38 protein-coding genes are annotated in these 40,905 nt (G+C 60.4%); 24 read left to right on the top strand and 14 right to left on the bottom strand.

The genetic code is table 11. The features are described 5' to 3' along the window. The 3 genes from QMB98_RS00485 to dnaA all read right to left on the bottom strand — a co-directional run. On the bottom strand, window positions 1-617 hold a 617-nt coding region (locus tag QMB98_RS00485), incomplete at its 3' end, for a DNA replication/repair protein RecF (RefSeq protein WP_371683662.1). Between the two features lie 105 nt (window positions 618-722). Further along, a complete protein-coding gene (gene dnaN / locus QMB98_RS00480; RefSeq protein ID WP_371683661.1) occupies window positions 723-1,862 on the bottom strand; it encodes a DNA polymerase III subunit beta in 1,140 nt (379 codons plus the stop codon). Window positions 1,863-2,244: 382 nt separating this feature from the next. Beyond that, the gene (dnaA, locus tag QMB98_RS00475; RefSeq protein WP_371683660.1) at window positions 2,245-3,780 is read right to left on the bottom strand and encodes a chromosomal replication initiator protein DnaA; all 1,536 of its coding nucleotides are present in this window, start codon (window positions 3,778-3,780) and stop codon (window positions 2,245-2,247) included. Window positions 3,781-4,164: 384 nt separating this feature from the next. Between dnaA and rpmH the strand changes: the two genes are divergently transcribed. The 8 genes from rpmH to QMB98_RS00435 all read left to right on the top strand — a co-directional run bounded on the left by rpmH (window position 4,165) and on the right by QMB98_RS00435 (window position 11,076). Continuing rightward, on the top strand, window positions 4,165-4,302 hold the full coding sequence (gene rpmH, locus QMB98_RS00470) for a 50S ribosomal protein L34 (protein WP_371683659.1): 138 nt from the start codon (window positions 4,165-4,167) through the stop codon (window positions 4,300-4,302). Window positions 4,303-4,317: 15 nt separating this feature from the next. Next, window positions 4,318-4,674, top strand: coding sequence for a ribonuclease P protein component (gene rnpA / locus QMB98_RS00465; RefSeq protein WP_371683658.1), 357 nt, complete (start codon window positions 4,318-4,320; stop codon window positions 4,672-4,674). After that, window positions 4,671-5,081 (top strand): membrane protein insertion efficiency factor YidD, encoded by a 411-nt coding sequence (yidD, locus tag QMB98_RS00460; RefSeq protein ID WP_371683657.1) that lies wholly within the window; start codon window positions 4,671-4,673, stop codon window positions 5,079-5,081. The genes rnpA and yidD overlap by 4 nt, the downstream gene beginning before the upstream one ends. 3 nt (window positions 5,082-5,084) lie before the next feature. Next, window positions 5,085-6,338, top strand: coding sequence for a membrane protein insertase YidC (yidC, locus tag QMB98_RS00455; RefSeq protein ID WP_371683656.1), 1,254 nt, complete (start codon window positions 5,085-5,087; stop codon window positions 6,336-6,338). 37 nt (window positions 6,339-6,375) lie between these two features. Continuing rightward, window positions 6,376-6,963 (top strand): protein jag, encoded by a 588-nt coding sequence (locus QMB98_RS00450; RefSeq protein WP_371683655.1) that lies wholly within the window; start codon window positions 6,376-6,378, stop codon window positions 6,961-6,963. A gap of 5 nt (window positions 6,964-6,968) precedes the next feature. Next, on the top strand, window positions 6,969-7,580 hold the full coding sequence (rsmG, locus tag QMB98_RS00445; protein WP_371683654.1) for a 16S rRNA (guanine(527)-N(7))-methyltransferase RsmG: 612 nt from the start codon (window positions 6,969-6,971) through the stop codon (window positions 7,578-7,580). 1,475 nt (window positions 7,581-9,055) lie between these two features. After that, window positions 9,056-10,015 (top strand): ParA family protein, encoded by a 960-nt coding sequence (locus QMB98_RS00440; protein WP_371683653.1) that lies wholly within the window; start codon window positions 9,056-9,058, stop codon window positions 10,013-10,015. Further along, a complete protein-coding gene (locus tag QMB98_RS00435) occupies window positions 10,015-11,076 on the top strand; it encodes a ParB/RepB/Spo0J family partition protein (RefSeq protein ID WP_371683652.1) in 1,062 nt (353 codons plus the stop codon). Before QMB98_RS00440 ends, QMB98_RS00435 begins: the two co-directional genes overlap by 1 nt. A 10-nt stretch (window positions 11,077-11,086) precedes the next feature. Here the strand turns inward: QMB98_RS00435 and QMB98_RS00430 are convergent, their stop codons facing one another. The 7 genes from QMB98_RS00430 to QMB98_RS00400 are packed head-to-tail and all read right to left on the bottom strand — an operon-like array spanning window position 11,087 to window position 20,579. Then, complete coding sequence (locus tag QMB98_RS00430) at window positions 11,087-12,046, bottom strand: D-alanine--D-alanine ligase (RefSeq protein ID WP_371683651.1); 960 nt, start codon at window positions 12,044-12,046, stop codon at window positions 11,087-11,089. A gap of 13 nt (window positions 12,047-12,059) precedes the next feature. Further along, a complete protein-coding gene (locus QMB98_RS00425) occupies window positions 12,060-13,391 on the bottom strand; it encodes a PLP-dependent aminotransferase family protein (RefSeq protein ID WP_371683650.1) in 1,332 nt (443 codons plus the stop codon). Between the two features lie 40 nt (window positions 13,392-13,431). Continuing rightward, entirely contained in the window at window positions 13,432-13,710 is a 279-nt protein-coding gene (locus QMB98_RS00420; RefSeq protein WP_371683649.1) for a thioredoxin family protein, read from the bottom strand. Next, window positions 13,707-14,639 carry a thioredoxin-disulfide reductase gene (gene trxB, locus QMB98_RS00415; protein WP_371683648.1) on the bottom strand — a complete coding sequence of 311 codons (933 nt, stop codon included), beginning with the start codon at window positions 14,637-14,639 and terminating at the stop codon, window positions 13,707-13,709. Before trxB ends, QMB98_RS00420 begins: the two co-directional genes overlap by 4 nt. A gap of 10 nt (window positions 14,640-14,649) precedes the next feature. Continuing rightward, window positions 14,650-18,015: a murein biosynthesis integral membrane protein MurJ gene (gene murJ / locus QMB98_RS00410; RefSeq protein WP_371683647.1), complete on the bottom strand. Its 3,366-nt coding sequence runs from the start codon at window positions 18,013-18,015 to the stop codon at window positions 14,650-14,652. Window positions 18,016-18,027: 12 nt separating this feature from the next. Further along, complete coding sequence (locus QMB98_RS00405) at window positions 18,028-20,064, bottom strand: DUF6049 family protein (RefSeq protein WP_371683646.1); 2,037 nt, start codon at window positions 20,062-20,064, stop codon at window positions 18,028-18,030. Further along, on the bottom strand, window positions 20,061-20,579 hold the full coding sequence (locus QMB98_RS00400; RefSeq protein ID WP_371683664.1) for an NUDIX domain-containing protein: 519 nt from the start codon (window positions 20,577-20,579) through the stop codon (window positions 20,061-20,063). Before QMB98_RS00400 ends, QMB98_RS00405 begins: the two co-directional genes overlap by 4 nt. Window positions 20,580-20,715: 136 nt before the next feature. Here QMB98_RS00400 and QMB98_RS00395 point away from each other — a divergent pair, with 136 nt between their 5' ends. From QMB98_RS00395 to QMB98_RS00355, 9 genes are all read left to right on the top strand, one after another. Next, window positions 20,716-22,131: a CCA tRNA nucleotidyltransferase gene (locus tag QMB98_RS00395; RefSeq protein ID WP_371683645.1), complete on the top strand. Its 1,416-nt coding sequence runs from the start codon at window positions 20,716-20,718 to the stop codon at window positions 22,129-22,131. Further along, window positions 22,132-23,445 (top strand): MFS transporter, encoded by a 1,314-nt coding sequence (locus QMB98_RS00390; RefSeq protein WP_371683644.1) that lies wholly within the window; start codon window positions 22,132-22,134, stop codon window positions 23,443-23,445. Window positions 23,446-23,531: 86 nt separating this feature from the next. Continuing rightward, window positions 23,532-24,902, top strand: a complete 1,371-nt coding sequence (locus tag QMB98_RS00385) for an AI-2E family transporter (protein WP_371683643.1) — start codon at window positions 23,532-23,534, stop codon at window positions 24,900-24,902. Between the two features lie 8 nt (window positions 24,903-24,910). Continuing rightward, window positions 24,911-27,229: a transglycosylase domain-containing protein gene (locus QMB98_RS00380; RefSeq protein WP_371683641.1), complete on the top strand. Its 2,319-nt coding sequence runs from the start codon at window positions 24,911-24,913 to the stop codon at window positions 27,227-27,229. A gap of 92 nt (window positions 27,230-27,321) precedes the next feature. After that, window positions 27,322-27,612: a 30S ribosomal protein S6 gene (rpsF, locus tag QMB98_RS00375; RefSeq protein WP_371683663.1), complete on the top strand. Its 291-nt coding sequence runs from the start codon at window positions 27,322-27,324 to the stop codon at window positions 27,610-27,612. A 23-nt stretch (window positions 27,613-27,635) separates the two neighbouring features. Next, entirely contained in the window at window positions 27,636-28,151 is a 516-nt protein-coding gene (locus tag QMB98_RS00370; protein WP_371683640.1) for a single-stranded DNA-binding protein, read from the top strand. 39 nt (window positions 28,152-28,190) lie between these two features. Further along, a complete protein-coding gene (rpsR, locus tag QMB98_RS00365) occupies window positions 28,191-28,427 on the top strand; it encodes a 30S ribosomal protein S18 (RefSeq protein WP_371683639.1) in 237 nt (78 codons plus the stop codon). A gap of 13 nt (window positions 28,428-28,440) precedes the next feature. Next, entirely contained in the window at window positions 28,441-28,890 is a 450-nt protein-coding gene (gene rplI / locus QMB98_RS00360) for a 50S ribosomal protein L9 (protein ID WP_371683638.1), read from the top strand. Window positions 28,891-28,974: 84 nt separating this feature from the next. Next, a complete protein-coding gene (locus tag QMB98_RS00355) occupies window positions 28,975-29,856 on the top strand; it encodes a ribonuclease H (protein ID WP_371683637.1) in 882 nt (293 codons plus the stop codon). Between the two features lie 68 nt (window positions 29,857-29,924). Here QMB98_RS00355 and QMB98_RS00350 read toward each other — a convergent pair whose 3' ends face one another. Further along, window positions 29,925-30,566, bottom strand: coding sequence for a DsbA family protein (locus QMB98_RS00350; protein WP_371683636.1), 642 nt, complete (start codon window positions 30,564-30,566; stop codon window positions 29,925-29,927). A 218-nt stretch (window positions 30,567-30,784) separates the two neighbouring features. On the opposite strand from QMB98_RS00350, the gene QMB98_RS00345 reads away from it, so the two are divergent. The 4 genes from QMB98_RS00345 to QMB98_RS00330 all read left to right on the top strand — a co-directional run bounded on the left by QMB98_RS00345 (window position 30,785) and on the right by QMB98_RS00330 (window position 35,940). Further along, window positions 30,785-31,420, top strand: a complete 636-nt coding sequence (locus QMB98_RS00345) for a DUF3152 domain-containing protein (RefSeq protein ID WP_371683635.1) — start codon at window positions 30,785-30,787, stop codon at window positions 31,418-31,420. 88 nt (window positions 31,421-31,508) lie between these two features. Next, complete coding sequence (locus QMB98_RS00340; protein ID WP_371683634.1) at window positions 31,509-33,578, top strand: S9 family peptidase; 2,070 nt, start codon at window positions 31,509-31,511, stop codon at window positions 33,576-33,578. A gap of 44 nt (window positions 33,579-33,622) precedes the next feature. Beyond that, window positions 33,623-34,672, top strand: coding sequence for an LLM class flavin-dependent oxidoreductase (locus QMB98_RS00335; protein WP_371683633.1), 1,050 nt, complete (start codon window positions 33,623-33,625; stop codon window positions 34,670-34,672). 53 nt (window positions 34,673-34,725) lie between these two features. Further along, a complete protein-coding gene (locus QMB98_RS00330) occupies window positions 34,726-35,940 on the top strand; it encodes a TIGR04053 family radical SAM/SPASM domain-containing protein (protein ID WP_371683632.1) in 1,215 nt (404 codons plus the stop codon). A gap of 58 nt (window positions 35,941-35,998) precedes the next feature. On the opposite strand, the gene mtnN is transcribed toward QMB98_RS00330, so the two are convergent. Both mtnN and QMB98_RS00320 read right to left on the bottom strand, forming a co-directional pair. Next, window positions 35,999-37,315, bottom strand: coding sequence for a 5'-methylthioadenosine/S-adenosylhomocysteine nucleosidase (gene mtnN / locus QMB98_RS00325; protein WP_371683631.1), 1,317 nt, complete (start codon window positions 37,313-37,315; stop codon window positions 35,999-36,001). Between the two features lie 2 nt (window positions 37,316-37,317). Then, window positions 37,318-37,782: an S-ribosylhomocysteine lyase gene (locus QMB98_RS00320; RefSeq protein WP_371683630.1), complete on the bottom strand. Its 465-nt coding sequence runs from the start codon at window positions 37,780-37,782 to the stop codon at window positions 37,318-37,320. Between the two features lie 119 nt (window positions 37,783-37,901). Between QMB98_RS00320 and QMB98_RS00315 the strand changes: the two genes are divergently transcribed. The 3 genes from QMB98_RS00315 (at window position 37,902) to QMB98_RS00305 (ending at window position 40,081) form a co-directional block, all read left to right on the top strand. Then, the gene (locus tag QMB98_RS00315) at window positions 37,902-38,201 is read left to right on the top strand and encodes an MTH1187 family thiamine-binding protein (protein ID WP_371683629.1); all 300 of its coding nucleotides are present in this window, start codon (window positions 37,902-37,904) and stop codon (window positions 38,199-38,201) included. A 75-nt stretch (window positions 38,202-38,276) separates the two neighbouring features. Further along, on the top strand, window positions 38,277-38,621 hold the full coding sequence (locus QMB98_RS00310; protein ID WP_371683628.1) for an NUDIX domain-containing protein: 345 nt from the start codon (window positions 38,277-38,279) through the stop codon (window positions 38,619-38,621). A gap of 5 nt (window positions 38,622-38,626) precedes the next feature. Next, complete coding sequence (locus QMB98_RS00305; RefSeq protein WP_371683627.1) at window positions 38,627-40,081, top strand: L-serine ammonia-lyase; 1,455 nt, start codon at window positions 38,627-38,629, stop codon at window positions 40,079-40,081. A 152-nt stretch (window positions 40,082-40,233) separates the two neighbouring features. Here QMB98_RS00305 and QMB98_RS00300 read toward each other — a convergent pair. Further along, window positions 40,234-40,905 (bottom strand): citrate/2-methylcitrate synthase (locus tag QMB98_RS00300; protein ID WP_371683626.1); only part of this gene is annotated, 672 nt, incomplete at its 5' end.

Below are 40,905 nucleotides of genomic sequence, written 5' to 3'. Positions count from 1 at the left end.
CCCCTGTTTGGTCCAATCTTGCTGTACGCGTCGGCAATCAGGGGACGGAGGGAGCGGACGATCTGCACCCTGTGCGCAATGATCTCTGCCCCGAGTTCTGCGAGCCTCTCGTTCCACACCGAGAAGCTCACGGTGTCGATGGGTTCCCTGCGGCGGCGGGCCGTGGCCGATGCCTTGAGAAGCGCGGTCCGGTGCTTGAGGATCTTGTCGTACTCGGCGCGAATCCCAGCCATCCGCGGCGTCTGCTGCACCGCAATGTCATCCAGCAGCCTGCGCCGCACGCCGGGATCACCCGTGACGAGGGCGAGATCCTCCGGCGCGAAGGTGACGGCACGGACAATACCAAGCAGATCCCGCGGTCTGACGTTGCCGCGATTGAGCCTCGCACGGTTTGCTCTGCCGGCCAGTATCTCAATCTCCATCACAGTCTCGTGGTCGGCATCATTCACCTTCGCACGAACGACCGCGGCTGCACCACCCTGGCGAACAAGCGCGGCATCTGCCGCGACCCTGTGGGACGAGAAGGTCGCAAGATAAGCGATTGCCTCGACGAGGTTTGTTTTGCCCTGCCCGTTCTCACCAATGAACGTCGTGACTCCGGGAGAGAACTCAAGCACGGCGCTGGAGTAGGAGCGAAAGTCGTTTAACGCGAGATGAGAAATCCACACGTGTCACACGCTTTCTGCCCTGCTCGGGCCCCATGATTGACGACTGCTGGCAACCTAGTTCACACCAAATGCTCGAATCGGCATGAGGAGAACGCGGAAGTCCAGTGAATCGTCACCCCCGACCTCTTCCTGGGCCGACACGACGGCAGGCTTCGAGGCGTGCGTGAACGAGATCCTCACGTACGGGGAGTGGGTCACGGTCAGAGCGTCCTGCAGGTAGGACGGGTTGAACGCCATGGCGATGTCTTCACCATTGAGGTTTGCCTGAAGGACTTCCTTCGCCTGAGCGGAGTCGCTGCCCTGACCGGCCTCAACCGTCACCTGACCCTCGGTGAACGAGAGTCGAACGGCGGCGTTGCGTTCCACAACGATCCTCGAACGCTTGATTGCCTCAAGGAGCTCGGTGCGGGACACGACGGCGTAGCCGTTGATGTCCTTCGGGAACAGGGAACGAACCTGCGGGTAGTCGCCGTCAATCAGGCGGGACGTGTTCTCGCGACCAACAGCCTCAAAACCAATCATCTTGGCGTTACCGACCTCATCAAGCGTGAGGTTGATGTTGCCTGCGGAACCGTAGGACTTCGCGATGTCGGACAGGCGGGAAGCCTTGACGAGAATGCGGTCGCTGATGTCGGGCTTGGCGGGGGACCAGCTCAGTTCGCGAACGGCGAGGCGGTAGCGGTCGGTTGCCATGAGGGTGATGTTCTCACCATCGATCTCGATGCAGACAGACACAAGGAGGGGCAGGGTCTCGTCGTTTGAAGCAGCGGACGACACCTGGGTGACGGCCTCGAGCCACTCACCACCGTCAACGGTGCCAAGGACTGCGGGGGTCTCGGGAAGCGACGGGTACTCATCGAGAGCCATCGAGTGCAGGGAAAAGCGCGCATTGCCGCAGACGACCTCGAGCTTCGTGCCATCGAGAGTGAGATCGACGGGACGATTCGGCAGGCTACGGCAGATATCAGCGAGGATCCTGCCGTTGACGAGGCATTCGCCGGCTACATCAACGCTGGCTTCGGCCTCAACAAGAGCAGTTGTTTCTGGATCGTACGCAGAAACCCGCAATGTGCCATCACTGTCGGCAACGAGCTTGATGCCAGCGAGCACCGGAATCGCTGGACGGCTCGGAATGGTTCTCGCTGCCCAAGTGACAGCATCTGCAAGCACGTCGCGCTCGACCCTCAGTTCCACCCTAGAGTCCTTCCTCAAATTAAGCTTGTAACTAGGCTAACCTTACGCGACTTGCGAGCCCAATGCGGATACGGAGAAGAATTCTGCTCCACCAAAAACGACTGAGCCATTTTCGTCCCTGTTACCTCGGAGAATTTTAACTGTTGTTATTAGGTAGTAGTGGTAGTAGGCGTTGTGGAAGATGTGCAAATCAGGGTTTTAGCCGAGAATGACAACAAAATCGCTGTGGAGATCGTGGGCATTAACCTGTGGAGAGATCGGGGCGCCTGTGGATTGAGCCATTTGCTCTCAACATGGATCCACAGAAAGAGCTAGTTATCCACAACAGCAGCTCAGTTTTCCCGAGTTATCCACAGAAGATTGTGAATAAGTGGATATTTCCTTAGCCTCGCGCCGGTTTTGTGGCTGCCTGCTTGATCTGCCCTGTGAGGGCCGATACATCGTCGTACACGTTTCTTTTCTCGGCCATCTGCTGGCTGATCTTCTTATTGGCGTGCATGACCGTCGTGTGGTCGCGTCCGCCAAAGAGGCTGCCAATCTTCGGCAGGGAGAGATCAGTAAGCTCACGGCAAAGGTACATGGCGATCTGGCGTGCAGTGACAAGGTTCCGAGTGCGGTCCGATGACGTCAGAGCCTCGATGGTCATACCAAAGTAGCTGGCCGTCTGCGCCATGATGAGGCCGGCCGTGATCTCCAAAGAGTCCTTGTCAGAGATGAGATCCTTGAGAGCAATTTCCGCTGCTCCAATGGTGATTTCCTGTCGCGAGATCCCGCAGTAGGCCGTCACTCTCCGGAGCGCACCCTCCATTTCACGAACGTTCGTCGTGATCTTTGTTGCGATGTACTCGTTGACCTCTCGCGGCACCTGAATGTTGTCGTAGTTGGCTTTCTTCTCGAGAATGGCGATACGAGTTTCCAGGTTCGGTTGGGAAATTTGGGCCGTGATTCCCGAAGCAAACCGGGAGATCATGCGCTGTTCGAAGCCGTTGAGGTCCTTCGGGGGCACATCGGAGGAGATCACGATCTGCTTGTTGACGTTCGAGAGGGCGTTGAAGGTGTGGAAGAACTCCTCCACCGTCTGAGTACGGTTACCAATGAACTGAATATCGTCGATAAGAAGAATATCGATGGTCCGGTAGCGCTCCTTGAACGCCGGCTGGGTCTGGTCGCGCATCGCGTTAATGAACTCGTTGGTGAATTCTTCGGCCGACACGTACTTGACCTTGAGATCCGGGAATAGCTGCATGGCGTAGTTGCCGATCGCGTGCATGAGGTGGGTCTTACCCATACCCGAATCGCCGTAAATGAACAGCGGGTTGTACGACTTTCCGGGCGCCTCGGCCACGGCGAAGGAGGTGGCGTGCGCGAAGCGGTTCGATTCGCCAATGACGAAGGAATCGAAGCTGTATCGCGGATTGAGGCCCGCCGCCTGACGAGCTTGGTCGGACACATCGGGCTGGGAGAGCCTGGCATCGGCGGCAGCGTCCGCGGCCGACACGGTCGATAGCGACTCGTGAACCTGAGTGGGCAGAACTGACTGGGGATAGTCATATTCTTGGTGAATGTGTCCCTGCGTCGAAATACTATTTGTGGAATCAACCGGCACGGATGGCTGCTGCGGGGTCTCGTGAGTCTGCTGCAGGGGTGCCTCACCCAGGGAGGAATCGACCGACACCATGACGCGAACGTTGCGACCGAGAATCTCGGACAGCTTGCCGGTCATGATCTCGAGAGTGTTCTCTTCCAGCCAGGACTTCACAAAGTCTGAGGCAACGGCGATGAGGAAGACGTCCTCCACGGCAGCCATCGGGTGCGCCATGCGAACGAAAGCTGTCTGGGAGTCGGAGAGCAGATTCTCGGAGCGAAGGAGTTCGATTGCCGCATTCCATGCTTCCAATGCATGCCGTGAATCTGACATTCGATGAACTCCTTGGACAACTTCCCGCGATCTGCGGCTATCTGCACCATAGTAGGTGACAATCGGGATTATCCACCGCCGTGAGACCGACTTCTCCACAGACTTATCCACACTTGTGGAAAAACTTGAATGACACTTTTCAGCCAAAGCTTTGGCAAAAGTCAGAAATTACAATAGTGTTATTACACAGTTGTGGATGAACAATATTCACCGGATGTGAATTGCTCCATTGACAAAATTTCAGGGTCTTGCCATCGGTGAAACTCATCACCTCGAGGTACCCCTTATTGACCCTTGTCCTGGTTTTTCCTAGTCTTTTCTAGTTACGTAACTATTCGGACGATCCATAATGGCGATCCCGAATCCAACCGAGTGGAGAACATCATGGTGAAGCGGACTTTCCAGCCCAACAACCGTAGGCGCGCCAAGGTACATGGCTTCCGCAAGCGCATGTCGACCCGTGCAGGCCGCGCAATCCTCGCAGGCCGTCGCCGCAAGGGCCGCGCAAAGCTCTCTGCCTAAATTCGCTGAGGGCTCGTGCTTCCGGCGCACCATCGCATGCGGGCCTCCGGAGACTTTCGAGCCACAATTCGCGGTGGATCACGAGGCAAGTCGACAAGCCTCATGGTTCATCTGCAGTCACCGGATGGCACACAAGCCGACCAGGAACCGACCCTGGTCGGCTTCGTTGTACCAAAAACCGTTGGCAACGCTGTCATCCGTAACAGACTCACCCGGCAGCTCCGACATCTCCTGAGGGAGAAGGTGACGGAGTTCCCGAGCGGGTACAGGCTTGTCGTTCGAGTCTTCCCATCCGCGCGCGGCAAGACCTCATCCGAACTCGGTGCAGAGTTCGATCGGGCCTACGCCCGTGCTGTGAAGGCGCAGAGATGAACATCATCTCCCGCGCACTCATTCGCTCAATCCGTTCGTACCAGCGTGATATCTCACCGCGATTTCCACCGCGATGCCGGTACTACCCGAGTTGCTCGCAATATGGGCTTGAGGCCGTTCAGATTCATGGGGCGGTCAAGGGTACACTGTTAGCCAGCTGGCGTATTCTTCGATGCAACCCATGGACCAAAGGTGGGGTCGACTATGTTCCCGAGAAGGGGGCGTGGCCGAGCAAGCCATTGGGTCATGACGAGCTCATGGAAATGTGGAGCGAAGAAGAACCAGACACTGCTGCGTCCAGAGACAACAACTCAGGCGAGGACACCGTGCCACCCGAGGCACAGCAGAAACCAACCAATACTGACATGCTGAACAATCAGCGTGACTCCGAGACAAGGAAAGACTGAGCCTTGGATACTATTCTCTACCCCATCATGTGGGTCATTGCGTGGATCATGAACCTGGTTCACATGGGATTGACCGCGATTGGTATGCCCGACGGTGCAGGTGCGGCCTGGGTCTGGTCCATCGTGGGCCTGACCATCGTCGTTCGAATCCTGATCCTGCCGCTGTTCAAGAAGCAGATCAACTCGTCCAGGGCGCAGCAGATGATTCAGCCTGAACTTCAGAAGCTGCAGAAGAAGTACAAGAACAAGAAGGACACGTACTCTCAGCAGCGCATGCAGGCTGAGATGCAGGCTATCTACAAGGACGCGGGCACGTCCCCGTTCGCGGCCTGTATGCCTCTCCTGATCCAGACCCCGATCTTCTTCGCTCTCTTCCGAGTTCTCAACAATCTCGTTCCGATTGCTAACGGAACACGTGGTGCTATCGGTCCGCTCGACCAGGCCATGGCCGAACAGATCGAAGCGTCCCGAGTGTTCGGGGCCCCGCTCTCGGCCTCCTTCTCCGACCCCACTGCTGGTGGTGGCGAGGAAGTCACTGTTCGCATTGTCGCCATGATCCTCGTGATCCTGATGTCGGCAACTATGTTCTTCTCGCAGCGCATGATGATCTCGAAGAACATGCCCGATGCGTCAAAGAGCAACGACAACCCGATGTACCGCACCCAGAAGATGATGATCTACATCTTCCCGGTCATCTTCCTGTTCTCCGGCGTAGCCTTCCCCATCGGCGTTCTCGTCTACTGGGTTATCTCGAACATCTGGTCCTTCGGCCAGCAGCTTTACATGATTACCCAGGCTCCCGCACCGGGTTCCGAAGCATACCGCGCCAAGCAGAAGCGTGACCGTGAGCGTCGCATCAAGAAGGGTCTGTCCCCCGAGGAAGAGTCGACCGTCGTTGTCGAGGAGCCTAAGGGTCAGCGCCAGCAGCCCATCGGAAAGAACCGAGCAAAGCGCAAGGGCATTGATAAGGAACAGGCGACGGCAATTCCGGAGCCCAAGCCCGAGCCGAAGCCAGCCCCCTCGGAGTCTCAGGACACCGCAGCACGGCCGAACAAGAAGAAGTCAAAGAAGCAGCGTCAGAAGGAAGCTGCGCCAGCTCCGGCTCCAGAGCAGGTAGAGGAAGCTCCGGTCGAATCCAGCGCTGACGATACACACGTGGACAAGGGTGGTCTAACCCCCGCCGAACGTGCTGCAGCCCGAGCAGAACGCCGTGCTGAAGAGCGTCGCATCCAGCGCCAGAAGCGCCAAGGCAAGTAATCCAGCACCACCAATTTTTGAATAGAAGAGTATAGATATGTCTGAAACGAACGACCGCGCAGAGCTCGTCAAGAAGCTTGATGCCGAAGGCGATATCGCCGCCGATTACCTGGAAGAACTCCTCGACATCGCAGATCTCGACGGAGATATCGACATCACTGTCGAGGCTGATCGCGCCAGCGTCGCCATCGTGACCGACGATGGCTCTGACCCGCGCCTGAAGAAGCTCGTCGGCAAGAACGGTGAAGTCCTGGACGCCCTCCAGGAGCTCACCCGCCTCGCAGTACAGACCTCCACGGGCGAACGGTCACGCCTCATGCTCGACATTGATGGCTACCGTGAACACCATCGCGCACGCGTCACCGAGATCGCCAAGGCAGCGATCAAGGAGGTCTTGGAGACCGGTGAAGAGCAGGCCCTCGAACCCATGAATCCCTTCGAGCGCAAGGTTGTTCATGACGCTGTTGCAGAGGCCGGACTTGCCTCTGATTCGGAAGGCTACGGCCCCACTCGCCACGTCGTCATTGGACTGCCTGAAGAGGACGATTTCGAAGAATCGGACTCGGTCAACGAGGACGAGGAACTCGAGAACTCAGACGTCACTGAGACCGAAGAGGACGAGTAATACTGTTGCGCCAGGACGATACCCCAGTCAACGGTCCCGAGCTCTTTGGAGAGCAGTGGGAGCGCCTCGACACGTATGCAGACATGCTGTGGAACGAAGGGGAGGAACGCGGTCTCATTGGTCCTCGTGAACTCCCCCGACTGTGGTCCCGCCACATCCTCAATTGCATGGCGATCAACGACTACATCCCTGAGCGCGCCATTAGCATCGACATTGGATCGGGTGGCGGTCTTCCAGGAATCGTCCTGGCAACCACCCGACCAGACGTCCACGTCCATCTCGTCGAAACGATGGAACGCCGCGTCACCTGGCTCGAAGAAGTCCGAGACCGACTCGAGCTCAAGAACGTCACGATCCACCGTGCCCGCATTCAGGACCTCCACGGTGAGTTCCAGGTCCAGACAGTTACGGCTCGCGCTGTAGCTGCATTGAAGAAGCTACTGCCGATGGCGATGCCAGTGTTGAAGAGCGGCGGTCAGCTAGTTGCACTAAAAGGCGAGCGGGCCGCACTCGAAATCGAAGAAGCGCAGTCCGCTCTCCGGAAGAACAAGGTCGCGAAGGTTGATCTTCACGTTGTGGAGGTACCCGGCACGGAGGAAGCAACCCGGGTGTCGTAGCCAAGAAGAACTAGTGCTATAGTACTGTGTGCTATAGTAAAGCTCTGTCCTCTCCCCTACGTCTGCCGGGCGCTCTACTGAAGTCCGCTTTTCCGTGGTCCTCTATTTTCGATTGGCAAACCTTGAATTTCGATAGCCAGTTGTACGCCTTTAGCGTGTCGGCGTAACCATCATTGTTATGTACCGCGTGACGGCCCCGTCCAAGATGACGGGGCCGTTCTGCTGTCTGCGGAGATCGAGTGTCCCATCATTGTCTGCATTCGGTTCGCAGGATAGCCGCCTCACGGAAGGCCTCGCGGCGCAGGCAAGCGGGCGGGACCAGGGCTGTCCACCATTGTAAACTTGCTGCCGGCGACGGCACAGGCTAGTCGGATGGGCTATCCCGAGATTCTCTTCTTTGAACTATAGCTGTCGGCGAGAAAGAATCGTGCCGGAGATGGTCTCAACGATGAACGTGATGTCTTGCGGTACGAGTTTGTACTTAACGGGTCAATGGTCGCTCAGTGTGTCCTCCGTGTTTCACGTGAAACATGGTTGAAGAGTATGCCTTCACGTCGGCTCAACGCTCCGGATAATCGTGGCTCTCTGAGTCAGTGCTTAAATGTTTGCTGGGGATGCTGAGTCGGGAACCGCTTAGGATGTCTGGCGTCTCGACTTTTACCTGTAGTGATGTGAGGTTTGAAGTGTAGGTAACGGTGTCATAAGATGCGGGCTTGTTCGTATTAGGATGTTTCACGTGAAACACCGTTAACGCCGACGTCTACATGCAGATGGCCTTCGGCGAGTGAATCCTTCGGTTAGGTTGGATCAGAAGGTGTACCTCGCGTCGTGGTCGGGCCACGCAAGCAAGTATTGCGCCGGCCGTGTTGTCGTTAATGACTACTATTGACTTGGAACGGTTCATCGATTGAATTGAGAGCTCCGTTGATGGCGCCGATGTTTCACGTGAAACATGTCGTGGAATCGTGTCATAGGTTGATGCCAATCGTGCTTTGACAATGTACGTTGCCTGGGGGAACCTCTTTTCAAGTAAAGCGTTGCGGTGCCACAGCGGTAGAAGGTTGCTTAACACGACCAGACTTCTCGAGAGTTCTAGTTGTAGGTTTCATGTAAAGCAATCAAGAGGAGGGTCCTTTCAGGTCAGCAGATGCTCGAACTGATTGTCTGTGCGACGCCACCTCAATCCAACGGAGTGTGGCTAATGGCTGTCGTTCCAGTTTGCGTGGGTCCTGAAATTGCTGTGTGGTCACGCGTTGCAAAGCCGCCTGATGTTTCACGTGAAACCGGGTCGGCTGATTGAAACAACATGCCTCTTTCAGACTTGTCTGATAGTTGGATACAGGAAATTGGTAGCGAAAGGATGTTTCACGTGAAACATTGAACCGCGCCAAAAGTTTCACGTGAAACACTGGGGGCGAACAAGAACTCCGGCTAGTTACCGAGTAGAATTGTCTGCAGGCAACAAAGGAGAAGGCATGGCGGATCCCCGCAAGAAGAAGCCAGCACGAGGAAACGTTGAGAACTCGGGCTTTTACGAGAATATCGCAACGACGTCTGGTGGCTCGCCTATCGCGAATGAACTTGCCACATCAAGGTCAGCACGCCAGAGACTTGATAAGGCGATCTTCGAGAGGCCGACGAAGACACGAGTCATGACGGTAACGAATCAAAAGGGTGGCGTCGGAAAGACGACGACCACGGTGAACATCGCCGCTGCCTTGGCTAAGCGCGGATTGAATGTCCTTGTTATCGACTCCGATCCTCAGGGCAATGCTTCGACCGCCCTCGGTGTCGAGCATGGTCCGGATGATGCTTCGACCTACGATGTTCTTCTCGGGGAAATGACGATCGCTGAAGTAGTTCAGACTAGCCGGGAGGCAGACACTCTCGCGGTGGTTCCTGCGACGATAGAACTCTCCGGCGCAGAGATTGAACTCGTTGGGATAGAGCGTAGAGAGAGCAGACTCAAGGAAGCGCTCGATGTGTACCTAGCTGAGACTTCCCAGTCGGAGAAGACAAGGATTGACTACGTCTTCATTGACTGCCCACCAAGCCTCGGCCTGCTGACCATTAATGCGATGGTTGCAGCAAGCGAAGCTTTCATACCGATCCAGTGTGAGTACTACGCGCTCGAGGGTCTGAGCCAGCTACTGAACAACATCCAGCTCGTGCAGTCCTCACTCAACAAAGAACTTGAAGTATCAACTATATTGCTCACAATGTACGATCGTCGAACGAACCTGTCGACGGAAGTGGCGCAGAACGTCAGGGGACATTTCCCTGAGTCTACACTGAATACGAAAATACCACGGTCGGTACGTATTTCCGAAGCGCCATCGTTCCAGCAGACTGTCATCACTTACGACCCCGCATCACCCGGTGCGATCGCGTATGAGCAGGCCGCACTAGAAATTTCAAAGCAAGGAGTTAAGTAATGGCTGCGAAGCGCCGGGGTCTTGGGCGAGGCATCGAAGCACTCATCCCGCAACAGGCTCCCGTTGAGGGTGATGTGCCGAAGCGTTCTAGCCAGGCGTTCGATGTGTTCTTCGGTGGGAATGAAGATCCCGCTGTAGAACAGCAGGCCGCTGCTAGTCCCGTGGACGTATCCGCACTCGAGGTGGAGGCACCTGCCCCAGCACAGTCAGGTGAAGGCCTCGTGCCCGTTCCTGGTGCGTCTTTCACGGTTGTTCCGATCGGCGACATTCGAGCCAATACTCGCCAGCCTCGTACGGTGTTTGATGAGGATGAACTCGCTGAGCTCTCTGCCTCCATCAAAGAGGTCGGTCTCCTGCAACCGATTGTGGTGCGTCATTCACCTGAGGGTGATGGTTACGAACTCATCATGGGTGAGCGTCGTTGGAGGGCATCCACCCAGGCCGGCCTGACTGAGATTCCCGCGATCGTTCGCGAAACTGCGGATGATGATCTCCTACGAGACGCTTTGCTTGAGAACCTTCATCGGGTTGAGCTCAACCCGTTGGAAGAGGCCTCGGCATACCAGCAGTTGCTCGACGACTTTGGGTGTACTCAGGAGGAGCTGTCGCGTCGCATCGCGCGTTCACGTCCCCAGATCTCCAACACCCTCAGGCTCCTGAAGCTACCGCCGCTTGTTCAGCGTCGTGTTGCTGCGGGTGTGCTGTCGGCCGGGCATGCTCGCGCACTGCTCGGGCTGACCGATGCTGCAGCTATGGAGCGGCTTGCCCAGCGCATTGTCGCCGAGGGACTCTCCGTGCGTGCCGTGGAGGAGATCGTTGCCTTGGGTGATGAGCCCCGTGAGCGCACTACGCATCGTTCAACACCTACTGCTGTCGCACCCGAGCTTCAGCGACTATCGCAGGATCTGTCGGATCGCCTCGATACTCGCGTGAAGGTGAAGCTCGGCGCGCGCAAGGGAACGATGACCGTGGACTTCGGGTCTATTGAGGACCTCAACAGGATTCTTGACGTGCTCTCAGTTCCGGTTGAAAAGGTAACCGAAGACCCCCAGGAGTCCTGAGGGTCAACGACTAGAAGTTGAGAGCGGCCTCCACGATCTGTGAGTACAGATCGCTGGGGGCTATCTCATTGTCCTTGGCGTACTGCGTAGCGGCCTGAGGCAGAAGCGATGTCTGAGTCATTCCGGGCGCGGAGTTCGCGTCAATGAACCAGGGTGTACCGTCCTTGTCGACGATGAGGTCTGAACGGGAGATGTGGCGCAGGTGGAGGGACTTATGCGCGGTTACCGCCACCTCCATGCACTTGTCCAGAAGATCGTCGTCGAGACGAGCCGGCACGAAGTACTCGGAACGACCCGGGTTGTAACGAGCGTCGTAGTCGTACAGTCCGTTCGTGACGATCTCGACCGGAGGCAACGCGAAAGGTTTGCCCTCCTCGGTCTCGAGAACGGACACCGCCACTTCGGCACCCTCGATGTATTGCTCGATAAGCACACGATCGGAGTAGGCGAAGCTATCGACCATGGCACCCGGTAGCTGGCGTGCCTCGGTCACGATGCTGACACCGAGTGCACTGCCGCCCGCAGCTGGCTTTACCACGACGGGGAAACCATACTCGTTGGCCACGAGGTCAAGGATCGCGGTTGCGCCCACCTCGCGGAAGAGGGACTGGGGAAGGGTGGTGGAGTGGGGGATGGCAATCCCAGCATCCTCGAGGATCGAGCCGGTGATCGGCTTGTTGAAACCGAGGCGGCTACCGTGAGACTTCGAACCAACGTAGGGAATGCCGATCAGGTCGAGCAGGTCCTGGATGGAACCATCCTCACCGGTCGAGCCGTGGATGAGGGGCCAGACGACATCGGGCTCGATGGCGGACAGGCGCTGGAGAAGATTGGAATCAACGTCGAGGATCTTCACCTGGTATCCGGCTTCTTCGAGGGCTCCGGCCACGCGGCGACCGGAGTGGATGGATACGTCGCGTTCGTGGTTCAGTCCACCCGCGAGAATAGCTACCGTCAGTGGTGCAGTCATGGTTTCTCCAGAATCACATTGTTTCGCTTGAGGGATTTTCTACGGTATCGCCGTGGTCTTGGCGCTTCTGTGCACCAAACATGGTGACGAGTTCCTTCTCGGCCTCCACGACGGTGCCAAGGCGGCGCACGCCCTCCCGAATGTTCTCGGGAGTGGGGTAGCAGTAGGACAGGCGCATGTGGTTCCGGCCCTGACCATCCGAGTAGAAGGCGGTACCCGACACGTACGCAACGCGATGAGTCACGGCCCTGGGCAGCATCGCCTTCGCATCGAGGCCCTCTGGGAGGGTTACCCACGTGTAGAAGCCACCATCCGGAATCGTCCACGTCGAGGTGGGCATGTACTCGGCCAGTGACTCGAGCATGGCGTCGCGGCGTTCTCGGTACATGCCGCGGTACTCCTTGACCTGTTGGAACCAGTCGTACGTCTTCAGGTACTCGGCGATCGAGAGCTGACCAACCATGTTGGGCGACAGGATCGCGGATTCGGCGGCAAGAATGAGCCGCTGCGTCACGGCGTGGGGTGCCAGCGCCCATCCCACCCGGTAGCCGGGGGCAAAGATCTTCGAGAATGAACCGAGGTAGACGACGGCCTCGGGGTCGTAGCTCTGGAGTGCGGGGTAGGGCTCTGAATCGAACCCGAGAAGGCCGTACGGGTTGTCCTCGAGGATGATGACGCCGTGGCGCTTGCAGATCTCCACGATCTGGGGGCGGCGCTCCAGGGACAGCGTCACGCCGGCAGGGTTGTGGAAGTTCGGGACGGTGTAGAGGAACTTGACCTGCTTGCCGTGCTGCTTGGCGGCCACGAGGGTCTCTTCCAGAGCCTGCGGGATCAGACCATTGTCGTCCATCGGCGTGTGAATGACCTCTGCCTGGTATGCCCTAAACACTCCCAAAGCGCCAACGTAGGAGGGGGCTTCCGCAATGATGACATCGCCCGGGTTGATAAATACCTGGGTCATGAGGTCCAGTGCCTGCTGGGATCCGGTCGTCACGATGACGTCGTCCGGGTGGGCATTGATGCCGTCGTAACGCATGACCTCAACGATCTGCTCACGGATCTCTTCCTCACCCTGGCCGCTGCCGTACTGGAGGAACTTGGCGCCACGATCGCGGATGAGGCGGGCCGACATCTCGGCCAGGAAGTCGAGGGGAAGTCCCTGAATGTTCGGCATGCCGCCGGCGAGGGACACAACTTCGGGTCGGTTTGCGACGGCAAAGAGGGAACGGACCTCGGAGGCCCTCATGCCAAGGGAACGGTCCGCGTACGACTTGTACCAGGGGTCGAGTCGGTTACCGGCGGCGGCACGGGAACGCGAATTGTTGCTATCGGGTTTCTGTGCCATATGTACTCCTTCAGTAGTCCGCCTCTATTTTGCCATGGCCTTACCTATTCATGGCTGAACCTAAGGCATTCGCTATAAATGTGCGCATCTCGGCCTTCGGCCGGGACCCTGTCAGAATACTCGCCCTATCGGCGTCGGCGCGAACGAGTATCGTCGGCAGTCGATCGATGGAATACGTGTCGGCCAGGTCGGGACTCAAGTCGACGTCCACGAACCTGGCCACCACGTCAAGCTCCGCTACAACCTCGGAGAAGATGGGAGCCGCCTGACGGCAGGGCTCACACCAGGGAGCTGTGAAGAACAGGACCTCACGGGTCACAGGTCGCTGAGGTAGCGTTCAGCATCCAGAGCGGCTGAACAGCCGGTACCAGCGGCCGTGATGGCCTGACGGTAGTTGTGGTCCACCACGTCACCGCAGGCGAACACGCCGGGAATGTTGGTGGCAGTCGTCGGGGACGCGACCTTGATGTAACCGTTCTCGTCGAGGTCGATCTGACCTTCGACGATCGCGGTGCGCGGGTCGTGACCGATGGCGATGAAGACACCGCCCACCGGAAGGTCCCGCTGTTCGCCGGTCTGCGTGTCGACCAGGGTGAGGGACTCGACGCGACCATCGGGCGTTCCATTGATCTTCGTGACGGCCGAGTTCCAGGCCATCTCGACCTTCTCATTCGCAAGGAGGCGGTCGGCCATGACCTTCGAGGCGCGCAGCTCGTCGCGACGGTGAATGACGGTCACCTTGGTGGCGAACTTCGTGAGAAACAGTGCCTCGGTCACAGCGGAGTCGCCACCACCGACGACGGCGAGTTCCTGGTTCTTGAAGAAGAAGCCGTCACAGGTCGCACACCAGGAAACGCCCTTACCGGAGTAAATCGATTCGCCTTCGAGTCCGATCTTGCGGTAGGCACTACCGAGGGCGAGGATGACTGCCTTGGCGTAGTAGGTTTCGGACTCGGTCCGGACCTCCTTGACGTCACCCTCGAGCTTGAGTTCGATCGCGTCCTCGTACACGATTTCAGCTCCGAAGCGTTCAGCCTGCTCCCTCATGTTCTCCATGAGATCGGGGCCGAGAATGCCCTCGGGGAATCCCGGGAAGTTCTCAACCTCCGTGGTCGTCATGAGCGCACCACCAGCATCCAGAGCACCCGCGAGAACGAGCGGCTTGAGGCCCGCGCGAGCATTGTAAACGGCTGCGGTGTATCCGGCGGGGCCGGAGCCAACGATGATGACGTCACGAATATCTATCATGGGGATCCTTCTAGCGAACGGTGATTTCGGAAATGTCGATGCGGTACTGGCCGTCTGAGTTGGCGGTGGGCAGGTCCTCAAACCACAGGATGATGGTCTGCGTCCTGACCGGTTCCGAAGCCGTCAGAACGGTTTCTGCCGACATGGAGCCTTCCGCGATGACCTGGCCAGAGTTCGGAGCATCACGAACGGTGTCACGCCACTGGACCAAGCCACCATTACCGTCAACGTTGAGAACGACCTCGTTTATTTCGGTTTCTTCAGCGAGCGTAATCTCAATTCCGATGCCGTCCTTCTGCCAGAAGGCCGGATCCGAGTACCACCAGGACGACCAAGTTGTTGCAGGGTCGCCATCAACGGTGTTGGGGATGGAGCCCGGGTTGTCCTGAGAATCGACCGTTGTCGGGTCGAGCTGTGCGGCCTGAGGGTTGAGGAGCGTTGCGGACGCGATGACCGGCTCGGGAAGTTCCTCTTCAGTTTCTTCCTCAGTAGGTTCTGTTGACTGCTCACCGCCCTCTCCGTCGGGCGCATTGGTATCCTCGGGGAGTGACTCATCGTCCGTCGTTTCAATCGTGACGGGATCCGTGCCACGCGTCAGGTTGTTGATAGCAAAGACGCCAGCAACAACCACGAGAAGGGCAATGAGGATGAGAACGATCGCGGTCGTGTTGATGCCGCGCTTCTTCGGCTCTTCTTCGCCCCGGAGGGCTTCCCAGGAGTTAGCCGGCGGTGGCGGAACAACATCCGCCGTGTCATCTTGGGCGGATTCTTCCGAGGTGCGCTTGGGCCACTGCGCAGTCGTTGCGGCACCGGCAGCGAGCGGAGCAACCTGCTCCTTCTTCGTGGGCTGGGGATCCTCGAACGGATCCGGGATCGGAGTCATCGCGATCGTCGGATCCTGGTCAACCTCGGGGAGACGGTCGACATGAACGTGATCCCACGGCACGATCTGGCGGATGAAGTCGCTCGTGGAGCGCGGGCCGGTGCCGGCAGCAACCGCGAGCAGCACATCGTGGAGGGGGCTGTCCTCCAGACCCTCACCGGCCCTGCGGAGGTACTCGTCCTGGTCTTCTTGGCCCTCGGGCGCCTTTTCGCCAAGAACGAGTGCGGCGGCGATGAGGGACAGGTTACGAGCATCCCGACCATCAAGTTCGGGACCGTCATAATCGCTGGGGTGCTCACCCATGAGAGCGGCATCTATGCCTAGACCGTCAACAAGAATGGCGCCTTCGTTGTCGACGCTGATGAGCTCGGGCCGCAGGTTGAGGTGGCGGACGCCGCGGCGCACGCCAGCATCCACTGCTCCGGCGGTCTCACCAACGATGGCGCGCACCTGATCCTCCGGAGTGGGGCCGGCCTCGATGAGGCTCGCAACCGAGGTGCCGCGAGGCAGTTCGGTCACGATGATCGAGTCGCCACCAAGGTCGAAGATCGACAGGAGGCGGATGAGTCGAACGTCTTCAACGAGAACGCCGCGGCGGGCCGCATCCACAGTGGCTTCGCGCGTGGGGTTGTCGGAGGGGATGACAATGAGGCGAACATCGGCACCGAGAACAGTATCGATACCTCGCCACGTTGCGAGTGAGTCTCCCTGCTCGAGGGGCTCCACGAGTTCGTAGCGGTCGCGAAGTCGGCGACCAGCTTCCAAGTTCATTGCCACGATAGCTCCGTCAGGTTGAGGTGTTTCGGTAGTGCTCAGTGTAGTTGTTTGTGGGGTGGGTCGCCGTCGAAGGCGTGCCCACACGTTCTTGAGTGGTCCAATGAGCGCTTTCAGCTCCGGCATTCTCAGCATCCACATGATCGCCACGTAGACGGCAACCATGACGACGGCAACGACGATGATGCGCAGGACCGCGGAAAAGAAAGAGAACTCTGTGTTGAAGGGACCGAACAGGCGGTGGGTCGCAAAGCCAGCGATCGCGGACACGATCGCAGCTACCGTGAGCTTGATGTGGGCTCGAAGCAGGACTGTGCCGTCGATGCCTCCGAGCCGCCTCCTGATCTGAACGGCCGCGGCTATGCAGGTGACGGTGTTCGTGATCGCCATGGACACGCCAACGCCCGCGACGACGAACCGTGCCGGCAGGATCACCGTCGACATGATGAGGGCGGCGTGCAGGACAAAGAAGGGAAGCTGCACAAAGAACAGCCCGCGAGCATCCTCCAGCGCGTAGTAGACGCGTTGCAGGACCGTGAACGCGCCAACACCAACCAGTCCGAGAGACATGGTCAAGAGAACTGTGCTGATCGACGCCACCTCTTCCCACGATGATCCGGGGCTGATGATCCGGACCGCGGGGGTCGCGAGGACAACGATGAGGGCGGTCGCGAGGAAGGTGAAGATGCCAACGACGCGGAGTGCGCGGGACGTATCTTGACGCACCCCCGCCATGTCACCCGCGGCAGCCTTGTTCGACATCTGGGTGAAGATCGCGGTGACGATGGAGACCACGACGAGCGAGGTGGGCAGGGAATAGAGGGAGTAGGCGGTTGTGTAGGCGGCGTTGCCGGGGACACCGAGAGCGTCCACGGGATCCATGGTGACGGCTCGCTGGGAGGCCACGGAGGCGACGTTTGAGATCAGCATCGTGGGGATCATGCCTGCACCCATGGAGGCGAGGACCCAGCCACCGGACTTTGCGACACTCGTCAAACCGGCGCCACGGAACTGGAAGTCGGGCTTCAGCCGGACGCCGATCCGGTACAGCGGGATGAGCAGAACCGCTGCCTGAGCGACGATACCGAGGGTGGCGCTACCACCGAGAAGGGCGATGCGGGCACCATCCCACAGGGAGGAATCGAGAGCGTTCTCCGGGGTTGCATCACCGTAGATGTTGAGCATGAGAAGCAGGCCGGCGATCGCGATGATGTTGTTGAGAACCGGGGCCCACATGTAGGGGCCGAAGTTCTCCTTCGCGTTGAGGATCTGCCCGAGCAGCGTGTACATGCCGTAGAAGAACACCTGGGGCACGCACCAGAAGGCGAACGCCACCGCCAGGTTGTACCAGGCGCCTTCAAGCCCCGAGGCAAACAGGGACACGAGGAGCGGGGAGGCAAGGGTGAGGACTGCCGTGATCGCGCCAAGAACGAGAACCCCGAGGGTCACCATCTTGTTGATGTAGGCAAGCCCGCCGTCACTGTCCCGCTTCGCAGCACGCACGATCGCGGGAACGAGAACGGCGTTGACGACGCCGCCCGCCACCAGCATGTAGATGAGGGTGGGGAGCTTATTGGCAACATCGAACGCGTTGCCCGCGGGATAGTTGAGACCAACGGCAATGCCGAACAGGAGTGGGGAACGAACGAGCCCAAGAACGCGGGACGTCAACGTACCCGCAAACATCACGGCTGAATTCCGTGCAACACCGCTAGCCACTAACTAGTCCTCTCATAACGTGTCGGCCTCGCTGATGCCTTCACTACGCTTGCCACGCTTCGCGGAACGAATGATTCCGATGACCAGGATGATAAAGAATCCGACTGCGACAATCGCGGTTCCCATGTTCTCCCAGTCCGCGCGAACACGAATATTGATCTCCGTCCCGTTGCCGATCGGCTGACCCTCAGATCCGGTTATTTGGACGTGAATGGTGACGTCACCTGACCCGATCGCACGGACCGGAACCCCAACGGTTGTCGTCGTCGAGGGCTGCACGACAGCGGTCACGTCTTCGAACCGGAGCCTGCGGTCCTCGCTGTCAACGGAAACGGTCAGGGTGATGGGGAACGGCAGTGTGGAGGTCACGTGCACGGGCAGTTCGGAGGCCTGGGAGATCAGATTGATCGTTGACGATTCCTGAACCGTCAGGGCGTTGGCCAGCTCGACAGACAAGGCCTGCAAGGAAAGTACCCGGTTGGAGGCATTCCCGTTCATGGTCGTGAGAGACCACGCGCCAACGATGACCGTGGTCGCCTCAACGGCATCGCGATAGATGTGGGGGTGGGTCGTGAGATCCCCGATGGCAAAGATCGCTTCACCCGAGTTCGTGAGCGTGTGGAGCTCGTTCGACGTCACCGAATTATACGTGCTCTCAAGGTCGCTGATCTCGTTGCGTCCGACAGTGCTCGCGGGACCGTTCTCAATCTCCGAAGCGGTTGTGCCGTTGAGCCACGCAGCATCGTCAAGGACCTGGAGAAGATCGTTGACGGGGTCCAGATCGACATCCTGAGCATCCGCTCGCGGCACGTTCATGACGAGTGGGCGGGGATCGTTTGGGCGCTCGCGGTAGTGGACGGCGGTCAGGGCGAGAAGCATCTGCTGCCTGTCGAGCTCCGACATGTTCCCATCGCCAATCAGAAGCTCGGACAGCTGTGAGTCAGTGACGAGCGCGGGAACGTCGTTGCCGGACACGGTCACGGTCGTGTTGGCGGACGGTGTCCAATACAGATCATCTGACGGAGCGACCTGCTCGTTGTCGAGAACCACCGTGTAGGAGCCGTTGTCCAACCCCTTACGGATCGTGCTCATCGACGGGGCGGTGGGGGTGAAGAGAATGTCGGTGCGGCTCTCAATGTCCCGCTGCGAGAGCGCCTCGGCGGTGCGACTCATCTGATCCACGTGGGTCTTGAAGTAGCGGTCGGTCCCGGTTGATGCCCACGCCGACATGTCGATGTCCAGGCCGGGCAGGAGCAGGAGCTCGTGAGCACTGTCAGAGGTGAAGCTGTCGAGAGCGCCTGCCGTGATGTTGAAGGAACCGTACTCGAGCGCCGCAAGCGAGGAGTCGAGTGCGAGGGTGATTCCGGGGCTTGTGAGGGAGTCAATCGTGTCGGTGGCGCGTTCGGCCGCCTGCTGGACTGCCTCGTCTACGGGATCGGGCAGCTCCTCGCTGTCAGAGATCGTGCCGTCACCAAGAGCGTCGAGAGAGTCCTGGTAACGCTGCGCCGTTGTGGGAATGGTACGGAGCTCCTCGGCCCCGACGGTGACGGGAATGAGGGTGGTGAAGTCCATGCCCTCAATCTCGAACGAGGGTTCCGTAATGAGGAAGGTGCGGTCGGTGACAGGTTCTTTCAGGGTGAGGGTCGCCTCGACTCCGCGGGGCCCCCAGGAGCTTGTTGTGTTGCCCCAGGTCAGGGTCTCGGCCGGAACCTCGATTTCAATGGTGCTCGTGCCAGACGGGATGTCGACGGTCCGTGAATCCAGGGTCAGCATAGTTGTTGATGGGGCGTCGCCCTCAAGCCAACCCACAATGTTGGTTCGGTACGAAGGAACGGAACCCTGGGCCGCGAGCTGAAGTGGAACGTCCTCGAGGCGTTCACCCTCGTTCGTGATCTCAATGGTCACGGGAAGGGAGTCACCGGGCGTGTGGACTGCGGATATCTCCGTGATTTCGATCTCGATCGAGCCATCGTCCGGTGCGGACACCGCTGGTACCGGTTGGAACACGAGCGCGGCGCAGGCGGCCGCGGTAGCGATCGCCCGTTTCACTGCTTACCTGTCAGCACATCCCGGGCGAGCGTAGCGATCCTACGTTCGTTTGGATAGGCGAGCCTGCTCGGCACGTCCTCAAGCCGGATCCAGGCAACATCTTCGGCCTCGTGATCCGGGTCGTTCTCGGTGGTCAGTTCGCCGGAGAGAGCCTCGAGGAGGAAGTGGTGGACGACCTTGTGAACCCGACGATCCGTGCCGGAAAACCAGTAGTCGATGGTCGCGAGGTGGGTGAGAATCTGGCCAAAGATGCCGGTTTCTTCATAGACTTCGCGTACGGCCGCTTCCTCCGCTGTCTCCTCACCTTCCAGGTGGCCCTTGGGCAGGCACCATTCGAGGCGGCCGCCACGGTTACGGCGCGCGATGACGGCCACCCAGGCGACGCCATCAACGGGTTTGACGATGATTCCGCCCGCGGACATCTCATTGACGACGGGAAGATAGGAGCGGCGGGAGCCAATTCGGGTCGCTAAACTACCACGGCGCCATGGTTGTGGGCCGCGGGGTCGAGGCATCTCTCCCGGCATCGGCATACTCTTAACTGTAATAATGTTCGCGCAAGTCTATCTCAGCAGGGCCATCCCGGCGTGGCCCGCCTTTCAGCTAAGGACGTGACAGTTGGTATCCAGCTCTCAGGAAACAGCACGCTACTTGGGGACCGCCCATAAGGCACTGCAGGCCCTGCCACCTGCGGTTTTGTCGCTTGCTGAGCGATTCCACGAGGCCGGATATGAGTTCGCGTTGGTGGGTGGTCCGGTGCGTGATGCGTGCCTGGGAATTCCTGCTCATGACATGGACTTCACAACCTCGGCGCGTCCCGACGAAACCCAGCGAATCCTCGCCTCCTGGGCGGAAACAACCTGGGATATCGGCAAGGAATTCGGCACGATCGGCGCGTCTCTTCACGGGCTCGCTGTGGAAGTGACCACCTATCGCTCCGACGAGTACGATCCCGATTCTCGCAAACCACAGGTGGCTTTTGGTGACACCCTCGAGGGAGATCTCACGAGACGCGACTTCACGGTGAACGCCATGGCGGTACGATTGCCGTCGCTGGAGCTCGTGGACCCGTGCGGAGGATTGGCGGACCTTGCGGACGGCCTGCTCCGCACCCCCATCGACCCCCTCATCTCCTTCTCTGACGATCCGCTCCGGATCATGAGGGCCGCACGTTTCACGGCGCAGCTGGGCTTCGACGTGGACATGGACACGATGAACGCCATGACGGAGCTGGCGGAGCGCCTCGACATTGTCTCGGCGGAACGCATCCGTGCAGAGCTGGAGCGCCTCATGATTTCCCCCCACCCGCGCAGGGGAATCGAGATCATGGAGTACACGGGGGTTGCCGAACGCGTCCTCCCCGAGGTCGCAGCGCTGAAGTCCACGGTCGATGAGCACGGCCGCCACAAGGACGTCTACGAGCACACCCTCACCGTTGTTGACCAGGCGATCGCGCTCGAGACCGACGGCGACGGGCCGGTACCCGCACCCGACTTCGTGCTCCGCTTCGCGGCACTCATGCACGACGTGGGCAAGCCAGCAACGCGGCGCTTCGGTCCAGGTAACAAGGTCACGTTCCATCAGCACGACATCGTTGGCGCGAAGATGACAAAGAAACGCATGACCGCGCTGCGCTTCGACAAGCAGACCATCAAGGACGTCAGCAGGCTCGTGGAACTGCATCAGCGGTTCCACGGCTACGGCGAGTCAACCTGGACGGACTCGGCGGTCCGCAGGTACGTGAATGACGCCGGCCCGCTGCTCGAGAGGCTCCATCGCCTCACCCGAGCCGATTCCACGACCCGCAACCACAAGAAGGCCATGCGACTCCAGGCCGCCTACGATGACCTGGAGCAGCGCATCGCAGAGCTTGCGGAGAAGGAAGAGATGGCGGCGGTACGACCCGATCTCGACGGCGGACAGATCATGGAGATCCTCAACCTGTCGCCCGGCCCGGACGTGGGCAAGGCCCGGAACTTCCTTCTCGAGCTCCGCCTCGAGAACGGTCCGCTTGATCCCGAGGACGCAGCCAACAGGTTGCGCGAATGGGCGAAGGAGAACCTCTAGATGTCCGTGCTCTCCGACCTGAAGACGCTCCTTGTTCACGACGGATTCAAGCGTCTGTTCACCGTCCGCCTCATCTCCCAATCCGGGGACGGCATGTTCCAGGTCGGACTCGCCACCCTCTACTTCTTTAATCCCACGAACATGACGACGGCGAGCGGCGTTGCCGCCGCCTTCACCGTTCTGCTCCTGCCCTTCACGATCGTTGGGCCTTTCGTGGGTCCGCTTCTCGACAGGTGGAGCAGACAGGCGGTGCTGTTCTGGGGCAACACGATCAGGGCCATCCTGTGCGTGCTACTCGCGGTCCTCATGTACCTGGGAGCCGGATTCGTCCCCATCTCCGTCCTTGCCCTCATCACCCTCGGCATTAACCGGTTCCTCCTGTCGGCGCTCTCGGCTGGCCTGCCGCACGTGGTTCCGAGGGACCAGCTCATCATGGCAAACTCGCTCGTTCCCACCCTGGGTGCCGTCGCCACCGTCGTTGGTGCGGTCCTCGGCCTCATAGTCAACAGGTTGACCCCCGAGGGTACGATCAGGGACGCGTCCTGCTTGGCCGTGGCGGCCGTGCTTCTCCTGTGTGCCGTGTGGGCCGCCTCCCGCATCCAGTTCCGCGAGCTGGGACCGGATGGTCGCGCCGAGGTGTCTCTCGCCAAGCAGATCGGTGCCGTCCTCGAGGACCTGTGGCACGGTGCCCGCTACCTGACACTGCGCCGCACCCCCGGTCACGCGCTGATCGTCATGGCGGTACACAGGTTCCTGTACGGCGTGAACTTCATTGCGCTACTTCTGATCTCAAGAAACCTTTTGACTGACCCTGCGGACCCGGATGCTGGGCTCGCCATGTTCGCCCTCCTCTCCGGTATCTCGCTCGCGGGCAACGGCTCAGCCATCGTCCTCACCCCGCTTGCGCACCAGAGGCTCTCGCCGCAACAGTGGATCATTGCCTGCCTTGGGATCTCGACCCTGTCTCAGGTGATCCTCATCGTGACCCCGTCGCTCCCGTGGATGGGCGTTGCCGCGGTCCTCATGGGATTGGGTGTGCAGGGAGCGAAGATCGCGGTAGACACGATCGTGCAACGCGACGTCGTTGACCAGTACAGGGGCAGGGCATTCGCCCTGTACGATATGCTGTACAATGCCGCATTCGTTGGTGCGGCCGCCCTTGCGGCCGTCATGCTGCCCAACACGGGTTGGTCCCGCGGCGGATTCGCGGTACTTGTTCTGCTCTACCTGGCTTTGGCCGGCTGGTTCTGGCTCATGAGCAGGAGCACGAAGGGTGTTCCCGCGGAGGTCGAGACGGAAACCGCCGAAGGTTAAGACTTTTCGTCCGATTCCGTGTCCACACGACTCCCAGGGAACTTTCCGGGTAACCTACCGAACAGATAAGGGAAAGGGTGTGCGTGATGCCAACCGATGAGACCACGAGTGCCGCTTCAGCGCCATCACCTGAGGAAGAAGAGCGCGAAGAGTACGCCGCGGAGTACGACACGGACCTGGAGGAGGATGACGACAAGGTCATCATTGTTCAGGGCAACAACCGCACCCAGGTCACCTCGATTCTCCCGACCGGCATGTGGGTCCTCATCATCGGAGCCTTCGCTTCGCTGTCGCTGTGGGGTCTCGGCCAGTTCGCGTCGATCCTCGCCCCCGCGTTTCTCGCCTTCACTCTCGTTCTGACGATCCGTCCCATCCACAGGTGGATGGTGCGTAAGGGTGTCCCGAAGTGGCTATCCGCCATCTCCTCCATCCTCGTTCTCGTTGTTGTCCTGTCAGGCCTCATCGGCATCACGGTCATCGCGTTCCTGCCGCTACCGGAGGTCATTGCCTCCTATCAGGCGAGCTTCACGCAGATCATCAACAACATCTCCCGCTTCTTCACGGACAACGAGTTCCTTGCGTCCCAGGGCTACGACGCTGCCAGCATCAACAACCTGCTCAACCAGCTGGACCTCAACACGATCATGTCCGCGGCCCGCACCCTTATCGACCAGATCTCCTCCATGGGTGCCCTTCTCGCCATCATCGCGATGTCGATCTTCTTCATTGTCATCGACACGTTGACGATGGATTCCCGTTCTAACCTAGTCGAGAAGGCCAATCCCGATCTACACGAGGCGCTCTCCGGCTTCGAGGGTAGGGTCCGCCAGTACTGGCTGGTCTCCACCATCTTCGGTGCGATCGTCGCCGTCTTCGACTGGATCGCCCTGGAAGCCATGGGAATCCCCCTCGCGCTCGCGTGGGCTCTCGTTTCGTTTATCACGAACTACATCCCGAACATCGGCTTCATTCTCGGTCTTGTCCCACCCGCGCTCTTTGGTCTCCTCGAGGGAGGATGGCAGCTGATGCTGTGGGTGATCGTCGCCTACTCGCTCATCAACTTCATCATCCAGTCCCTCCTCCAACCCAAGTTCACGGCCGATGCAGTTGGCCTGTCCACGACCGTGACGTTCCTGTCCCTCATGATCTGGGGCATCGTCATCGGACCGCTCGGAGCCCTGCTCGCCGTTCCGCTCACCCTGTTCTTCAAGGCAGTGCTTGTCGATTCCTCGAAGTCCACGCGCTGGCTCGACGCCTTCCTCACCTCCGAGCACGAGGTGAAACGCAAGCAGGGGGCGGGTCGCTACGACGTGACATACGAGTCACCGGACGCCTGGGGCGGCCTCCAAACCGTTGTGACAAAGGCGGCTCGGGGCCTGCGCCGCCCCGCGCGCAAGAAATCTAAACTAGTGACGATGGGCAAGAAGTTGCGCAGGCGAGGCAAGCATAGGGAATAATCGGGGCCATGGCAGGCAACCGTCAACAATCCGCCAAGCGAACTCAGGCCTCTCAGGGCGCAGGCAAGAATAAGAAGAAGTTCTGGAACTACCCCCGCAGGGCTAAGGGTCCGATCCGACGCTGGCTTCCCTCGCGGAGGTTCATCCTCGGATCCTTCCTCTTGTTTGTGGCAACCGGTGTTGGCGCGTTCGCCTACCTCTACGTCACGACCGAGATTCCCGAACCCGACGACTTCGCGCTCGCGGAAGCAACAGACGTCTACTACTCGGACGGGGAGACGAGGATCGGCACCTTTGCCGAGGTGCGTCGCAGCTCCGTCGCCCTCGACTCCCTCCCGGACTACGTTCCCCACGCCGTTGTGGCATCGGAGGACCAGCGGTTCTACGAGAACGCCGGCGTCGATATCCGCGGCACGGTCCGCGCCGCCATCAACAACCTGCGCGGCCTGCCCCGTCAGGGTGGCTCCACACTGACCCAGCAGTACGTTGAGCGGTACTACATGGGCACCACCACCGACATCCCCGGCAAGCTCCGCGAGGCCATCCTCGCCCTGAAGATTGATCAGCAGCAGTCGAAGGACGAGATCCTCGAAAACTACCTCAACACGATCTACTTTGGTCGCGGTGCCTACGGCATCCAGGAGGCGGCACGCGCCTACTTCGACATTGATGCCGCCGACCTGACTCTCGATCAGACGGCCCTTCTCGTGGCGGTCATTCCCTCCCCCTCGAACTGGGATCCCGCAGTCAATGAGGAGCAGGCCATGGCCCGCTGGGAGCGCGTGCTGAGGCGCATGGCGGAGGACGACTGGATCACCGTCGAGGAGGCCGAGGCCGCGCGCTTTCCCGAAACGATCGAACCAGCACAACAGAACCAGTACGCGGGCACTGACGGCTACATTCTTGACGAGGTGCGTCGCGAGCTCGTGAACTCCGGGACGTACACGGAAGATGAGCTCGACACCCTTGGCCTCGACATTGTCACAACCATCGATGTCGACATGCAGCAGTACGCGGTCGATGCGGTCAACAACCTGCCCGAGGATCGCCCCGACAACAACTACGTCGGACTCGTGTCCGTGGATCCCGAGAACGGCGAGATCAGGGCCATGTACGGCGGCGAGGACTATCTTGAACGGTCCCGCAACAGCGCCACCCAGGACCGCGCCCAGGCCGGCTCCACCTTCAAACCGTTTGGTTTGATGGCGGCGTTGGAGGACGACATCAGCCTCTACCAACGCTACGACTCCTCCTCCCCGTACGTGGTGGGAGAGAACTCGTTCGAGAACTTCCAGCTCACGGGGCTCGGAGTCATCGACCTTCTGACCGCAACCGCGAACTCCGTCAACACGGTCTACATCAAGATCAACGAAGAGGTGGGCCCGGCAGCGACGCGCGACGTTGCGATCCGTGCCGGCCTGCCGGAAAGCACCCCGGGCCTTGATGACTCCCTGTCGAACATTCTTGGGTCAGCATCGCCGACGGCGAAGGAGATGGCGGGGGCATACTCGTCGTTCGCCTCGCAGGGCATCCGCACCACCCCGCACATTGTGCGGGAGGTCCGGAACCGTGACGGCGACGTCGTCTACACGGGTGACACCTCGGGTACCCGCGTGTTCGACGCTCAGGACACGGCGAACCTCACGTACGCGCTCGAGCAGGTTGTGAGCCCGGGCGGCACCGCCTCCCAGATCTCCGCCCTCGGCCGCCCCGTGGCAGGCAAGACCGGAACTTCATCGTTCCTTGTCTCGGCCTGGTTCGCGGGTTACGTCCCACAACTCGTGACCGTGGTCGACATGTACCAGATCGGCCCGAACGGTGAGGAAGAATCGCTGACCCCCTTCGGCGGGCAGTGGGCAATCCAGGGTGGTAACTTCCCTGCCCAGATCTGGCTCGACTTCATGATGGAGGCGACGGCAGACATGGAGATTGAGGAGTTCCCCGATCCCCAGATTTCGCCAGCAACGGGTGTGCCCACGACAGTGCCAGAACCGACGGAGGAGCCCTCGGAAGAGGAAACGACCGAGGAACCCACCGAGGAACCCTCGGAGGAGGAAACCACGGAGGAACCGACCGAGGAGCCGACCACGGACGAGCCATCCGAGGCTCCGACCACGCCGGAACCGACAGTCGACCCGACCCCGCCACCGACCGTTGACCCCACAACCCCGCCCACGGAGGATCCGACCGAGGACCCGGGTGCGATTGAACAGCCAGGTCAGCCGGTGCGGCCACCCGGCTCCAGCTCCGACAACGCGGCAGTGGTTCCGGGTGCGCAACGGCACAAGATCGGTCGCCAAACTCGCCTACCACTCGCTTCCCTTTAACGGTAAAGTGGACGGGTGCCTACCGTAGGCACGTATACCCTCCTGTCACGGAGAGACCGTGACCGCTGAGACCAAAGGAGGTGGGTATGGATCTGCGTCAGTATGAACTGATGATCATCCTCGATCCGGAAGTTGACGAGCGTAACCTCGCGCCCGCACTGGAGAAGCTACTCAAGGTCGTCATCGACGACGGTGGCTCGATCGATAACGTAGACATTTGGGGCAAGCGTCGTCTTGCCTACGAAATCCAGAAGAAGTCGGAAGCCGTGTACGTCGTGGTGGAGCTCAAGGCAACCACCGAGACCGCACAGGAACTCGACCGTCAGCTGGGTCTGAACGAATCCATTCTGCGCACCAAGCTGCTGCGCAAGGACGAGCACTGAGCAAGCTTCAAGGGAGCTGAATCATGGCAGGCGAACCGATAATCACCATCGTTGGCAACCTCACCGCCGACCCGGAACTGCGTTACGTATCCTCCGGAATCCCGGTAGCGAGCTTCACGGTGGCTTCAACCCCGCGAACCCTCAACAGGCAGACACAGCAGTGGGAAGATGGCGAAGCCATGTTCGTCCGCTGCTCCGTGTGGCGTGAGTACGGCGAGAACGTCGCCAACTCCCTCACCAAGGGAACTCGCGTGGTCGTCACGGGACGACTCCAGGTTCGCTCCTACGAGCACGAGGGTCAGAGGCGCACCTCTATTGAGATGCAGGTCGACGAAGTCGGCCCCTCCCTCCGCTACGCAACCGCTCAGGTCCAGAGGACCCAGCGGGCCGGTGGCGGCGGTAACTCGGGTGGCGGCTACGGCGGAGGCAACTCCCGCGGTGGCAACGTCGCCTATGACGGCCCTTCGGGCGGTTCACAGAATGATCCCTGGGCTTCCGGCCCTTCGGGTTCCTCGTTCGACGACGCCCCACCGTTTTAAACTAACTTTCGGCGCGTAAGCGCAAAAGAGGAGATCACTATGGCGAAGCCAAACCTTCGCAAGCCGAAGAAGCAGGTCGGCCCCGTAAAGGTGACCAAGGTCGATGTCATCGACTACAAGGACACCGCAACCCTGCGCAAGTTCATCTCGGACCGCGGCAAGATCCGCGCACGTCGAGTCACCGGAGTTTCCGTCCAGCAGCAGCGTCAGATTGCTCGTGCAATCAAGAACGCCCGCGAGATGGCTTTGCTCCCCTATACCGGCTCAGGCCGCTAAGGAGGTCCATCACATGGCTAAGCTCATTCTGACCCATGAGGTTGACCGTCTCGGCCAGCCCGGCGACGTCGTCGAGGTCAAGGACGGTTACGCACGTAACTTCCTCCTGCCCCGCGGCTACGCAACCCGCTGGACCAAGGGCGCCCAGAAGCAGATCGACCAGATGGAGCAGGCTCGCCGCAAGCGCGAGATCGCCACTGTCGAAGACGCTCAGGGCCTGCGCGACAAGCTCGAAGAGACCACGCTGACCATCACGGTCCGCACCGGCAGCTCCGGCCGTCTCTTCGGTGCCGTCACCGCAGCTGACATTGCTCAGGCAGCTCAGGAAGCTACCGGCGAGACCATCGATCGTCGCAAGGTCCTCGTGACCAGCCCGATCAAGTCCATCGGCGACTACAAGGTCGACATTCGCCTCCACGCGGACGTTACCGTTACCGTTCCGGTTTCGGTCGTTTCCGAGTAAGGCGTTTCCGAGCAATCGGACATGACGCAAGCCACCCGCCATGCTTTGGCGGGTGGCTTTGTCTTACCCGGTAGCCTTGATCTCATGACACGTGACTGGCTAGCGACCTCAGATATTGCGATGATGTGCGGCACCGACCCGCAGACCATCGTCCGCCACCTCTCCACCCTCGGGCTAGTCGGCACAGGGTCTTCGGGATCTGAAATGGCGCTCCGGCACGATCTGGCCGTGCTCGAAGGCGACTACGCCTCCGAGCAGACCCTGTGGCACCCGGACGTCCTCACCCTCCTGGCTGCAACAGGTCTCGAGCGGGTCGAACGCGAGGAACAGTCGACCGAAACCCTCTTCGATGACGACGATGTCGAGCCCGTCTCCGCGATTGCTCGCGCCCGCCAACGGGCACAAACCGCACCCCAAGAGTCAGCTGAACTAGCGGGGCGCGTGACAGCGGGAGCAGGCACCGCTGCGCCGTGGGTTTCTCAGAGCAGTACCGCACAAGGTAACGGACCCCACGTGCCGGGTGCTGACCGCTACGGATTCGACCAGGTCATTGCAACGGATGGCGCCTGTTCGGGCAACCCGGGTAAGGGTGGCTGGGCCTGGGTTGATGAGCTCACGGGGACCACCGGTTCAGGAGGATCCAAGCGCACCACGAACAACATCATGGAACTCACCGCCATGCTCGAGGCCCTCCGGTACGCAGACCCGGATCGTACCCTTCTCATTCGGACTGATTCCCAGTACGTCATCAACGTCGTGACCAAGTGGGGTCCGGGATGGCGGAGGAAGGGCTGGAAGAAGGCCGACGGGAAGCCCGTCGCCAACCAGGAACTCGTCGCCGAACTACTCGAGGCGTACGAGGCTCGCAAAGCCAAAACCCGCATCGACTGGGTCCGCGGCCACGATGGCGACGCCGGAAACGAAGAGGCCGACCGCCTCGCCGTACGGGAGCGCGACCTCCAGTAGATCCGAGAAGATTGGTCGCTAACAGCAACTACTGACGTGCGGCTACTTGAATCGTTCGGTGTTGGCTACTAGCCCTGCCATCCGAAGAGTTCCCGCGCTTCGGCCTCGGCCGCCTTCTCGCGTTCCTCGAGCTCGCCGAGAGCCTCGTTGACGAGGGCGGCGATGGCGTTGACGGACTGAGGCCCCTCAAGAAGGTAGAGCCCCGAGAGGAACAGGAACGGTGCCTGCACCATGCCGATTCGGCCCGCGTCAGCAACATCCCCGTCGACCTGCTTGCTCCACCGGCCCTGCTCGAGGCCCTCGCGCACCTCGGATTCGTCCAGACCGGCCTTCTTTGCGCAGGTCAGGAGAGTGTCGATGGAGGAGATGTCTTCGCCGCGAAATAGAGCGGCCTCGTGCAACTCCACTGCCATCTCCAACCCCCGCTTGGCAGTATCCTCGGGAGAGGAGCCCTGCTCCTTGGCCGCGTAGATCAGTTCCTGTGCCTTGCGATTGTCTGACACGTAGGACCCGTTGATTTCCAGGCCAGCGTCACGCAGGGCCGTCAGGTCCTCGTCGTCGGCGCTGGATTCAGGGTCCGGAGTGAAGAACGCGTGATGCTCGATGGCGACGTTCTTGCCTTCCGTGGCGCCGAGAAGGTTCTTTAGTCCCCGGAAGGATCGGGGTGAGGAAAGGTCTGTCCATACGTGAATCGCAAGCCTGGTGCTCATGACACACCATTCTAGTCCGCATCCAGGAACCACCAAGGTGAGTGGGTTTTGCCCATGGTCGCGGGAATGATCGGGTGTGACTGTTTCGCTTGTCGCATTGTGTTCAACGCCTGAGTGATTGACTGAGGGGGAGGGAGTGTGGGTAGGGTGGACCCATGCGCCGTTACCAAAACGTGATAAAAGTGGGTGTGGGCGTCCTGTCAGCAGGACCTGTTTTTGTGCCCACGCTCGCAACGGCCGCACCCGAAAGCGAGATCGGTGGTGCCAGCAAGGTCGGCGAGAATCTCGGTGGCTTGGACTCGGCCGAACAGCCGGACTCCGGTTCCGGTGAGTTCGATCAGGCCGAAGGCTCCCGCGTCGATGACGCCGATCGCGACGCCGATCGCACCATTGCCATTGCCATTGTGACCGAGAAGGAGATCTCGGTCGACACTGAGGAATTCGCCGGTCGGGTCGTCAACACCCTGAACGATGATCGCGGATGGGGTGGCGACGGCTCCCTCGCGTTCGAGCTCGTTCCCGAGGAGGACGCCGAGCTCACGGTTCGGCTCGCCACCCCCGAGACAGTCGATGAGCTTTGTGCTCCGCTCGACACTGGTGGCTTCACCTCGTGCCGCGTCGAATCCGATGTCGTGCTCAACGTGGACCGCTGGGCCGGCGCCACGGATGACTTTCTTGAGGCTAGTGGCACGGTCGATCAGTACCGTGACTACCTCGTCAACCACGAGGTCGGCCACTTCCTCGGCTACGGCCACGCGACCACCTGCGAGCCGGATGGGTCGGCCCCGGTCATGATGCAGCAGACCCTGGATCTTGCTCAGTGCGAGCCCAACGGGTGGCCCACCCACGACTAGTGCTGGTGGCCCTTCCAGGATTCAGCCGACAGGCTGAAGCCCCACGATCCCGCTCAGGAAGTGGCGGCGGATCGCTTAGTCTTAGCTCATGACTATGCCACCAGTACCGAAGAAGGTTCCCCACAATCGGACCTTCCACGGAGACACCTTCACCGACCCGTACGAGTGGATGAGGGACAAGACCGACCCGGAGGTTCTTGACTACCTGAACGCACAGAACGCCTACACAGATGAGGTTCTGACGGACACGAAGGACCTGCAGAAGGCGATCTTTGGCGAGATCAAGTCCCGCACGAAGGAAGACGACACGTCCGTTCCGTTCAAGAAGGGGCAGTGGTGGTACTTCTCCCGCACCTACGAAGGCAAGGCGTATTCCTCCTACCACCGCGTGCAGGCCGATCAGCGGCCCGACCCTGATGTCGTGACCGAGGGCGAGCAGCTCCTCTTCGATTCCAACGCCCTAGCCGAGGGACAGGAGTTCTTCTCCACGGCCGGCTACGACATTTCACCCGACGGCACGTACGTTGCTCTCGGCATTGATGTGTCGGGAGACGAAAGATTCACGCTTCGGATCTCCAACATCGAAACCGGTGAGGTCGTTGACGAGTCGGTTCTCGGTGCCGGATATGGTCTCGAGTGGTCGGCGGATTCGCGGCACGTGTTCTACGGACGGGTCGATGATGCGTGGCGCTCCCACCAGGTGTGGGTTCACGAGGTCGGTGGCGATCCCGAGCAGGACGAACTCGTCTACGAGGAAGCTGACGAGCTCTTCAACGTGTGGGTGGAATCCTCGAGGGATGGGCAGTGGCTCGTCCTTCATTCCCAGTCTAGGCTGACCTCCGAGGTGCGGATCATGCCGGCCGTCAAGAGCGGGGAACAGACCGTTGTGTCCCCGAGACGTCAAGGCCTCGACTACGCGGTTGAACCCGCGGGGAACGAACTCCTTATCGTCCACAACCTGCACCGCACCGACTTTGAGGTCGCAACCGCACCCATTGGATCGAGCGAACCCGAATCGTGGCGGCCCCTGCTCGTTGCCGAGGAGGGTGAGCGCATCGAGGGCGTCAGCGCCTTCGACACCTTCGCCGTTGTCTCCATGCGGTCCGGTGGTCAAACCCAGATGCGGGTCATTCCGCGCGGTGAGGACTGGGGCGAGGCATACGTCGTTCCCGGTGGTGAGCTGTCGACCGTGGAGCTGACAAGCAACCCAGAGTCGGCCGCAACCTCCTTCGACTACGTTCAGACGTCGATCATCCAACCGCCCACCGTCTACAGCCACTCGGTCACCACGGGTGAATCGACGGTGGTCAAGGCACGCGAGGTCCCGAACTACGACTCAGGGAACTACGAGACGAGGCGGGAATGGGCGACGGCGGAGGACGGAACGAGGATTCCGCTCACCCTCGCGTACCGGAAGGGTCTTGAGCCGGATGGTTCTAACCCAGGTCTGCTGTACGGCTACGGTTCGTACGAGATCTCAACCGATCCGTCCTTCGGTCCGGGAATCATCTCCCTCCTCGATCGTGGCGTTGTCTTCACCCTTGCCCACATTCGCGGCGGTGGCGAGATGGGGAGAGCCTGGTACGACAACGGCAAGATGCTGAGCAAGAAGAACACCTTCACCGACTTCATTGCCGCCGCCGACTTCCTTCTCGACTCTGGTTGGGTCGCGAGAGACCGGCTCGCGGCCGAGGGTGGCAGCGCAGGCGGGTTGCTCATGGGAGCCGTTGCGAACATGGGTGGCGACCGCTTCCGTGCGATCTCCGCAATCGTGCCGTTCGTTGATGCGCTCACAACGATCCTCGATCCCTCCCTTCCGCTGACCGTTGGGGAGTGGGAGGAGTGGGGCGATCCGTACCACGACGCCGAGGTGTACGAGTACATGAAGTCATACAGCCCGTACGAGAACGTTGAGGAGAAGGAATATCCCGCGATTCTCGCAACCACCTCCCTGAACGACACGCGCGTGTTCTTTGTCGAACCTGCCAAGTGGATCTCGAAACTTCAGGAGACCGCGACGAACGAGAGCGATCGACCGATCCTGCTGAAGACTGAGATGGTGGCCGGTCACGGTGGGCGCTCGGGCCGGTACAACGCCTGGGAGGATCAGGCATTGCGGCGCTCCTTCCTGCTCACCCAGGTTGGAGTTCGCCAGTAGCTCAGGTTCTTGCCCACCGGGCGAGGTCGGGACAGAGTTGGGGTATGACTGTACCCTTGAGCATCCTTGACCTTGCCCCCGTGTCGGCAGGTTCCACCCGCAAGCAAGCCCTCGACAATGCCGTGCACTTCGCACAGACAGTGGAACAGGCGGGATATCACAGGTATTGGATGGCGGAGCATCACGGTTCCGCCACCTTCATGTCCTCAGCAACGGCGCTTCTACTCGGCAGGACCGCGGAGCACACGTCGTCGATTCGTCTCGGTTCCGGTGGCGTCATGCTCCCGAACCACGCGCCGCTTATGGTGGCGGAGTATTACGGAACCCTCGCCACGATCTACGGCGACAGGATCGATCTTGGTCTCGGTCGGGCACCTGGTACCGACCCCATCACAGCATCGGAGCTGCGCAGGGGCGGATCTGATCTCAACGACTTTGCCACGGACGTACTGAAACTGACCCAGTTCCTTGGCGGTAGCGACGAAGTCCGTGACGAGGAGGGTGTCTCCGGCGCGCAGGCCTCCGTCCTTGGGCTTCAGGTCAACCCGAATAGACTCCACCGCACTGTCCGCGCCATTCCCGGCGAGGGTACGAAAGTGCCCCTGTGGATGCTGGGCTCCTCCACGGGTGGTGCGCAGGTTGCGGCCGAACTTGGCCTCCCGTTCTCCTTCGCCTCCCACTTCGCTCCCCAGCAGCTATCGGTAGCTCTGCAGGTGTACCGCACGCACTTCAAGAAGAACGCCCGCACCGCCCAGGTCAAGGAACCGACGGTCATGGCCGGAGTCAACGTCATGGTTGCCGAGACCGAGAGGGAAGCCCACTACCAGGCCACGACGTACAAGAAGATGCAGGAGCAGATCCGGTTCGGTAGCACCGGACCCCTCCAGCCGCCCTCCTGGGAGGGTGTCGAGGTGTGGCAGAACCCGGGCATCGACCCCACCGGAATCATCGGCACCCCGGACACTGTCGCGGAGAAGATTGCGCAGTTCGTTGACATCTATTCACTCGACGAAGTGATCGTTTCCTGCAACGCCTACGACCCCTCCGTGCGGGAGGCTGCGGTCACCACATTGGCGAAGGAGTGGGGTCTCTAACCCGAGGGACGTAAGCCCCTATTCTCACCGATTTCCCGGGTGAGTATAGATGTATGTCTCTTACCCCGCCGTCGCGCCAGCATCGTCCTGTCAGGGTCAATCATCACGATCCTGCCCAGCGCCCCATGATCGTGATCTGGGAGTCGACGCGAGCCTGCCAGCTGTCGTGCCGACACTGCCGGGCGGAGGCCGCCCCGGGCAGGAATCCGTTTGAACTGACGACGGACGAGGCAACGAAGCTCATGGAGGAGGTGCTGTCCTTCGGGCAGCCCGCCCCGATCTTCATCATCTCCGGCGGTGACTGCTTCGAGCGAGACGACCTGTTTGAGATTGCGAGCCGTGGGGTCCAGATGGGACTCCACGTCGCTGTCTCGCCCTCGGGCACAAAGAAGCTCAACCTCGACTCCCTGAAGAAGCTTCAGGACGTCGGGGTTAACGTCATCTCCCTGTCGTTAGATGGGGCAACGAAGGAGAGCCACGACGGCTTCCGCAGGGTTCCCGGAACATTCGAGAACACGATGGCGGGCTGGGAGGCCGCACGCGAGCTGGGCATGAAGGTGCAGCTGAACTCCGTGGTGGCACGCCACAACGTCATGGAGCTCCCGGACATCGCCAAGCTCGTCCTCGACCACGGTGTCATGACGTGGTCGGGATTCCTTCTCGTACCGACGGGCCGCGGAGTCGACCTTGGTGCGCTCACCGCACTGGAATGCGAGGACGTTCTTAACCTGTTCTACGACATGGGAGAGACCGTCCCGGTCAAGACCACGGAGGGACACCACTTCCGCAGGGTCTCGATCCAGCGTCACGTTCTCGAGCAGGCGGGCGCCGACCACGTCGAGGCCATGAAGCTCGGGCCTCTCTACCAGGAGCTCCGGAAGAAGACCGAGGCCCTGGGACTCATTGAGGGTGGAAGGCGGCGTCGTCCTCCGATCAACATTTCGTCCGGCAACGGTTTCGTGTTCATCAACCACGTCGGTCAGGTAACACCGTCCGGGTTCCTTGACGTTCCTGCCGGCAACGTTCGAGACTCCTCGATTGTCGATATCTACCGCAACTCGGAACTCTTCAACGGAATCAGGCGTGCGGACCTGCTTGAGGGCAAGTGTGGCATGTGCGAGTACAAGACAGTGTGCGGTGGTTCCCGCTCCCGCGCCTACAACTCCACCGGCAACATCTACGCCGAGGAACCCCTGTGCGCCTACCAGCCCGGGACGTTCCCTCTCGCGGATCGCGTGACTGAGCTCTTCCAGGCTCCAGGACAGTAAAAGTCCCGGGCCAGTAACGCTCATTACTGGCCCGGGAACGTGCCTCTTGTCGGTCCTTCTACTGGTCGTAGAGGCTGAGGATCGCGTCAGCCCACGTGCCAAAGTGCTGACGAATTGACGCACCTGAGGGATAGGGCTTCTCCTGATTGGAGAGCCACTCCTGATACCCCGCATACGACGGGTGGCGGCGCTGTGCCGTCACGGAGTCGTGGTAGCTGCGCACCGCCTCACGGTAGTCCTCATCCGAGTATCGCAGACCGCCCCGGCGGCGGCCCGTGCCGCCCTTGAGCCCAATCGCCTTCATGGCGTTGTTCCAGTACCCGTCGAAGCGCTTCATGATCGTCTGGGACGTGGGTGGCCAGGTCTGGCGGCCGCGACCACCGGTCAGGTTCAGTTCCTGGAGGATGTCGGTGCGAATGGCGTCGTAGCGCTGCGAGGTGATCCGAGCATCGGGATTCTCCGCCACGTACTTCCTGCCGGCCGCAACGAGACGAGCGAAGTCGCGCACCTGCTCCTCGTGCAGATCCCGGCTGAGATCAGATAGGTCCAGGTCGAGATCGACATCATCGGCCGGCTCCAGGTCGTGATCAACAGCGATCATCGTGTACAGGGCCGCATAGAGGGCGTCGAAGCCGAACTGGCGACGGCGCCGATCGGGACGCATCGTTCCGCGGAGCTTCTCAATGACCGCAATCGTGGTGTCGGCCGAGAGCTTTGCCGCGGTGTCGAGTTCGAGGTGGAAATCCTGGCCCGCGGCGGGACCGCACAGGTCGGAGACGGCGCGGATCGATGTGAAACCGACCCCGTAGGCGTGACAGACCTGAGCAAGAGCAACCGACTCCATGTCGGTCGACAGTGCCTCCGGGAACGCGTCCCGCACCGCGGTGACGTTCTTGGCTGTCACGAAGGAATCGGAGGACAGCATGAGGCCGGGACGGATCTTGTTCGCATTGCCCTCGACGCTGTCGAGGATCTCGAGCACCCTAGGGTTGCCCTCAAACTTGGCTGGTTGGCCGGGAACCTGGCCGTACTCGTAGTCGAACGCAGTCGCATCGGCTGCGCCGTACCGGTACTCGGTTCCGACGATGATGTCGCCAACGTTCGTTGATGCATGCAAACCGCCTGCAGTTCCCGCCGCAAACACGTCCCGGGTTGATACCTGTCCCAAGGCCCACGTCAGTGCGCTTGCTGCCGCAGTCTGACCGATTCCGGTCTGCACGAGGAGCACTCTGGGGGTTGTGATGTTGAGGTACCAAGCTTTGAAGCCCGCAGGGGTGTTGAGCTGAGCAACCCGTTGGGTTCCCTCTTCTAGCTCCAGAAAGGGCGCCGCCTCTTCAGGCATGGCAGTGAGAATAATGGCTGCAGCGGTACGCATGTCTAGTCCTTCATGACCCTTGCCCACTCGTCGCGCTTGTCGAGCATCGCCTGAGCGGCTAGCTTCGCGCCTTCGAGACTATGGTTTTCTCCCCACCCGCACTGCACGACGTTTGCGGCCGGAACCTCGTCGGCAGTGACGAGGTCGGTCAGCGTATCGGCAACGAGGTTTCGGATCTCATCTTCGGCGGGTTCGCCGATCATGATGAGGTAGAAGCCGGTCTGGCAACCCATGGGGGAGAAATCAACGACGGAATCGGAATGGTTGCGGGACAGCTCAGCAAACGTGTGCTCAATCGAGTGCACCGTCTTCATGTCGAGGTGCTCTTCGTTGGGCTGGCAGAAGCGAATATCGTACTTCGTGAGAACGTCACCCTTCGGTAGCGTCTTCACATCAGCAACGCGAATGTAGGGAGCGTCGACCTTGCGATGATCAAGGTTAAATGATTCGACATTCATAGATGGCATGAGCGGCTTCCTTAGAGCAACCTTTTTCTTTTTACTCTAGCGCGTAAGAGTGCGCTTTGAGGAGGTTAAGGGTTGCTTCTTTTGTAGAATTTATATGTTGCGTGAACTAGGTTGAGTACATGCTACTTGCCTTCTCAGTTGCCCCCACAACCACCGACTCTGCCGATGGTTCAGTCTCCCAAGCCGTGGCCGACGCCATCGCGGTCGTTCGAGCCTCCGGCCTCCCCTTTGAGACCACCTCCATGTTCACCACCATCGAGGGTGACTGGGATGAGGTCATGGACGTGGTCAAGAAAGCCACGGAAGCAGTCAGCGCGGTCTCCCCACGCGTCTCCCTTGTCATGAAGGCAGATATCAGGCCTGGATACACGGGTCAGCTCACCGAGAAGGTCAAGCGAGTCAACGACCTCCTGAAATGATCCTCACCATCACCGGAATCTGTTTCGTTGACGGCGAGAAGCTCCTGACCGTCAGGAAGAAGAACACAAGTAAACATGCTGGTCGGCGGGAAACTCGAACCCGGGGAAACCGCCATCCAAGCCGCCTCCCGCGAAATCAGGGAAGAGGTTGGCCTCGTCAGAGACTCCCATCAGCTCGAGTGGCTGGGGGAGTTTGATGAAGAAGCCGCCAACGAACCCGGATGGCGGGTATCGTCAACCATATTCCTCGCCAGCCCGCTCACGGGTAGCGAGAAAGCAAACCTTCAACCACATGCCGAACTAGCCGAAACCAAATGGCTGGACCTCCGGCAACCAACACCGGCAAGCCTCGCACCACTCCTCGCAAGGCACGTCGTTCCAACACTACGGAAGCGATTATCCATCGACTTCGAAGGGTGAACATCATGAACTCGATTCCCGCCGCCATCGTCGCCGGCCAGGTCGCAGCAAACGAAGCCAACCGGCCCCTCTCCGTGTTCGACATGTTTCGCATCGGAGTGGGGCCCTCGTCGTCCCACACCGTGGGTCCCATGAAGGCCGGTCACGCCTTCACCGCGGCCGCACGCGACCACCTGAGCGGCCCCCTGACCCGGATCACGGTCGAGCTCTACGGTTCCCTCGGAGCCACGGGGCGGGGCCACTGGACCGACCGCGCCGTCCTCATTGGGCTCGCAGGGCATAGGCCCGAGAGTGTCCGAACCTCGGTTGTTGACAAGATCATGGACGAGGTGAACGACTGCGGGACCGTCGAGGTGGCGGGACTCGGAACGGTGCCCTTCGATCCGACAACCGACATGATCTTCTCACCGCGGACGCGGATGCCGTTCCACGTCAACGCACTCGAAATCACCGTGTACACAGCAAACAACTCCTTTGCTCGCACCTACTACTCCGTGGGTGGTGGGTTCATCGTCGAGGACCTGTCCGACGATCCCGCGACAAACCCCAACCCCAAGGCCATGGCAACGGCCGAATCCAAGGAAGCACACTCCCGTCCCGCGCCGCACGCCTTCTCCACGGCCAACGAACTCCTGGAGATCTGCAAAAGGGAACAGTCCAGGATCTCCGACATTGTGTGGGAGAACGAGATCGCGGCACGTCCAGAACCGGACGTCCTTCGCTACATCGCCGACATCCAGGACGCCATGGCGGAGTGCATCAACGCAGGCATCTCCACCCAGGGGATCCTCCCGGGTGGGCTCGGAGTGCGCCGGCGCGCACCCAGCCTTCACGACGAACTCCTCGAGCGAACAAAGGAAGATTCGCTGGCCGGGATGGACTGGGTGAACCTGTGGGCGCTCGCGGTCAACGAGGAGAACGCCTCCGGCCACCGCGTGGTCACGGCACCCACGAACGGCGCAGCCGGCATCGTTCCCGCCGTGTTCACGTACTACTGCAGGCACGTGGAGGACGCGACCGAGGAGAACAAGATCCGGTTCTTCCTCGCAGCCACCGCCATCGGTGCCCTCATCAAGACCAACGCCTCCATCGCGGGAGCCGAAGTCGGCTGCCAGGGGGAGGTTGGCTCTGCGAGTGCCATGGCGGCCGCGGGCTTGGCGGAGGCCCTTGGCGGCACACCCGAGCAGGTGGAGAACGCCGCGGAGATCGCCATGGAGCACAACCTGGGCCTCACGTGCGACCCCGTGGGTGGGTTCGTGCAGATCCCCTGCATCGAACGCAACGCCATCGGCGCGGTCAAGGCCATCAACGCCGCCCGGCTCGCCATGTGGGGAGATGGTCAGCACACGGTCTCCTTCGACACCGTCATCGAGACCATGCGTCAGACGGGAGCCGACATGCACTCCAAGTACAAGGAAACCTCCGAGGGAGGCCTTGCCGTCAACGTCGTCGAGTGCTGAGCGCCAGTCGATGACACCGGAGCCTTGGCATTCTTGGTACTAGGCACACGGGAAGACAGAGAAGATACGAATGAGGGCCCCGAGTTGGGGCCCTCATTGGCTAGACAGTGAATCTAGCGGTGGTTTGCGGTACTGACCGGGTCAGCTGCCTGCTAGCGCTCCTCGCGGGGAACCCAGCTGTTCTCCACGTCGCCGGTGTAGATCTGGCGGGGGCGGTAGATACGGGCCTTGGGATCCTCGTGGACTTCCTTCCAGTTCGCGATCCAGCCGGGCATGCGACCGATGGCGAACATGACGGTGAACATGTCCAGCGGAATGCCGATGGCGCGCAGGATGATGCCGGAGTAGAAGTCGACGTTCGGGTAGAGCTTGCGCTCAATGAAGTAATCGTCCTGGAGCGCGACCTCTTCGAGCTTGAGAGCGACATCGAGGAGCGGATCTTCGATGTGCATCTTCTCGAGCATGTCGAACGCTGCACCCTTGAGGATGGTGGCGCGGGGGTCGAAGTTCTTGTAGACGCGGTGTCCGAAGCCCATGAGCTTGCGGCCGGACTCCTTGTTCTTGACCTCGTTCATGAACGTGGCCGGATCGAGACCCTCGTCATGGATCTTCTGAAGCATCTCGATAACCGCGACGTTGGCGCCGCCGTGGAGCGGGCCCCACAGAGCGGAGATACCGGCGGAGGCGGAGGCGAACATGTTGGCCTTGGAGGAGGCAACCATGCGGACCGTCGAGGTGGAGCAGTTCTGCTCGTGGTCAGCGTGGAGAACGAGGAACATGTTGAGAGCGCGCACAACCTCGGGGGTGGGCTCGTAGTCGTGGTA

Source organism: Flaviflexus sp. (assembly GCF_041440645.1).
GTDB lineage: Bacteria > Actinomycetota > Actinomycetes > Actinomycetales > Actinomycetaceae > Flaviflexus.
The sequence above is the reverse complement of the archived record's forward strand: the minus strand, read 5'-3'. Positions and strand labels throughout refer to the sequence as shown.

What these genes read in the sequence shown, in the direction of transcription:
- QMB98_RS00425 (WP_371683650.1), bottom strand. Translation starts at nt 13,391, where the DNA reads ATGGCACAGAAACCCGATAGCAACAATTCGCGTTCCCGTGCCGCCGCC.
- QMB98_RS00320 (WP_371683630.1), bottom strand. Translation starts at nt 37,782, where the DNA reads ATGCCATCTATGAATGTCGAATCATTTAACCTTGATCATCGCAAGGTC.
- QMB98_RS00430 (WP_371683651.1), bottom strand. Translation starts at nt 12,046, where the DNA reads ATGACTGCACCACTGACGGTAGCTATTCTCGCGGGTGGACTGAACCAC.
- QMB98_RS00335 (WP_371683633.1), top strand. Translation starts at nt 33,623, where the DNA reads ATGACTGTACCCTTGAGCATCCTTGACCTTGCCCCCGTGTCGGCAGGT.
- QMB98_RS00315 (WP_371683629.1), top strand. Translation starts at nt 37,902, where the DNA reads ATGCTACTTGCCTTCTCAGTTGCCCCCACAACCACCGACTCTGCCGAT.
- QMB98_RS00310 (WP_371683628.1), top strand. Translation starts at nt 38,277, where the DNA reads ATGCTGGTCGGCGGGAAACTCGAACCCGGGGAAACCGCCATCCAAGCC.
- QMB98_RS00380 (WP_371683641.1), top strand. Translation starts at nt 24,911, where the DNA reads ATGGCAGGCAACCGTCAACAATCCGCCAAGCGAACTCAGGCCTCTCAG.
- QMB98_RS00450 (WP_371683655.1), top strand. Translation starts at nt 6,376, where the DNA reads ATGTCTGAAACGAACGACCGCGCAGAGCTCGTCAAGAAGCTTGATGCC.
- QMB98_RS00355 (WP_371683637.1), top strand. Translation starts at nt 28,975, where the DNA reads ATGACACGTGACTGGCTAGCGACCTCAGATATTGCGATGATGTGCGGC.
- mtnN (WP_371683631.1), bottom strand. Translation starts at nt 37,315, where the DNA reads ATGCGTACCGCTGCAGCCATTATTCTCACTGCCATGCCTGAAGAGGCG.
- QMB98_RS00330 (WP_371683632.1), top strand. Translation starts at nt 34,726, where the DNA reads ATGTCTCTTACCCCGCCGTCGCGCCAGCATCGTCCTGTCAGGGTCAAT.
- trxB (WP_371683648.1), bottom strand. Translation starts at nt 14,639, where the DNA reads ATGATAGATATTCGTGACGTCATCATCGTTGGCTCCGGCCCCGCCGGA.
- rpmH (WP_371683659.1), top strand. Translation starts at nt 4,165, where the DNA reads ATGGTGAAGCGGACTTTCCAGCCCAACAACCGTAGGCGCGCCAAGGTA.
- dnaA (WP_371683660.1), bottom strand. Translation starts at nt 3,780, where the DNA reads ATGTCAGATTCACGGCATGCATTGGAAGCATGGAATGCGGCAATCGAA.
- QMB98_RS00440 (WP_371683653.1), top strand. Translation starts at nt 9,056, where the DNA reads ATGGCGGATCCCCGCAAGAAGAAGCCAGCACGAGGAAACGTTGAGAAC.
- QMB98_RS00340 (WP_371683634.1), top strand. Translation starts at nt 31,509, where the DNA reads ATGACTATGCCACCAGTACCGAAGAAGGTTCCCCACAATCGGACCTTC.
- rplI (WP_371683638.1), top strand. Translation starts at nt 28,441, where the DNA reads ATGGCTAAGCTCATTCTGACCCATGAGGTTGACCGTCTCGGCCAGCCC.
- yidD (WP_371683657.1), top strand. Translation starts at nt 4,671, where the DNA reads ATGAACATCATCTCCCGCGCACTCATTCGCTCAATCCGTTCGTACCAG.
- QMB98_RS00390 (WP_371683644.1), top strand. Translation starts at nt 22,132, where the DNA reads ATGTCCGTGCTCTCCGACCTGAAGACGCTCCTTGTTCACGACGGATTC.
- rpsR (WP_371683639.1), top strand. Translation starts at nt 28,191, where the DNA reads ATGGCGAAGCCAAACCTTCGCAAGCCGAAGAAGCAGGTCGGCCCCGTA.
- QMB98_RS00435 (WP_371683652.1), top strand. Translation starts at nt 10,015, where the DNA reads ATGGCTGCGAAGCGCCGGGGTCTTGGGCGAGGCATCGAAGCACTCATC.
- QMB98_RS00370 (WP_371683640.1), top strand. Translation starts at nt 27,636, where the DNA reads ATGGCAGGCGAACCGATAATCACCATCGTTGGCAACCTCACCGCCGAC.
- QMB98_RS00400 (WP_371683664.1), bottom strand. Translation starts at nt 20,579, where the DNA reads ATGCCTCGACCCCGCGGCCCACAACCATGGCGCCGTGGTAGTTTAGCG.
- QMB98_RS00385 (WP_371683643.1), top strand. Translation starts at nt 23,532, where the DNA reads ATGCCAACCGATGAGACCACGAGTGCCGCTTCAGCGCCATCACCTGAG.
- QMB98_RS00350 (WP_371683636.1), bottom strand. Translation starts at nt 30,566, where the DNA reads ATGAGCACCAGGCTTGCGATTCACGTATGGACAGACCTTTCCTCACCC.
- QMB98_RS00305 (WP_371683627.1), top strand. Translation starts at nt 38,627, where the DNA reads ATGAACTCGATTCCCGCCGCCATCGTCGCCGGCCAGGTCGCAGCAAAC.